Origin of the sequence: Bacillus sp. Marseille-Q3570, from assembly GCF_946151055.1 — a bacterium.
Lineage (GTDB): Bacteria > Bacillota > Bacilli > Bacillales > Fictibacillaceae > Pseudalkalibacillus.
This window is the reverse complement of the sequence record NZ_CAMGYZ010000004.1, coordinates 1-57,671: the sequence shown is the minus strand read 5'-3', so window position 1 is coordinate 57,671 and position 57,671 is coordinate 1. Positions and strand designations below refer to the sequence as shown.

General features: G+C 39.9%; 46 protein-coding genes. 39 read left to right on the top strand and 7 right to left on the bottom strand.

What is annotated here, in order from left to right; genetic code table 11:
• Window positions 1-98: 98 nt before the first annotated feature.
• The 11 genes from N8M93_RS08205 to N8M93_RS08155 all read left to right on the top strand — a co-directional run bounded on the left by N8M93_RS08205 (window position 99) and on the right by N8M93_RS08155 (window position 14,609).
• A complete protein-coding gene (locus tag N8M93_RS08205) occupies window positions 99-1,673 on the top strand; it encodes an FAD-dependent oxidoreductase (protein WP_261130877.1) in 1,575 nt (524 codons plus the stop codon).
• 315 nt (window positions 1,674-1,988) lie between these two features.
• A complete protein-coding gene (gene rbsK / locus N8M93_RS08200) occupies window positions 1,989-2,915 on the top strand; it encodes a ribokinase (protein WP_261130876.1) in 927 nt (308 codons plus the stop codon).
• 109 nt (window positions 2,916-3,024) lie between these two features.
• On the top strand, window positions 3,025-4,374 hold the full coding sequence (locus N8M93_RS08195; RefSeq protein ID WP_261130874.1) for an ABC transporter substrate-binding protein: 1,350 nt from the start codon (window positions 3,025-3,027) through the stop codon (window positions 4,372-4,374).
• A gap of 201 nt (window positions 4,375-4,575) precedes the next feature.
• Window positions 4,576-5,472, top strand: coding sequence for a carbohydrate ABC transporter permease (locus tag N8M93_RS08190; protein WP_261130873.1), 897 nt, complete (start codon window positions 4,576-4,578; stop codon window positions 5,470-5,472).
• A gap of 18 nt (window positions 5,473-5,490) precedes the next feature.
• Window positions 5,491-6,309 (top strand): carbohydrate ABC transporter permease, encoded by an 819-nt coding sequence (locus N8M93_RS08185; RefSeq protein WP_261130871.1) that lies wholly within the window; start codon window positions 5,491-5,493, stop codon window positions 6,307-6,309.
• A gap of 11 nt (window positions 6,310-6,320) precedes the next feature.
• Entirely contained in the window at window positions 6,321-7,433 is a 1,113-nt protein-coding gene (locus N8M93_RS08180) for a Gfo/Idh/MocA family protein (RefSeq protein WP_261130869.1), read from the top strand.
• Window positions 7,423-7,791, top strand: a complete 369-nt coding sequence (locus tag N8M93_RS08175; RefSeq protein ID WP_261130867.1) for a cupin domain-containing protein — start codon at window positions 7,423-7,425, stop codon at window positions 7,789-7,791. Before N8M93_RS08180 ends, N8M93_RS08175 begins: the two co-directional genes overlap by 11 nt.
• A gap of 49 nt (window positions 7,792-7,840) precedes the next feature.
• The gene (locus tag N8M93_RS08170; protein ID WP_261130865.1) at window positions 7,841-10,039 is read left to right on the top strand and encodes a DUF6259 domain-containing protein; all 2,199 of its coding nucleotides are present in this window, start codon (window positions 7,841-7,843) and stop codon (window positions 10,037-10,039) included.
• Window positions 10,040-10,084: 45 nt separating this feature from the next.
• Window positions 10,085-11,425 carry a sulfatase-like hydrolase/transferase gene (locus N8M93_RS08165; RefSeq protein WP_261130863.1) on the top strand — a complete coding sequence of 447 codons (1,341 nt, stop codon included), beginning with the start codon at window positions 10,085-10,087 and terminating at the stop codon, window positions 11,423-11,425.
• An 86-nt stretch (window positions 11,426-11,511) separates the two neighbouring features.
• Window positions 11,512-12,510 (top strand): LacI family DNA-binding transcriptional regulator, encoded by a 999-nt coding sequence (locus N8M93_RS08160; protein WP_261130861.1) that lies wholly within the window; start codon window positions 11,512-11,514, stop codon window positions 12,508-12,510.
• A 122-nt stretch (window positions 12,511-12,632) separates the two neighbouring features.
• On the top strand, window positions 12,633-14,609 hold the full coding sequence (locus N8M93_RS08155) for a beta-galactosidase (RefSeq protein WP_261130859.1): 1,977 nt from the start codon (window positions 12,633-12,635) through the stop codon (window positions 14,607-14,609).
• A gap of 22 nt (window positions 14,610-14,631) precedes the next feature.
• On the opposite strand, the gene N8M93_RS08150 is transcribed toward N8M93_RS08155, so the two are convergent.
• Complete coding sequence (locus N8M93_RS08150; protein ID WP_261130856.1) at window positions 14,632-15,303, bottom strand: YesL family protein; 672 nt, start codon at window positions 15,301-15,303, stop codon at window positions 14,632-14,634.
• Window positions 15,304-15,414: 111 nt separating this feature from the next.
• Between N8M93_RS08150 and N8M93_RS08145 the strand changes: the two genes are divergently transcribed.
• The 14 genes from N8M93_RS08145 to N8M93_RS08080 all read left to right on the top strand — a co-directional run bounded on the left by N8M93_RS08145 (window position 15,415) and on the right by N8M93_RS08080 (window position 36,154).
• The gene (locus N8M93_RS08145; protein WP_261130852.1) at window positions 15,415-16,497 is read left to right on the top strand and encodes a glycoside hydrolase family 172 protein; all 1,083 of its coding nucleotides are present in this window, start codon (window positions 15,415-15,417) and stop codon (window positions 16,495-16,497) included.
• A gap of 165 nt (window positions 16,498-16,662) precedes the next feature.
• On the top strand, window positions 16,663-18,807 hold the full coding sequence (locus tag N8M93_RS08140) for a DUF4185 domain-containing protein (protein WP_261130850.1): 2,145 nt from the start codon (window positions 16,663-16,665) through the stop codon (window positions 18,805-18,807).
• 33 nt (window positions 18,808-18,840) lie between these two features.
• On the top strand, window positions 18,841-20,781 hold the full coding sequence (locus tag N8M93_RS08135; RefSeq protein ID WP_261130848.1) for a hypothetical protein: 1,941 nt from the start codon (window positions 18,841-18,843) through the stop codon (window positions 20,779-20,781).
• A gap of 382 nt (window positions 20,782-21,163) precedes the next feature.
• On the top strand, window positions 21,164-21,925 hold the full coding sequence (locus tag N8M93_RS08130) for an IclR family transcriptional regulator (RefSeq protein WP_261130845.1): 762 nt from the start codon (window positions 21,164-21,166) through the stop codon (window positions 21,923-21,925).
• A gap of 331 nt (window positions 21,926-22,256) precedes the next feature.
• Complete coding sequence (locus tag N8M93_RS08125) at window positions 22,257-22,913, top strand: bifunctional 4-hydroxy-2-oxoglutarate aldolase/2-dehydro-3-deoxy-phosphogluconate aldolase (RefSeq protein ID WP_261130843.1); 657 nt, start codon at window positions 22,257-22,259, stop codon at window positions 22,911-22,913.
• Between the two features lie 37 nt (window positions 22,914-22,950).
• Entirely contained in the window at window positions 22,951-24,111 is a 1,161-nt protein-coding gene (gene dgoD, locus N8M93_RS08120) for a galactonate dehydratase (RefSeq protein ID WP_261130841.1), read from the top strand.
• Between the two features lie 37 nt (window positions 24,112-24,148).
• Window positions 24,149-25,126, top strand: a complete 978-nt coding sequence (locus N8M93_RS08115) for a carbohydrate ABC transporter permease (RefSeq protein WP_261130839.1) — start codon at window positions 24,149-24,151, stop codon at window positions 25,124-25,126.
• A complete protein-coding gene (locus tag N8M93_RS08110) occupies window positions 25,123-25,950 on the top strand; it encodes a carbohydrate ABC transporter permease (protein WP_261130837.1) in 828 nt (275 codons plus the stop codon). Before N8M93_RS08115 ends, N8M93_RS08110 begins: the two co-directional genes overlap by 4 nt.
• A 94-nt stretch (window positions 25,951-26,044) precedes the next feature.
• Window positions 26,045-27,487, top strand: a complete 1,443-nt coding sequence (locus N8M93_RS08105) for an ABC transporter substrate-binding protein (RefSeq protein ID WP_261130835.1) — start codon at window positions 26,045-26,047, stop codon at window positions 27,485-27,487.
• Between the two features lie 15 nt (window positions 27,488-27,502).
• On the top strand, window positions 27,503-28,531 hold the full coding sequence (locus N8M93_RS08100; protein WP_261130833.1) for an iron-containing alcohol dehydrogenase: 1,029 nt from the start codon (window positions 27,503-27,505) through the stop codon (window positions 28,529-28,531).
• Between the two features lie 18 nt (window positions 28,532-28,549).
• Window positions 28,550-29,401, top strand: coding sequence for an MBL fold metallo-hydrolase (locus N8M93_RS08095; protein ID WP_261130831.1), 852 nt, complete (start codon window positions 28,550-28,552; stop codon window positions 29,399-29,401).
• A gap of 38 nt (window positions 29,402-29,439) precedes the next feature.
• A complete protein-coding gene (locus tag N8M93_RS08090) occupies window positions 29,440-30,285 on the top strand; it encodes a hypothetical protein (RefSeq protein ID WP_261130830.1) in 846 nt (281 codons plus the stop codon).
• 358 nt (window positions 30,286-30,643) lie between these two features.
• Window positions 30,644-32,782: a CDP-glycerol:glycerophosphate glycerophosphotransferase gene (locus N8M93_RS08085; protein WP_261130829.1), complete on the top strand. Its 2,139-nt coding sequence runs from the start codon at window positions 30,644-30,646 to the stop codon at window positions 32,780-32,782.
• A gap of 339 nt (window positions 32,783-33,121) precedes the next feature.
• Window positions 33,122-36,154: a S8 family serine peptidase gene (locus N8M93_RS08080; protein WP_261130828.1), complete on the top strand. Its 3,033-nt coding sequence runs from the start codon at window positions 33,122-33,124 to the stop codon at window positions 36,152-36,154.
• Between the two features lie 125 nt (window positions 36,155-36,279).
• Here the strand turns inward: N8M93_RS08080 and N8M93_RS22880 are convergent, their stop codons facing one another.
• From N8M93_RS22880 to N8M93_RS08070, 3 genes are all read right to left on the bottom strand, one after another.
• Window positions 36,280-36,408 (bottom strand): DUF4282 domain-containing protein, encoded by a 129-nt coding sequence (locus N8M93_RS22880; protein WP_396125449.1) that lies wholly within the window; start codon window positions 36,406-36,408, stop codon window positions 36,280-36,282.
• A gap of 238 nt (window positions 36,409-36,646) precedes the next feature.
• Window positions 36,647-36,859: a hypothetical protein gene (locus tag N8M93_RS08075; protein WP_261130827.1), complete on the bottom strand. Its 213-nt coding sequence runs from the start codon at window positions 36,857-36,859 to the stop codon at window positions 36,647-36,649.
• A 20-nt stretch (window positions 36,860-36,879) separates the two neighbouring features.
• On the bottom strand, window positions 36,880-37,962 hold the full coding sequence (locus tag N8M93_RS08070; RefSeq protein ID WP_261130825.1) for a hypothetical protein: 1,083 nt from the start codon (window positions 37,960-37,962) through the stop codon (window positions 36,880-36,882).
• 439 nt (window positions 37,963-38,401) lie between these two features.
• On the opposite strand from N8M93_RS08070, the gene N8M93_RS08065 reads away from it, so the two are divergent.
• A complete protein-coding gene (locus N8M93_RS08065; RefSeq protein ID WP_261130823.1) occupies window positions 38,402-40,390 on the top strand; it encodes a stalk domain-containing protein in 1,989 nt (662 codons plus the stop codon).
• A gap of 602 nt (window positions 40,391-40,992) precedes the next feature.
• Here N8M93_RS08065 and N8M93_RS08060 read toward each other — a convergent pair.
• From N8M93_RS08060 to N8M93_RS08050, 3 genes are all read right to left on the bottom strand, one after another.
• Window positions 40,993-41,439 (bottom strand): HD-GYP domain-containing protein, encoded by a 447-nt coding sequence (locus N8M93_RS08060; protein WP_261130821.1) that lies wholly within the window; start codon window positions 41,437-41,439, stop codon window positions 40,993-40,995.
• Window positions 41,421-42,803 carry a GGDEF domain-containing protein gene (locus N8M93_RS08055; protein WP_261130819.1) on the bottom strand — a complete coding sequence of 461 codons (1,383 nt, stop codon included), beginning with the start codon at window positions 42,801-42,803 and terminating at the stop codon, window positions 41,421-41,423. Before N8M93_RS08055 ends, N8M93_RS08060 begins: the two co-directional genes overlap by 19 nt.
• 261 nt (window positions 42,804-43,064) lie before the next feature.
• Window positions 43,065-43,643, bottom strand: coding sequence for a DUF5317 domain-containing protein (locus N8M93_RS08050; protein ID WP_261130818.1), 579 nt, complete (start codon window positions 43,641-43,643; stop codon window positions 43,065-43,067).
• Between the two features lie 450 nt (window positions 43,644-44,093).
• Between N8M93_RS08050 and N8M93_RS08045 the strand changes: the two genes are divergently transcribed.
• From N8M93_RS08045 to N8M93_RS07985, 13 genes are all read left to right on the top strand, one after another.
• Window positions 44,094-44,837: a YveK family protein gene (locus N8M93_RS08045; protein ID WP_261130816.1), complete on the top strand. Its 744-nt coding sequence runs from the start codon at window positions 44,094-44,096 to the stop codon at window positions 44,835-44,837.
• Window positions 44,827-45,525: a CpsD/CapB family tyrosine-protein kinase gene (locus N8M93_RS08040; protein WP_261130814.1), complete on the top strand. Its 699-nt coding sequence runs from the start codon at window positions 44,827-44,829 to the stop codon at window positions 45,523-45,525. The genes N8M93_RS08045 and N8M93_RS08040 overlap by 11 nt, the downstream gene beginning before the upstream one ends.
• Window positions 45,526-45,763: 238 nt before the next feature.
• Window positions 45,764-46,528, top strand: coding sequence for a tyrosine-protein phosphatase (locus N8M93_RS08035; RefSeq protein ID WP_261130813.1), 765 nt, complete (start codon window positions 45,764-45,766; stop codon window positions 46,526-46,528).
• A gap of 415 nt (window positions 46,529-46,943) precedes the next feature.
• A complete protein-coding gene (locus tag N8M93_RS08030; RefSeq protein ID WP_261130811.1) occupies window positions 46,944-48,767 on the top strand; it encodes a nucleoside-diphosphate sugar epimerase/dehydratase in 1,824 nt (607 codons plus the stop codon).
• A 14-nt stretch (window positions 48,768-48,781) separates the two neighbouring features.
• Window positions 48,782-49,672 carry a UTP--glucose-1-phosphate uridylyltransferase GalU gene (galU, locus tag N8M93_RS08025; RefSeq protein ID WP_261130809.1) on the top strand — a complete coding sequence of 297 codons (891 nt, stop codon included), beginning with the start codon at window positions 48,782-48,784 and terminating at the stop codon, window positions 49,670-49,672.
• Window positions 49,673-49,819: 147 nt separating this feature from the next.
• Window positions 49,820-50,950 (top strand): DegT/DnrJ/EryC1/StrS aminotransferase family protein, encoded by a 1,131-nt coding sequence (locus tag N8M93_RS08020; protein ID WP_261130807.1) that lies wholly within the window; start codon window positions 49,820-49,822, stop codon window positions 50,948-50,950.
• Complete coding sequence (locus N8M93_RS08015; protein ID WP_261130805.1) at window positions 50,950-51,576, top strand: sugar transferase; 627 nt, start codon at window positions 50,950-50,952, stop codon at window positions 51,574-51,576. Before N8M93_RS08020 ends, N8M93_RS08015 begins: the two co-directional genes overlap by 1 nt.
• 17 nt (window positions 51,577-51,593) lie before the next feature.
• Window positions 51,594-52,406, top strand: coding sequence for a sulfotransferase (locus N8M93_RS08010; RefSeq protein ID WP_261130803.1), 813 nt, complete (start codon window positions 51,594-51,596; stop codon window positions 52,404-52,406).
• 28 nt (window positions 52,407-52,434) lie between these two features.
• Window positions 52,435-53,484, top strand: a complete 1,050-nt coding sequence (locus N8M93_RS08005) for a GNAT family N-acetyltransferase (protein ID WP_261130801.1) — start codon at window positions 52,435-52,437, stop codon at window positions 53,482-53,484.
• 45 nt (window positions 53,485-53,529) lie between these two features.
• Entirely contained in the window at window positions 53,530-54,696 is a 1,167-nt protein-coding gene (locus N8M93_RS08000; RefSeq protein ID WP_261130800.1) for a glycosyltransferase, read from the top strand.
• A 31-nt stretch (window positions 54,697-54,727) separates the two neighbouring features.
• Window positions 54,728-55,522, top strand: coding sequence for a glycosyltransferase family A protein (locus N8M93_RS07995; RefSeq protein ID WP_261130798.1), 795 nt, complete (start codon window positions 54,728-54,730; stop codon window positions 55,520-55,522).
• A gap of 14 nt (window positions 55,523-55,536) precedes the next feature.
• On the top strand, window positions 55,537-56,691 hold the full coding sequence (locus tag N8M93_RS07990) for a hypothetical protein (RefSeq protein ID WP_261130796.1): 1,155 nt from the start codon (window positions 55,537-55,539) through the stop codon (window positions 56,689-56,691).
• A 42-nt stretch (window positions 56,692-56,733) separates the two neighbouring features.
• Window positions 56,734-57,639: a sulfotransferase gene (locus N8M93_RS07985; protein ID WP_261130795.1), complete on the top strand. Its 906-nt coding sequence runs from the start codon at window positions 56,734-56,736 to the stop codon at window positions 57,637-57,639.
• Window positions 57,640-57,671 lie beyond the last annotated feature (32 nt).

Here is a 57,671-nt window from a genome sequence, read left to right as displayed (position 1 = left end):
TTTTGTGAGTTTTCATGTACTCATGAAAGGTTTTCCTGCTGATTTTGATCAAGTACAACATACATTTACATAACATTTTTAAAAAGGAGTCGTTCCTTATGAATAAAGAATTGCATGGTGAAATCATCGTCATCGGAGGCGGACTTGGTGGGACTATGGCCGCGCTTTCTGCTGCAAAAATGGGAAAAAAGGTGATTTTGACAGAAGAGACGAGGCGGATTGGCGGACAGCTGACCAGCCAGCTCGTTCCGCCGGACGAACATAAATGGATCGAACAATTCGGATGCACAAGTACGTATCGGGAGTTTCGCAATCGCATCCGAGAGTATTATCGGAATAATTATCCGCTGACGGAAGCGGCTTCACGTAATCCGAAGCTGAATCCCGGGAATGCGCTTGTCAGCCGGCTGTCCCACGACCCGAGGGTATCTTTAGCAGTGTTGAATGATATACTTGCTCCTTATATCCATACTGGTAAAATCACGATGCTTCTGGAGCATAAACCAATCGCAGCAGAAACGGATGGAGATGAAATACGTTCAGTTACCATTCGAGGTTTGATTACGGGCGATGAAATAACAATCAGTGGGTCGATCTTTATTGATGCAACCGAGTGTGGGGATCTTTTACCGTTGGCAGGCGTTGAATATGTGACGGGTGCCGAATCCCAGGATGAAACCGGAGAGCTGCATGCCTTGAAGGGTGGGGCAGAACCACTGGATATGCAGTCGATCACTCATTGTTTTGCGGTGGATTATATCGAAGGTGAAGATCACACAATTGAAAAACCAGAGCAGTATGAATTCTGGAAAAACTACCAGGCGGATTTCTTGGACCATAAACAATTAAGCTGGTTCGGCCCGGATGCCGCGACCGGGGAATCGAAGCTATTCACGCTCTTTCCGCAAAAGGGGTTGTTTTCATTGTGGGAATATCGACGGGCTTTGGATAAAAGTCTATTGCGTGATGGCTTTGCTGAAGGTGATCTGTCACTTATCAACTGGCCGCAAAACGATTATTGGCTCGGTCCGATATATGAAGTGGATGAAGATGAGCGCTACAAACATCTGAAGGGTGCAAAGCAGTTAAGTTTATCCCTGCTATATTGGATGCAGACAGAAGCACCGAGGCATGATGGTGGGATCGGTTATCGAGGATTACGGTTGAGACGGGATGTTGCGGGAACAGATGATGGGTTAGCGATGTATCCTTATATTCGCGAATCACGGCGGATAAAGGCAGAAACCACCGTGAAAGAACAGGATATCAATGCCGAGTATCGAGGAGACAAAGGAATCAAGAAAGTTACAGATTCAGTCGGTATCGGTTGTTATCGGATCGATCTCCATCCGACGATCGTGACCAATCAGCTGTTCTATACACCGAGTCTGCCTTTTGAAATACCGCTTGGAACGCTATTACCTGTCCGGATGAAGAATCTCATCGCAGGAAGCAAAAACATCGGAGCCACACATATTACGAACGGCTGCTTCCGCGTCCATCCCGTCGAATGGAACATCGGTGAATCAGCAGGTTATTTAGCGGCATATGCTCACGAAAAAAGCATCGAACCTCGAGCAGTCCGGCACACTCAAGAGCATCTACAAGACTATCAAACCCTCCTCCGCAAACAAGAACTCGAACTTGAGTGGCCAAAAATCCAAGCCATTTAAATCCGGAATTTTGGTGCCTGGCACGACAATTTACCCCTTGTGCCCCAACGGTTCTTAAAAAGTGCCGGGCACCGATGTTAGAAAATTTTGAAAAAAAGATTGAAAAATATCGAAAAGTATATTATCATCATTTTAAGAAATAATCGAAGTCGATTTATATTTTTTTCACAAAATGTGTAAACGTTTACATATGAAACAAAAATTTTTGACGCAATATGTATACGTTTACACAAAATACATTGATATATTTTTTGCTAATGTGTAAACGTTTACACATAGGATTCAGAATTTTTCGACAAAGGATGTAGATGAAGTGTGAGTATATTGGTGATTGGTAGTTTTATGATGGATTTGGTCGTCAGGACGCCTCGAGTACCTGAGAATGGGGAGACCATCATAGGAAAAGCATTATTGAGATTTCCGGGAGGAAAAGGAGCGAATCAAGCTGTAGCAGCTGCCCGGCTTTCAGGAAATGTCACAATGGCAGGGATGGTCGGGGTGGATCAGTTTGGCAATGAGGCCATTGACGTATTGAATCAGGAAAAAGTGAACTCGAATTATATCCAGCGTGATCTCGAGAATTCCACAGGGGTCGGCCTTGTCATGGTCGAGGCGAACGGCAACAACCGGATCGTTATCATACCAGGGGCGAATTTATCTTTTAAAGCAAAGGACCTCGAACAAATAAGAGGTATGATAAACGATTTTGATATCGTCCTCATGCAATTGGAAATGGATCTGGAGATGATTGAAAAAGCAGTTACATATGCGGATGATGCAGGGGTCCCTATCATATTGAACCCGGCTCCTGCACAAAAGCTGAGTGATGATCTGTTGAAAAAAATCACGTATTTGACACCGAATGAAACCGAAGCTGAAATCCTGACAGGTATTAAAATCCATACCAAAGAGGATGCAGAGAAAGCAGGAAGATTACTTCTGGAAAAAGGGGTTCAGCATGTCATCATTACGTTGGGTGAAAAGGGTGCCCTGATCGTGGACAAGTCGGGAACGACTTATGTTCCTGGATTCCCAGTAACGCCATATGACACCGTGGCAGCAGGAGATGCCTTCAATGGAGCGTTATCGGTCGGGATTACAGGCGGGAAATCGTTAGTTGATGCAGTGAAACATGCGAATGCAGTAGGGGCATTAGCGGTTACCAAACAGGGGGCCATACCATCATTGCCTCATTTTGAAGAGGTGGAAGAATTTATAAAGGCGAAAGAAGTTTTGCAATGATCTCTTAAGGGGGGAGGCTTATGATTTGGAGGTCCCTTTGACTTTCAAGTAAGGAAGGAATGTTGATCAAGGTGTAATCAAATGATCCAGAAGAGGAGAGGTTGTCGAAATGCGTAAAAAGTACTTGGTAGGTTTTATTGCCGTGTTGATGATTGTATCGACTGTATTGTCTGGATGTACAGGCACTGGTCCAGAAGGGAATGCCAGTCAGGAAGTTACGGCGGACGGGAAAACCGTGTTGAACTTTTGGACTCCTCAGTGGGATGATCTTTCAGCTGATTGGTTCAAGAAAAACATTGATGCTTACAACAAGTCACAAGACGATGTAGTAGTCAAAGTCGAGTTCATTCCTGGAGATGCGTGGGACCAAAAAATCAAGGCAGCTCAAGCAGCAGGGACGAGCCCGGATATCACAACGATGAATTATAATAAAATCATTTTTTCCGCTCAACAAGGAACGATAAAACCTTTAGATGACTATGTCGATTCAAAAATCTGGGAAGATTTATACGAGAATGTGAATGAATTCGTTTCGTATGACGGAAAACATTATGCCTATCCAATGCTATTGGAGCCTTCTTCGATTTTATATTACCGAAAGGATTTCTTTGAGGAAGCAGGATTAGATCCGGATTCGCCACCTAAGACTTGGGATGAATGGATCGAGTATGGGAAGAAGCTGAAACAAGGTAAACGGGTTGGATTGGCTGCAGCTGGAAATACAACAGAACTCGGATGGACACACTGGGGGTTGCAAGCCATGGTCGGCGGATCCCCTGTCAATGAAGATTGGTCTGAGGCAACCATCAATTCAGAACCATATGAAAAATTGCTTACATTCTGGAGCAATTTGTATAAGGAAGGCATACTTCCAAAGCAAGCACCAGGGCCATATACAGACATTAAACCATTGGCTGAGGGCCGTGCAGCTATGCAAATTAATGGATCATGGGGAATCAGTGAGCTCCGTAATTCTTATCCAGATGTATTGGACAAAATCGGCATTGCTCCGGTACCGACACCAGATGGCAATCAAGACGTACCAACAGCTTCTTTAGGTGGATGGACCTTAACGATTGACGGCAATTCGGAACATCCTCAAGAGGCTGCGGATTTCATTTCGTATTTACTTGCGGACGATCCTGAGATCATGATCGATTTCTTTAAAAATGTAACCAAGTTTTCCAAATTCTCTGCACGCAAGTCAGTGGATGAAGCTTTGAAATCTGATCCTGATGCCCAAAATGATGAGTGGAGAAAAATGATTGCAGAAGAAGTAGTACCATATGCGGTCGCTGAGCCGATCTATGCCTGGGATTTCAGTATGTCGTATGCAAATGCTGTTGAAAGGGTTTACTTGAATAAGAAAAATGTAAAAGAATCCCTCGCTATTGCTGAGAAAGAAATAAATGAATATATCAAAGTAAACAATTATGCAGGCACAAATCCAAACCAATGATAAGGTAAGAAGCTAGATTAGATGGTCGAGAGATTCATAGTCTCAAGACCCCTGCTGATCCCGGTGGAGCCGTCCAAATGACTTCCAGTAAGGTGATGTTTCATACTGGAGGACGTGAACACCCCGATTATCCAATTCATCATCAAAGGGGGACAAAGGGTCCCCCTCTGATGAAAGTTTCACTTAATAGGGTGGGTGACTATGGCAAAAAATATGTATTTCATGAAAAAGAAAGATACGACAACCGCATATCTCATGCTTCTTCCACTACTTGTATTGTTGTCGACATTCGTTGTCATTCCTCTGATATACGCGATTTTTGTAAGCTTCTATCAATGGAATTTTTATCAGGATTCGGTTTTCGTCGGATTTGATAATTTTAAAGCGGTGATCTATGATGATCAATTTTACAAGTCGCTCTGGGTAGGATTGAAATTTGCACTTATAGTCATTCCTGTTCAATTTGTCTTAGCCTTTTTGTTCGCAAACTTGATCAAAACGGTCGGTGGAAAAGTAAGCGGTTTTCTAAAAGGCTCCATTTATATTCCGCATGTCATTTCTGGCGTGGTCGCATCTATCATTTTCTTATTCATCTATGATTACTATGGTGGGTTAGCCAACTTTTTAGTTGGAGTTGTCGGAATTGAACCGGTTGCATGGTTGACTGAAATAAAATTTGCATTAGGCAGCATTTCCGTTCCAGCGATATGGCTTGGTTTTGGAATGACGACATTGATCATGCTTGCAGGCTTGAATGATATTCCACGATCCTATTATGAAGCAGCTGAAATTGACGGGGCAAATGCCTTTCAGAAGGCGGTTCACATTACGATCCCATTACTGAGGAATATTTTTCTGTACCTGTTAGTCGTCGGGACGACAGGCGCCGTTCAACAGTTTGACCTTCCCTATATGATGACAGGAGGGGGTCCATTGAATGAAACGATGATGCCTAACCTATTCATCTATAATCATTTCAAGAGTGATCCATATATGGGATACACCATTGCCTCTGCATTAGTCCTGTTCATCGTGTTGGGGGTCATTTCAGCAATCATTTTCAAGGTTTTGAATTCAAAGAAAGGATTGGATGGCTGACATCTGGAGGTGAGTGATGTGAAAAGTAAATTAAAAGTAAGTCTTCTTAATATCATCGGGTTGTTTGTTGCATTGATTTCCATATTTCCTCTTGTATGGATGGCGATTGCCGGGTTCAAATCAAAATCAGAAGTACTGGCCTATCCATTTAAATTCTTTCCGTCAGAATGGCATTTTTCGAACTATGTTGAGCTTTTTCAATCAGATGCGTTCCTGCGATCGATTTTAATCACCTTATTGGGTGCGGTCATTTTTACTATACTTATCATTTTTGTCAACTCAATGGCAGCGTATGCCTTTGCAAGACTGGATTTTCCATTCAAGAATCAATTATGGATATACGTGATCATGACGTTGTTCATCCCATCCATGGCGATCCTGATTCCATCTTACATTGTTGTAGCAAAGCTTAAAATGTTGAATACGTTAGCCGTTCTCATCATTCCTGGGATTGCGTCTGCGATCAATGTATTTTTAATCCGGCAGTTCTATTTGAATATCCCGGTCGAGTTGGAGGAAGCGGCATTGATTGATGGAGCGTCCCGTTTCCGAATTTATTGGTATATCTTTTTGCCTTTATCCGTACCTGTCTTTGTACTGGTAGGGATCGGCGCATTCTTAGGCTATTGGAATGCCTTGATCTGGCCGATCATGACGATCTCGGATGAAAGGTTATACCAGATCATGCAGCTTCTCGCCTACTTCCGATCCGAACAAAGCAGTGATTGGTCCATGATCATGGCAGGTTCCACCATTTCCGCTTTACCTGTCATCATACTGTTCCTATTCTTTCAAAAGTATTTGATTGAAGGAATCAAAATTTCTGGAATCAAGTAGGAGGCGTTCTTTTGGAATCTTATATCCGGTATAACTTCGAATATGATTGTAAAATAAGGGTTTGCTTTATTGGTGCAGGAGGACATTCCTTTCGAAACATTTATCCAACTTTCCAATATACGCCGATAGACCTGGTTGCGATTTGTGATAAAGACAAGGAAAAAGCCGATGCTTATAAACGTCAATTCGGTGCCGAGCGATCATACACGGATCATATTGAGATGTTGGAAAAAGAAAAACCGGATGCTGTGTTCATTGTGACGTCGTACGATGCAGATGGGTGTGTCCAAGCGGTACAGCTTGCAAAGGATGCATTACAATCGGGCTGCCACGTTTGGATGGAAAAACCGACGGCATCCAGTGTAGATGAAGCGGAAGAATTGCTTCAATTAAGTGAAGAGAAACACCGTTATGTCATGACGGGATTAAAGAAGGTGTTTTTTCCTTCTATCGAAAAAGTAAAGGAAATCATCACCTCTCCTGAATTCGGCATACCATCGTCGATTTATATCCGATATCCACAGAACTTGCCACCATTTGAAGAACGGGACGATCTATCGAAGATGAAGTGGTTTTTGGATCATATCTTCCATCCAGGTTCAATCCTCTTCTATCTAATGGGGAAAATCGCTTCTTTCTCGTACGAACGGGAACCGTTTAATGGGGGGAGCGTGACGAATATCCGGTTTGTGTCAGGAGCAGTTGGTACGATGCATTTAACAGCTGGTGAATCTTCAGGTAGTCCGCTGGAAAGAGTCGAAGTCATTGGGGAGGGTGCAAATGTAGTGGTCGATAATGGGGTGAAAGTGACTTATTTTCGAAAAGCCAAGCCCCCGATGTATGGAAGAAGTTCTTCATATATAGTGGACGAACAGGAAGCACCACTGTATTGGGAGCCTGAATTTTCATTAGGACAGCTATACAATAAAAATATTTTCTATTTAGGTTATGTCCAAGAGGTGAACCATTTTTGCCACAGCATACTGAATGGAACGCCTCCTAAGAAAGGGACACTTGAACAATCGTTAGAAATCTTGAAGATGTTTGAGGCTTATCGGATGACGCCTGAAGGCAAACGGGTGATATTGAACCCAGCAACTAAGGAGGTGGAGCATGAGCTATAGACATTTGATTCAGCAAGCTGTAGAGAACAATCTAATAGAAATGGAATGGGGGCAGCTTTCCTGGTTGGTCAACAGTGAATTGATGCAAGAAGCGGAATCTACTTTTGGTGTCGTCACTATTTTGCCTGGAAAAAGGAATCCTTACCACCTTCATCCTAATTGTGAGGAAGTTCTCTATGTGTTATCTGGTACCTGTGATCACAAGATCGGAGACGAAACCTATCCATTACAGCCAGGTGACGTCATTTGTATTCCAAAAGGTGTGAAGCATTATGCTTTTTGCACGAGTCAGGAGCCTTTGAAAGCCGTTATTTCATTTTCTTCGCCAGATAGAGAGACTTTCTTCATAGAAGACTGATTGGTTCATCGTAAAATAACCGCGTATCCTATACATAGGAGGACTCAAGATGCTAGTTCTAGAGAATGAGTGGCTGTCCATCTCATTTGATGAAGACAGAGGCGTAATCAAACGTCTGTATGATAAGCAAAGAGAGATCGAATATATCCCGCGGCTTTTGGATGCTGACCCTTTTCGAATCGAAATCAATGAGAGGACGACGGCCGATTTTCAGCAATTTTCTTTTAGAGAGCTTCAAATCCAAGAAATGAGCGGATATGAATTTACGTGGGCGATCTCCGATCAGATAACATTGACGTCGACGATTAAATTAAACCCCGATACCGATGAAATCTATTTTGATAGTGATGTCTCCAATGAATCGGACAATGAGATTTATAGCCTGGAATATCCGATTATCCCGAATATTGGAGAAATCACGGAGGATGGGCAAGATGATCATCTCGCTCATAGTTTTGCCACGGGTGTTTCCATTCATAATCCGATGGCGAATTTCACGACCGAATGGAATGGTCTGAGATTCATGCCATATCCTGAAGGTTTCTCCGGAGCGACGATGCAGTTTTTCAGTTATTTTGGACAAGGGAAGGGCGGTCTTTATTTTGCCGCTTATGATGGGGAAAGCTACGCGAAGTGGTTGAACTTTTATAAAAATGAGAACCAATTACTTGAAGCTTCCTTTATCCATGGCTATGAAGACATCGGTCCATTTAAAGGGATCAATGTAAGCTATCCGGTTGTGGTTAAGCTTTTGGATGGCCAGGGTTGGTATGAAGGGGCAGACATTTATAAGACCTGGGCAATTCAACAATATTGGTGTCAGAAAGGCACGTTGGCTGAGGCTGATGAAAGTGAAAAATGCGATTGGCTCTTGGAAGAAATGGGTGTTTCGACATTCGGGATCAATGCTGGTTCGGATCGGACGCAGTGGTTTCAAACGCATCATGATCACTTGAAAACAAAAATGTTCCATATCCTTGGACCAGACTGGACCCATCAAATTCAAAGCTTCGGCAGCGGGGTTCCTGGTGGACTGGATGATTGGTTTCCGACAAAGTTCAATCAAAGGAATTTAGAATCGATGGCTTCATTCGGTGATAAATATGCGCCGTTCGAATTCGACTATCTATTTAATGTGAATGGGGCTGATGGAGAGTTAGGCAAGAAAGCGTTGCAAAGAATACCCGCCGAAAAAAGCATCGATGCATATAAGTTTTCGCTCATTTGTCCAGCTGAACCCTATGTTCAAAGATTTCATATTGAACGGGATGAAAGACTCCAGGAAGAAGCAAACGTCGACTCCATCTATTACGATATTTCTGCAAATAATATTTTGAAAATCTGTATGGACGAATCACATGGTCATCCAAAGGGCGCAGGCAGCCACATCACGATGGCGTATAGGGAAAATTATATCAAAACGAAAGAAGCCATGATGAAAAAGGCGGACCTTTCCTATATCCCGATGGGGACGGAAATGATGAATGAAGTGTTCCTTGATACATTGGATTATTATCAGGCGCGGGCGGGAGCACAGCCAGCTGCACCATTGGAAGGTTGGAACATCAGAGAGTTGATGAAATCCGGGGAGGCCGAGATCATCCCCATGTTCACCTATGTCTATCATGAATATGGGCCCGTTCGACTGGATGGATGGGGGAAATTGGTTGAAGAAATTGGTGACCTGTTTTACTTTACTGTCGCCCGTACGTACCTTTGGGGTGGCCTGTACGAATTAAACTATGAATATAGTCCGTTAGAGGCAATCGATGGCGTTGAAAATACAAGGGAGGAACATTACTATCCGTTTGAACCACAGGGCTATCCATTTTCTCCTCGACGTGCAGAATATATTTCTAAGTTTGCCCATGTCAGGACGGGTGTGGGGAATAAATATTTAGCGTATGGGAAGATGTTACGACCGCTTAAGTTCGACTGTGAAAAAGTGAATCTATGCTGGTCCCATTATAACTGTGCAAAGAACTTTAAAGAATACAACGATTCAGGCGAACTGGCAGTGGATTCGATTGTCCATTCGGTTTGGGAAAGCCCCGGACGCCAAGTCGGACTATTCTTTGCAAATGTCAGCAATGAGGATCAAGAAATAACTGTCAATCCAGCAGGGTATGTTCATGGAAAGACAACTGCAAAGATTCACGTGGATGGTAAGTTTGTGGAATTGGTTGAGGAACTCAGTACGTTGACCCTATCCATTCCCCAAAAAAGTGTCCTTTTGATCGAAATTTGATCGTTCCATATGAACTGGAAGATATAAATGATGGGAGGAATCGGAATGAGGCAGAACATGAATGTTGTATTCATCATGACGGATCAGCAGCGTGCTGATTCCATCGGGGATGGCCGCCATCCTTGTGCGAACTATCCCAACATGGAACAGCTTCGACGGGAATCCGTATCATTCAACCGTTTTTATACTGCAGGCTTACCATGCGTTCCGTCCAGACATGCTTTTTTGACTGGTAGACAACCTTGGAAAGTAGGCGTGAGCGGGAATCGGAAGTTCAGTACAGAAGGTGAAACAACATGGATGCAGTTACTGAGGGAAAATGGATATCGGAGCGTATCGGTTGGAAAAACCCATATGATCCATGCTGGTAGTTTTCACATCCAGGTTCCTGTCGGAAAATCATTCGGGAATCAAGAAGGCTGGGATCACTTTCATCCGATTGCTTCACCTGAATCTGAAGAAAATTATTATGACATCCATATTGCTCGTCGGGCGTGTGAGACATTGGATCGACTCAGTGATAGCGAGCCCTTTTCTTTGTTTGTCGGATTCCATGCCCCTCATGAACCTTATGTCATGCCTGAGAAATACCTTGATTTTTGTAAGCCGGATGATGTGCCGTTACCGGTCAATTGTCACAAAGACGAATATAAGACGAAATCCAAAGCCTATCGCCGTCGGGTCGATCATTTTAAAAATATGTTCGGTGACATTACAGATGAAATGGTCCGAAAAGGAATTGCCAGCCATTATTGTATGTTGAAAATGGTCGATGATTGTGTTGGAATGTTGATGGATAAATTGATCGAAAAAAACCTGTTAGAACATACCTTGATTGTTTTTGGGTCGGACCATGGAGAGCTCCATGGTGAACATGGCATCTTCAATAAAGGGGCTACGCAATATGAATCTGAAATCCGACTTCCATTCATGATCCGCTTCCCTGATGGACGTCATGCCGGTAAGAGTATAGAGACCCTTGCTTCTAGTATAGACTATGCTCCGACGTTATTTGACATCATGGGCTTTTCGCCAGATGTTTCATTTCCTGGCCATTCATTAGTACCTTCGATCGAAGATGGATCAGCAGTCAGAGAGTATGTGACCATTGCGGATGGAGACGGCACTATGGGAATCCGGACGAACAAACATAAGCTATGGTACAACTCCAATTTTAGTGACGGTGAGATGTATGAACTGGAGAAGGATCCGATGGAGATGGATAATTTATATCCGCTTCCAGAGTATCAGGCACTACGTAGTGAGTTGTTCGAACTGATGCTGCATGCCCGATTAATGGACGATCATCGGGATAATCAATGGACTGGCCGGGAAAGACGGCTGCATGATGAGATAAAATCCTCCTATGAACCCGAAATTGTATAATCCGACTTTGAGATTTCAATAAAATGGAGCAATGATTATACTAATATCATATGTAATCGATTTCAGTTGATGAGGAAGTGTTCCTATTGATCAATGTAACTATCAAAGATATCGCTAGAATGTCAGACGTTTCAACCGCCACCGTTTCAAGGGTTTTGAATAATAACGGGTATGCCAGTGCAGAAATCAGGGACAGGGTTCTTTCCGTAGCCAAACAGTTGAATTATCAGCCGAATGGAATTGCCAGAAGTCTGAAGATGGATCGGACCTCTACCATCGGTGTCATCATTCCGGATATTTCGAATCCATATTTTATGAGGATTTCAAAAGGAATCGAGGATACGTTAGAGCAAAGCGGCTATATTTTAATGTTCGTGAGCAGTGATGAGAATCCTCATAAAGAGGAAAAAACATTACACGCCCTTCTTAAAAATAGAGTCCAGGCAATTGTTCTCGCTACTTCCAGTGAAAATGACGAAACCATCACCAAGATTCAAGAGAAGGGTGTACCGGTTGTTCTGATCGATAGAAAACTAGGCGATCATTCCGGTCATTTAGATTCAGTTGTGGAAGACAATGTAGAAGGAGCTTATCAATTAACCAAATACTTGCTTCAAAAAGGACATCGCCATATTGGAGTGATTAATGGAACCCTAGAGGTAAGTACAGGTAGAGAGCGGTATGAAGGCTATAAGAGGGCAATTCGGGAGTTTCAAATCGAGGAAGACCCCGAGCTTGTTTTCAATGGTAAATTCAATCAAGAGGATGGGGAAGAGGCTGTCACACATTTCTTTACCCTTGATCAAAAACCGACGGCGATCCTTTCCTTCAATAATACGATGACGTTTGGGGTGATTCTTCAATTAGCGAAAATGGGGTACACGGTTCCGGATGATATCGTGGTCGCGTCATATGGTGATACGGAGGCCTCCCAGCTATTGAAACCCCCGGGTATCGTTTGTATAAAACAATCCCCATATGATATGGGCGTCAAAGTAGGTGAAATTTTGCTCAACCAATTGAATGGACATGCAAAAGAACCAGTCCATGAAATATTCAAGCCTGAATTAGATATACGTGACTAAACTTCTAAAAGGAGTAAACCATGAGGGTTTTAGAAGTATTGTCACAAAGGTAAATGTTCACAAGTCATTTTTGCTTTACTTGGAGGTCACACACCTTTTAAACGATCGAGGAGGGAAATTCCATGAAACAACCAGAATCGATTACGATAGGAGCTGGGTATTACCCGGACCATTGGCCACGTGAAAGGTGGCTGGAAGACATTCGTATGATGAAAGATGCAGGTATCAACGTGTTGCGATTAGCGGAGCTTTCCTGGTCTTTTTTAGAGCCTGAAGAAGGAGAGTTCGATTTTACTTGGCTTGATGATTTTATGGCCATGGCTGGAAAAGCAGGACTGCGTATCATCCTTGGAACCCCGATTGAAGCTTCTCCCGTCTGGCTGAGACATAAGCACCCTGAAGTCGTTCGGACGAATCGCTTCGGACAAATTCACGCAGATCGAGGGATGCATTGCCATAATAATTCAACGTTCATCTTTTATGTTGATCGTATTGTGACAAAAATGGCTGCCCATTATGCCGAACATCCAGCTGTCATCGGTTGGCAGATCGACAATGAATTAAGGAATGTCGATTGTTATTGTCCTGAATGTGCCATTGGGTTTCGGAAATGGCTGCAAGAAAGGTACGGTTCTTTAGAGAAACTGAATGAAGCGTGGGGGACTTGTTTTTGGAGTCAAGTTTATAACGAATGGGAAGAAGTTGCGCTACCATCAGCTGACCAATTGACCATATCAGTCAGTCAAAAGCTTGATTTTACTAGATTTGGTTCTGATTCGACCATCAATCATCTGAATCGGCAAGCGGAGATCATTCGCAGCTATGCCCCCGATCATTTCTTGACGCATAATGCCCTTGGTTGGTATCCCAATCTAAATACCTATCGTTTAGCTGACAAGCTGGACTTCATTAGCTGGGATAGCTATCCTCATGTAGATGGAGATAATCATATAGAATGTTTTTTGCACGATCATTATCGAGCGGTGAAGAACCAGGCACATTGGGTCATGGAACAAAAGAACGGATATTTTAATTACAGTGATTATAACTTAGCCATTGAACCAGGACTTGTCCGGTTGTGGACGTACCAGGACATTGCCAGAGGGGCAAATGGGGTTATGTATTATCGCTGGCGATCCAATCGGTATAGTGGGGAACAAAACCCGAACGGCCTCCTTCGTCATGATGGAAGTCCAAGAAGGGCGTATTATGAAGTTCAACAAGTGACGGATGAATTGAAGAAGTTTGGCGAGGATTTGATTAAAACAACGGTTCAAGCACCGATTGCGATCATTTACTGCTACGATCAGATGTGGGCATATGACACACATGTACAATATAAAAATTTTGATTATCGGGACCATCTCTTAGACTATTATCGAGAAGTGAATCGAATGGGGCTGACAGCAGACCTCGTTGACCCGACAGCTGATTTGTCGAAATACAAACTCGTGATTGCGCCATCCATGTCCATGGTCAGTGATGACATCTATGAAAACTTTGAGACGTATGTACGTCAAGGGGGGAACCTTCTAATCGGGGCCAGAAGCGGGATGAAGTCCTGGTCTAATACGACCATTGACAGCCCTTGGCCTGGGCTCTTATCGGAAATGGCTGGAGTGGTGGTGGATGAATTTGAAGTCCTTCCAAACAAGTATTCCAATTCGATCACTTATAACGGGAAGGAATACTCCGTGAAGGTTTGGTTAGACATGCTCCAAATTGAACAAGCTGAATCTATCGCTATCTACAATGAAAAATTTTATGCTGGGAGGACGGCCATATCCAAGAACAAGTATGGAGATGGAGTGGTGTATTATGTCGGTGTGATGGGAAATCGAAAGCTCTGCCGGGATCTACTATCCGACATTGCAACGGATATCGATTTTCCGGTTACGGATCTTCCTGAAGAAGTTTATGTTTCCACGAGGTCGAACGAGAAGTATCATTATACTTTTTATATAAATCGAAAAAATGAATCCACAAAGGTCGTATTGCGGGAAGATGGATACGATGTCCTGCAAGATCAACATGTTTCAGGGGAAGTGATCATCAAAGGGTTGGATGTCTTGATTGTACGAAATGAAAGAATAGGATGAAAAGAAAAGCGACGACACGATATTATCGTCCCATCGCTTCCTTATCGGTGTACGCCCCCGTGTTCAATGATTTCGCCCGTTTTTTCCGTTTTTGAATCTTACGGAAGGCATAATGGCTATACCACGTCAATATAAATGCGGTTCCACTCCCGCCTATGAGGGGGATGAAAATGGGCATGAAGAAGGTAAGACCATACATCCCCAAAGCAGCAATGGCCATTAAAATCGAAATCAAAGGGTTCATGATCATGATCAATACCGCATTTCTCAGCATGTGCAATAATCTGGATTCAAAATGAACAAACACCGGGAAGACATACAGGCATGTCAGTAAATAAATGAAAATAACCACCAGCAAAGGATAATAGGTCAGCTGCAAGAAAGGATTGGAAGTGTCTCGTACGATCGATAAATCCAAATAGAAAATGGCTCCGATCATACAAAGGATGTACCCGAAAAGATTGCTTCTGAAGAAGTCCTTTTTATAAGCAGCCCAAAATGTTTTCCATATCGGGATGTCGGATTCCTCTGACAACCACTTCCGGGTCACGGTGAACATGGCAGCCGTAGCGGGGAAAAAGCCGAGAACAAACAGACCGAGTGTTGCTGACAAAATCCATAAGACATTCAAATAGATGAATTTTGTAAGCCAATACGAAAATCTATACAAATTACCGATCCAACCGGCTTCCATAAAACCCACTCCAAAATGAAAGATTTTGATTTCTGTAATCGTTTACACACTATTATTCTATCGTTTCAATGAGGAAAAGACAATTCCATTTTATCAAAATGAAGGAGGAGAATGACATTGTTCAATGGTTTAGGAATGGGATTAGGAAATCTATCAAGACTATCAAAAGCGAAAACAAGATCCATAAGCCCTGAAAATTTCACAGGTGAGAAAGGGAAAGGAGCGATGGCGGAAGAAGGGACAGGTGCCCATCCAGCAAGAGAGCTGGGAAAAGGGTGGAAAGTATCCCCTTCAGTTGAAATCCAGGGTGAGTCCACTCATACGATGGCCGAAATAACAGGGCCTGGAGCGATTCAACACATTTGGTTGACTTGCCACCCTAATCATTGGCGTACATCCATTATTCGCATGTATTGGGATGGGGAAACGGAACCTTCTGTTGAAGTGCCCTTGGGAGACTTTTTCTGTAATGGTTGGTGTGAGAGAAGTGATGTCAACTCCCTTCCTGTTGCAGTCAACCCTGCTGGCGGTATGAACTGTTATTGGGAAATGCCATTCCGTAAGCATTGCAAGATTACAGTGGAAAATATTGCAGAGGAAAATATGATCCTTTATTACCAGGTGGATTATGCTTTGACAGATGTGCCAGACGATGCAGCGTATTTCCATGCTCAATGGAACCGTAGCAATCCACTCCCTTACAAGGAGGTCCACACCATTCTAGATGGCATCAAAGGGCAAGGCCACTATGTTGGAACCTATATGGCGTGGCAGGTCAACAGCAACAATTGGTGGGGAGAAGGTGAAGTCAAATTCTACATGGATGGGGATGACGAGTACCCGACCATTTGCGGTACTGGAACGGAGGATTATTTCGGAGGAGCCTGGAACTGGGAGCAGCCTAAGGGAGAGTATAGGACATACTCCACCCCATACTTAGGCATGCATCAGGTGATCAAACCGGATGGACTGTATCGGGCACAACAAAGATTTGGCATGTACCGTTGGCATGTGATGGACCCGATCCGATTTGAAGAAGAGCTGAAAGTCACCATCCAAGCGCTTGGATGGAGATCAGGACATCGGTACCTTCCATTGCAGGATGATATTTCTTCCGTAGCGTATTGGTATCAAACCGAACCACATCAACCATATGAAAAGTTGCCGGATAAGAATGATTTAGAGGTCATTTGACGTAGGAATCATCTTGATGGGTTGTCCCAAAATCAACACTTTTTCTCACAAAGGTGTTAGAAAGGTGAGAGTCAGTCAGAATGGGACAGCCCTGGCTGACTTGACCTTTTTATCTGGATAATTGACTGAATATTTTTAAAATTAAAGTGAATGGGGAGGATTCTTTTGAAAAAGATCAAGTCGATATCGTTTGTTGTTTTATCATTCATGCTGATTGTGACGATAGCCGTTCCGACAACAGCCCGATCAGAACAAACCTCAACGGGGCTGGTCGCGACGAAAGCGAAGAAAATCGCTAGAGTGACAGGCGTTACACTCGAAGGAGAAACGATTCCTAACCCGAATCAGACACCAGAAAATTATGGAGTAAGAGCGACCGATTTAGGCATTATATGGGATGCGACCACAGACCCTGACCAAAAAAAAGTGATGCTTGCTTTTGGGGATACATATGATGATGGCTGGGGTGGCTTCGGAGGTGGTGGTGACCCTGATGGTTGGAGAGGTAATGTATTGGCGATTTCATCGGATCAGGATCTTTCGGATGGATTAAGCTTTTCATCCATGATTACAGAGGAAGGGAACGACAACTATGCAAAAGAGATCATCCATTCCGAGCATGATACATCCGGAGATGGTGATTTTACTGCCATCCCGACAGCAGGTGTAACCGTCGGGGATAAGCACTTCATCCATTACATGCAAATCAAGAATTGGGGCGCCAATGGGAGATGGAATACGAATTTCTCTGAAATTGCATACTCCGATGATGAAGGACAAACATGGACAAAGTCAGGGGTCAAATGGCCAGAAGGCAGTAAATTCACACAAGCAGCCTATGTGAAAAAAGATGGATATGTCTATATGTTCGGAACTCCGGCAGGCAGGTTCGATCATGCCTATTTAGCGAAAGTCCATGAAGAAGATCTGCTGGAGAAAGAGGAATATGAATATTGGAATGGTTCAGGCTGGACGAAAAATGATGAGTCTGCGGCTGTTGCAGTGGTCGATGCACCTGTCAGTGAGCTATCGGTCCAATACAATTCCTATTATGATAAATGGATCATGTTGTATTTGAATGAAAATCGCTACGCCATGGTCATGAGAAGTTCATCGAGTCTTACGGAAGGTTGGTCTGCTGAAACCGAAGTCGCGACCGGTGAAGAATTTCCAGGACTATATGGAGGCTTCATCCACCCGTGGTCAAATGACGGAAAAGATTTGTACTTTGTCATGTCTGAATGGGGTCCTTACAATGTCGTTTTGATGAAATCCGAATTGAATCCAGGTACACCCAGTCCCAATTTGATCGAAGACCCTTCATTCGAAAGCCAAACTTCAGAGACGATTGATGATCCATGGGATCTGGAGAGTGGTGAAGGTGGAATTGATCAAAACAATGGAACATCCAGAGCGGGCAGTCAAAATACCTGGTTACGAAACTCTTCTGGCTGGAATGCCATTACCCAAAATGTACCTGTCGAGAGAAACACGGAATATGAGCTGACAGGGTTCGTCCGAACGTCCCAAAATAACAATGCTGGTTATTTCGGGGTCCGTGGAGAGGATGGAGGGATCATAAAAGAAACGAAATATGAGAGAAATGATCAGTACACGAAACAAACCGTGCGCTTCAATTCGGGAGAAAATGAATTCGTTACAGTATTTACAGGGATGTGGGCCAATGGAGAAACATGGGTTCAAATCGATGATTATTTGCTAGTTGAAGTCGATTCAAATCCGCCTGTCCTGGCTTTGAACGGGGAGGAAACGATGGAAGTGCCTTTAGATGGGTCTTTCACTGACCCGGGGGCTACGGCTGTTGATGAACTGGATGGAGATTTGACAGACAAGATCGAAGTGACAGGTGAGGTCAACACCCAAATCATCGGTACCTATACATTGACTTATGATGTAAAGGATTATGATGGGAACGAGGCGACTCCGGTAACCCGAACTGTAAAGGTCACAGGGGAGGAATATACGCTTCAGGATGTTCTGTTTACAGATAAGGATGGTAATCCGATCACAAAACTCCCTAAAAAGGGATTCGTAAAGGGCAGCGCCGAGATCACCAATAACACAAGCGAAGCCAAAACGGTCTCCCTTGTCGTGGCCCTTTATGACAAACACGGTTCAATCGTCAATGTAGCTGGTGTGACAAAAGCCATTCCATCTGGAGTTTCTGAGACCTTTACAGGTGGATTTTCGATGCCGGGCAATGCTTCAGGCTATTATGCAGAATTGTTTTTAGCGAAATCATTGACAGACCTGACACCGATTTCTGCTGTAGAGAGAATCGAACAGTAAACCCAATATTCTGGCGTTACAGGGGGGAAACGTATGAACGCACAAATACCAGACTGGTTAGGAAATTGGATCAAGTTCCAGCCCACTGCTTGCGATATGCATGTTCGAGAGGTGGAAAGTTGTCAAGATCGAAAAATGGTTGAAATCGAAGCACGATGGAACAGATCAGCGATTGAAGTGTCACAAATTCAGGTGGATATGGATCTGGCTGATCCCAGGATCACCTGTCTGTGGAAGCCGCACCTTGCACCAGAGGCTGGCATGGTCATTGGTGATTTCGTGTTTCGCTCGCCCGCTATCATTTTGGAAAAGGGACAGGATATGTTAGCTCTCGTCCCTGATCTTGATTTTTTAGAGAGTCGGCGGATTGCACCTCATATAATGGATTATATAGAACCTGAACGATCCCTTTTTTACGGGTTGTCGCATTATGAAAAAACAAGGCATGTGTACCATAAAAAAGTTCAGAAACCCATTCTATTGGAAAAGGGTCAAGTCTTGTTCCGCTTTCATCTCATCCAATGGCAGGGGGTGGAGGGAAAAAGGGATTTCAGACCAGTGACAAGTTTTTTATGGGAGAGATTCGGGTATAAGAATCGACCAGAACGGATTGTTGACAACCAGGTTGCGGAGTCAGTGAAAGACTTAGAGGTATATGCAAAACATACGTATGACTGGGCATTTCATCATTGGGAAAATCTTGTGTGGCAGCAATTCGAATTGGACGGTCAAACAGTAGGGGGCTGCGTCTTGATCGTACGCGGCGTCCAATCTCCTGGTTTTGGCCAAGAAGACCAATGGAGGGAAAAGAAAAGTTTATGGAACCAGTCCTGGTTTTCCAGTTTGCGAAGTGCTTACGGTTACCGTCAATGGGGAGAAAGATGGAACGTTCCGGATATGGTTCAACGTGCAGAACTGGCCAAAAACTTTGCACTGAGGGCCCCTCAAAAAGGGGGGCTGTTTCCTTCTGTTTACTGGGCAGATTCCGAATCTGATTTGGAAAATGGGACCTGGGGCCATTCTAACCGCAGGCCAGACCATCATGAAGAATATTATCATTTGTTGGATTCATCTTGGACCTGTTTATGGATGCTGAAGTGGTATCGTGACCTGGAACAGGATGACCGGCTGTTGGACTATACAAAGCCATACGCAGAACGTTTGATCGAACTTCAACATGAAAACGGGAGCTTTCCGGGTTGGGTGCATGAGGAAACGGATATGCCCTCTTCCTATCTGAACGACAGTGCGGAAACGTCCATGCATGTTTGGTTCCTTGCAAGCTATTACAGCCTGACGAAAGACGAAAAAATGTTGGAAGCGGCAAAGCAAGGGATGGAATTTGTCAGTCAGCATGTGATTCCTGAAGGACGTTTCGAGGATTTTGAGCTGTATTGGTCATGTTCGAGACAGTGGGAAGGGAAAAAGTATGGGGAAAAAGATCAGCGGAGCGGGTTGTATCACCAATGTAACTTTTCCATCTATTGGACCGCAGAAGCGTTGAAAGAACTATATATCGTGACGAAAGATGAAAAGTACCTATGTGAAGGGGAGAGGGTGCTGGCTGAGCTATCACTCTATCAAGCTATTTGGGACCCGCCGTATCTTGGGATGCCGGCTTTCGGAGGATTCGGCGTGATGACATCCGATGATGAGTGGAATGATGCCAGACAAAGCTTATTCGCTCTCACTTTTTTGGATTACTACCGCTTAACGGGAAATGCCGAATACAAACAGAGGGGGATCTGGGCCATGAAGGCTTCGTTCTATTTGATGTATTGTCCTGAAAACCCTTTGATCAAAGAGAAATATGAACAGATCTTCCCTCATTTTAGTGAAGTGGATTATGGATTTGAAATGGAGAACTGCCATCACGGCGAAAATGATACAGATCAAATCGGAGAATTCACGATTTTTGATTGGGGAAATGGCTCCGCCTCCGCCTCATTGGCTGAAATCCTGTTAAAAGGTTAAGAGATTTGATCCATTCATGAATGGATTGAATTGAAAGGACAATATGTGCAAGGAATTCGCTAGAGTAGAACGGTTTAGCCAAGTTCCTCCGGTCCGTTTAAGAGGAGGCTAAGTCTTGGGTCAACAGGTGATTTCCTTGCACTTTTACAATATTACCAAGCTAATAATTGTGTTTATGTACTCGATAATTGATCACAATACACTTAGATCCAGATTCCATCTGCTCTTAATAAGTTTTGTTTATAACGTATGGGTGTATCAGGAATTCGTCGATGTTTTAATAGATTAATAAAAGCAAGCTCTTTAAAACAAAAGGAAAAAGAGGCATAATATATGGTAAATAGTTCAGCGTATGGAATTTTAATGATCGGGTGATGAAAAAGTGAATAAAAGAGACCCTGCTCTAAAACCTTTAGAAATCATTGAAGCAATAAGTCGTGCAGATAAAGACGGATTGGGAATAGCTTCTCTGACGGAGAACACCGGTTTGAGTAAAAGCACTGTCCATCGAATAGCACAAGCTCTTACTGAATCTGGTTATTTGATTCGAAATGATTCAACTAAAAAATATAAATTGGGATATCGGCTTCTGCGTATCTCCTCCATTGTGATGAATAATAATGATGTTAAAGAAGTGGCTCGTCCTTATTTACACGAATTATCGACAGAAACCCAAGAAACAGTGCATCTTGTCCAACTTGACGGTTTATATGGAATCTATACTGATAAAATTGATAGTCCTCAATCGGTAGGGTTATTGTCAAAAATCGGAAAGAACATCCCTCTCCATTCCACTGGGGCAGGTAAAATCCTATTGGCCTATATGTCTGAAAACTTGCGTAATCGTGTCTATTCTGAAGTGGGCTTGACCAAGCAAACTACACAAACCATCACCGACAAAAACATGATGGAAAAAGAGTTGGAAAGCATCAGGAGATTAGGCTACGGGTTCGATCGGATGGAAAACCGAGAAGGAATTCATTGTATCGCTGCTCCTGTTTTTTCTGAAAAAGGGAAGGTTGTTGCCTCTTTCAGTGTTTCCGGTCCATCCTTCCGTTTCTCTTTGGAGGATGCAGAAGGTCTGATCGAGGAAGTGAAGGAAATCTCTGAAAAAATATCGATATGTCTGGGATATGTCCCTTGATCGTTAATGTGGAGGATTTTATGTTCACATAAACGAGCAAGGGATTTTATTTAAAGTACAGTGCCAACAAGTATGTATAACTTAATCGCTATCATTTCGAATTTTATCGCAATTCCACTTTAATTGTCTAAATATTTAAAAAAGTTGTTGACACGTAAAGTCGGCTCATCTATAATGATAGAAAATCTATATAGAGAACATAGTTCCAAATATGGAACTATTAATCGAAGGAGTACAGAGGGTGAATGGCATTCTCATTTTTTTAGTTACAATGTGTAAACGTTTACACATCCTGTGAAATAACAATATTGAAGAAAGAGGAGACGGTTCTATGCATGATTTAGAAGGGATCTTACAAGCAATAAAAGAGCACCGCATTGTCATGATCTATAGAGGGCTTCAACCAGCTGAATGCTTAGAAGTTTCAAGGGTATTGTTTGATGCCGGTGTCCGTTTGTTCGAGGTGACGAGTAACTCACCCGGAACCATTGAATCCATCGAGATGCTCCATTCAGAATTTGGAAAAGAAGTGCTGATCGGTGCAGGGACTGTAATGACTCCTCAACAAGTTGAGGAGGCTGCGAATGCAGGAGCCACCTACATCATATCTCCAAATGTAAATGTGGAAGTGATCAGAAAAACGAAGGAACTAGGATTGATATCGATACCTGGGGCGATGACCCCGACAGAAATAGAGGTTGCCTACAGAAACGGAGGTGATATCATAAAGGTTTTCCCCATTAACCACCTCGGAGCAGGATTCATCACCCAGCTCAAAGGCCCCCTTGACAGTATTGACTTTATGCCAAGTGGTGGTATCTGCTTAGAAATGGTCGAGGACCTATTCAATGCTGGGGCATGTGCGATCGGGATCGGGGTCCAATTGTTGGGGAAGGATTTGGTCAGATTCAAAAGATGGGACTTGTTACAGAAAAGAGCTAGTGAATTCATTGCGGCTTCAACTAACCGGAAAAAAGTATTGACTTAGATAGACTTATACGAAGGGAATTTTGAGGTGAATAAAGATGAAAATTGCTGAAATACAAACTTTCTGTGTACCACCGCGATGGATATTTATCCGTGTGGAAACAGATGACGGATTTGTTGGATGGGGAGAAAGTATTGTCCCTAAAAGGGTGAATGCTGTAATTGGAGCTATACGGGATTTAGCAAAATTGATAAAGGGTGAAGACCCTAGAAAAATAGAGGACATATGGCAACGACTATACAGGGGAGGCTTTTTCAGAGGCGGTCCGATATTGATGACGGCTCTGGCTGGAATTGAACATTCCTTATGGGATATAAAAGGAAAATATTATGGGATGCCGGTTTATGAATTTTTTGGAGGCGAAGTCCGAGAAAAGGTACGGGCATATGCGTGGGTGGGAGGAGATCGACCTGCCAACATTGTTGAACATGCCCGGCGGCGAGTAATGCAAGGGTTTACAGCCATAAAAATGAATGCGACAGAAGAACTGCATTTTATCGATTCATTTTCCAAAATCGAATCCGTTGTTGAAAGAGTCGCTTCGATCCGTGAGGAATTCGGTAGTGATCTCGGAATTGCTGTGGACTTTCACGGTCGTGTACATAGAGCTATGGCAAAAGTGCTCATCAATGAGTTGGAACCCTACCATCTGATGTGGATTGAAGAACCGTTATTAAGTGAACATAATGATGCTTTGCCGTCCATCCTCCGTGAAACGAGTACACCGATTGCAACGGGTGAACGTTTGTATAATCGATGGGATTTCAAGCAGGTTTTCGAGTCGAGGATAGTTGACATTATACAACCAGATGTCTCATTTACCGGAATCTATGAAATGGAGAAACTGGCAAGAATGGCAGAAGCATATGATGTCCTCTTAGCACCCCATTGTCCGAACGGACCAATTTCGCTGGCAGCTTCTCTACAAATTGATATGTGTGTGTCCAATGTAGTCATGCAAGAACAAAGCCTTGGAATCCACTATAATACCGGCCATAACGGATTAGAACAGGGGGAGATGTACGATTATTTAGTGGACTCTACGGAATTGGAAATAAAAGACGGATTCCTCTATCCGCCGAAAGGAATGGGATTGGGGATTTCAATCAATGAAGACCTGGTAAGAGGCAGGGATCATAGTTGGGATTTACGAGACGATATTTGGCGAAATAATGATGGAACATTAGCAGAATGGTAGATTCGATTACCTGTGAGATTATCAAGGAGGGGGTCAAGTGCAAACAGAAGCAAGAAAGGATGTAACCATTAAATGGAAGAGAAAGGTGAATACACAAACAAGAAGCCGATATATGTGGGCTTATCTATTTATTTTGCCTCAGGTCATTGTATTCTTCAGTCTTTCTATATATCCGATCATCATGAGTTATGTCTATTCGTTTTACAATTGGACAGGAATCGGTCCCTTGGACGAATTCATCGGACTTGCAAATTATATGGAGTTGCTGAAAAGTGCAGAGTTTTATCGGGCCTTTCGTAACACCCTCATCTATACCTTCTTTTTCACAATCATTTCAGTATCAGCAGCTTTGGTTCTGGCGTTGATCCTTAACATGCCCAGGCTTAAAGGCAAAGGCTTCTACAGAACTGTTTACTTTTTACCGGTTGTAACCACCACCTCCATTGTCGGTATCATCATGGCTAATATTTTCGGTGCGCAAGGCTTTGTCAACACCGTTTTATTGAACATTGGGTTTATCAACAAATTCATTCCATGGCTGACGGACTCTCTCCTTGCCATGATCATCTTGATTCTTGTCGGGTCATGGAAGTCTATCGGTATTACGATGATCTATTGGTTGACTGGGTTACAGATGATTCCGTATGAGCTTTATGAAGCTGCGAAAATTGATGGCGCAGGTCCCTGGAAAACACTTCGATACATTACCCTGCCGCTTCTCAAGCCGATAGGGGCTACAATCCTTTTCCTTACAGTCGTGAGTAGTATGCATGTATTCGACCTTGTCAAAACGTTGACCAATGGCGGGCCTTATTATGCAACCGACACGCTCGAACTGTTCATTTATCGGTTTGCCTTCGGTTCTGAGTTAGGAAGCGCACGTGTCGGATTCGCTTCAGCAGCAGGTGTCATACTCGGGATATTCGTGTTCCTCGTCACTTTGGTGTTCGCATGGTTAGTAGCCAGAGCCAATAAAACAAAGGGGAAACGTTTGAAGGGAGCTGGGAACCTATGAAATCCGAAAAAGTCATGCGTTTGGTCATCCATATCTTTTTAATCGGAGTCGGTATCATTTGGGTGTATCCATTTATTTGGATGGTCTCTTCTTCACTTAAATCCAACCAAGAATTCATCATTTCAGGAGTGAATCCATTACCAAAGGAAATCTTATGGGAAAATTATATCCGTGCTTGGGAGGCGGCTAATTTTGCTGATTATTTCATCAATTCCGTAATTACGACATTGGCTGTCGTCATCATCGTTGTCATTTTAAGTTGTTTGACTGGTTATGCCTTAGGCCGTGTTGCCTTCCCGGGGCGTAAAGCGATCATCGCCTGTGTGGCAGCTACTGTATTTATCCCGAAAGGGTACACGATCATCCCTCTCTATCAAATGATGGACCAAATGGGGTTGACTGATTCGTTACTAGGTATCATTGTAGCAGAATCAGCTGGAGCACACGTTTTATTCATCCTTCTATTCGCTGCATTTTTTTCTAAGGTTCCAAAAGAGATGGAAGAGTCAGCTCATATGGATGGATGCGGATTTGTAAGGACGTTTTGGCAAGTCATCCTACCTACAGCAAAACCGGTAATCGCAACAGCTGCAATCATGCAATTCATTTGGACTTGGAGCTCTTTCCTCGTTCCACTTGTCCTTACGATGAATCAACCGGGATTAAGGACACTGGCAGTAGGGATGCTTACATTTGTAGGAGAGTATCAGACAGATTGGACAGGGATGGCGGCAGGTGCGTCCATTTCATTACTACCGGTCATCCTCGTTTTCATTTTCATGCAGCGCTATTTCATTGAAGGCATCTCAGGGGCTGTCAAGTAATTCATCAAGCGATCCGTTGAATGAACATGTATCTTTTTAAATGTCTGAAAATTAAAATAATTAAAAATATGATGGAATGTAGGAGGTCATTCTAATGAAAAAAGTCTTAGGAGTATTTCTGGTCATTGCGATGATTTCTGGAGTATTTTTGACAGGTTGCAAAAGTGGGGATGAAACTGCATCTGAAAATGGGGAGGTGACGTTAAAGCTCTGGAATCGAGTGAATGGCGCGGAAACATATCTGACAAAGCTGATTGAATCTTTTGAAGAAGAGAACCCGAACATCAACGTTGAATTGCAAAACCTCAGCGTCGAGTCAGCACAGCCGCAATATCAAGCAGCGATATCCAACAACGAACTGCCGGACATGTTTGTCAGGCCACCTACCACAACTGTTACCCAGCTAGTGGAAATTGATCGGTTGAAAAGCCTGGATAGCCTGTTTCCTCAAGAGGTTGTAGATGAGTATGTAGAAGGTGTCTTTTATAAAGGAAGTAATATTACAGCTGAAGGTAAAATCTATGCATTTCCACTATCTTCGGGACTTCATGGCACAACGATGCTGTATTACAACAAAGATGTTTTGGATGACCTGGATGTAGAGGTGGATTTTCCGATGACCTGGGATGATTTGCTGGAAGTGGGGAAAGAGATTCATGAAAAATCAGATGGTAAGATCTATGGCATGGTTCTGGGTGCTAAATCAGCTTGGCTGAACAGTAGCTTCATTTCACAGATGGCTTTCCCGATTTCACCTGACAGCGGCATGGATTATGCGACAGGGAACTTCAACTTCGCTACTGAAGGAAATATAGAAACAATCCAATTTTTCAAAGAACTATTGGATAATAATGTGATCAGTCCCCAAAGTCTAGAATCAACATCTGCATCAGCTCAAGCCCTATTCGCCTCTGGGCAAAGTGCTTTTATCATTAACGGGAACTGGCTGGGTGGCATACTGCAAGAGCAATTTCAGTTTGAAAATTGGGGTGTGGCGCGACTACCTACGAAGGAAACGGGAACTGTAGCAATGAGACCATATGGAGGAGGAGCAACAGAATCCATCATGGTCGCTAAGAACACAAAGCATTGGGAAGAAGTCAAAGCTTTCCTGACTTATTTAAGAGAACATATATATGATGAGATCGACAAATCAGGATCCCTGGCTTCGGCAAAAATAGCTGAAGATGGAGAAGTAGGGTTTCCTCAATACAAAGACATACAACAGATCATGAATGATACAAACATTCTCGTTCCAAATCCAGAGAACCGGAATCCTGCCGTGGAAGAGGTAGCATTAAAATATCAGGAGCTCACGCCACGTACCAGTACAGGAGATATATTCCTCGGTTATTTGGCAGGTCAGGTCAAAGATTTGGAAGGTACATTGCAAAAATTAAGCGATGACGCTAATAAGGCGTTGGAAAAAGCGATCAAGTCGAACGACAAAGTGACGAAAGAAGATTATATATTCTCGAATTGGGATCCTAACCAATCATATACCGAAGAAGATTATGAGGAACTTAAGAAGAAATGATCAGGGTGATGAGAAATGGTCGAACATTTAGAGACTTTGTACGGAAACTCGATTGTACCAAAAGAATTAGCTCACTTGGATGATTATCTTTTAGTCACGAATCATGATGCCTGGCAGTTATGCAAGGGTTATTTCCAGGACCATCCACCATACGATGTCATTATGATTCGTACACTCGACAAAGCTGAATTGGATGAAATTCATCAAAATATCTCAAAAGGTTTGGAGTTTGTCGGGTTGGGTGGAGGCACTGTTTTAGATGCAACGAAATATTTTGCCTACCTTAACAATCAGGTTCCTTTCTTAATCCCTTCCATCACATCATCGAATGCACCATTTACTGATTTTATCTCAATACAGAAAAATGGTGGACCATTCGGATTCAAAGTGGATGGATATCCGAAAAGGATCATGATTGATTACGAACTGATCGGTTTAGCAGACAAACGATTGAACCGGGCTGGATTTGGAGATTTATTGTATATGCAGACCACACTGAATGATTGGCGGATCATGCAGGAAAAGGGAGTAGGACCAATGGTGGTTGAAGAGATTGGAGAAAAAATCCTTGAAATGATGGATTCCACCATAGGGAATGTCTCCGAAATAGGCGACGTGACAGATAAAGGGATCAAGATATTAATGGAAAATACCCAACTTTCTGCTGAGTTGTATATGGATAATGTGAGGATGCCCATCAGTGCTGGTTCAGAGCATCTATTTGCCTGGAATTTGGAACGTATTACGGGGAAACCATTGATACACGGTGAGATCGTTTCATTAGGTGTGGTCATTTCTTCCTTCCTACAATCTTCCTTCCTCCCTGATAGCAAATATCAGACGTTAAGGAAAGCATTAGATGATGCAAAGGTGATCTATCATCCTGATGAACTTGGCGTTTTATGGGAAGAGATAAAAACCACGCTATTGACGATTGAAGACTATAATCGAAAAATCCGTCACTTCCATACCGTATTTGAACTGATCGAATGGGACCCGGGTGTATTTCATAGATTGAAAGACTATATTTACAATCAGGGGTAGAAAAACCGGAGGAGTGAAATGAAACATTCTGTATATCGTAAAGGGGAATCTTTACATGGACAAATCAATCAAACGAAGGTGCCATCAGAGGCTCTTGGCATCTGGCATTTAGGTCAAGAAAGTGCAGTGATAAAAGGGACAAGTGATCGTATCCTATATTTTGATCCGTATTTCAGTAATTCGATTGAAGAATCAGGAGGATTTTCAAGGAATTTCGACTCTCCACTTATACCTGAAGAAGTTAAGAATGCTGATTATGTGTTCATTACCCACCATCATCTCGATCATTTGGACCCTAACACATTAGTACCAATAAGTGAATCTTCACCGAAAGCAAAGTTTGTCATTCCAAGAGCACATTTAAAGTACGTTGAAAGGCTTGGCATCAACCGCTCACGGATCGTTCCGATGAACGGTGGTAAAACACAGGTCTTAGATGAGATGAAAATCATTGCTTTGCCGGGAAAACATGAAGAATTTGCATTGGACTCAGAAGGGAACCACTATTATCTTGGTTATATAGTGGAGCTAGATGGTATCTGTTTTTATCATGCAGGCGATACGATCATTCATCCTGAACTGATCAAAGAAGTGAAGAAGTATGAGATTGATGTGGCGTATTTGCCGATTAATGGAAGAGACTATTTCCGTACAGATAAAGGGATCGTCGGGAACATGAATTATCGGGAGGCAATAGAATTTTCAGTAGAAATCAATGTCGATCTGATGCTTCCATGTCATTACGATTTGATGGATGAGAATTTTGAAAATCCAAGTTACTTTGTCGATTATCTCTTTAAACATTACCGGAACCAAAAATTCAAAATGATGATTCCAGGGGAAAGGATGCTGTATCTGAAGGAGTATTAGAAGGTTAGCAAAAAACGAAATATGGAGTGATTTCCGTAATGAGGATTACAGATGAACAAATCGACACACTGAAACAAAATGGTTTTGTAATCATTGAAAACTTTTTGACTGAGAAAGAACGCCAGGAGACATTGAATGGATTTTATAAAGAATACGCACCACCTTATGAAGAATATATCACGGGTGACTATGAGGAATTGGATCTAAATACGGCCAAGCGTGTTTTTCCCTGGGATGACAGCGCTTTAAACCATGTTTGCACACATCCGGATATGATAGATGCAGCTGAGCGGATCATGGGTACTCGGGAAATCCGACTTTCAGAAGCGCATCTGGGTATGAAATATTACCAGGAGAGTCCCCAACAATTGGGTACTCCCCCAGGGGCTTTTCATATGGATTATGGAAATAATACGCTGGGTCCAAAACTCCAAGAAGATGACTTTATGAATATTCTGTTTTTCTATTGTTTTGATGATGTTGATTCAGGAATGGCGCCTATTATGATGACACCGAACGGCCGACCTGATTCTGAGGCGGAACCAATGATTGTCCCAGGTGGCTCGGTCTGTATTTATACGATTTTCACACGCCATGCAGCGTCATCTTTCACAAAGTCGGGTCACAGGCCTGTTGCATGGGTTGGATTTTCACGCAAGGACAGGCCATGGGATGGAGCGCGGTATTTCTCTTACAAGACAGGCGTGTCTATGAAAGCGATGGAACGTTTCATCGTTGAAGCAAACCCTCGACAATTGGAATTGATAGGATTCCCACCGCCAGGCGATCCTAGATGGACGAAGGAAATGATAACCGGTATGGCAGAACGGTATAAGGGTTTTAATCCGACCCCTTACTTGCAAACTAGCATGTATTTTAAATAATAATCACTCTTCGATGCCATTCTTCGGTGCTAATCTTCAGTGCCAGGCACGACAATTCAACCCTTGTGCCCCAACGGATCTCAGAAGGTGCCTGGCACCGAATGGGAACTCTTGGGGCACAAGGGTTTTCAAAGTGTGCCTGGCACCATTTTCAATCCCTTGTCCCCCAACGCTTTTCAAAATGTACCAGGCACCGTCAATTACTATATTTCTTCCTTTTTCATCAATCTAGATGTTTTTAATATAAAATAATTTAGTATTTTTTTACAAAAATGCTAAATAAATGAACCTTTTTCTGTTATTTTTCGTCTAATATAGTAGGGTTTTACATCTAGTAATTTCAAAAAGGTGGAATAATATGAAAAAGGTATCTATCATTATCCCTATATACAATACTGAAGAATTTTTAGATGAATGTATTTATTCTATAATCAATCAGAAATACGAGAATTTCGAACTTCTTTTAATCAATGATGGTTCTGGTCCGTCTTGTACGAATAAAATCAATGGACTGGCGACGATCGATGCTAGAATAAAAGTTTTTCATCAGAACGAACGCAAGGGTGTCGGTGCAGCACGGAATCTCGGGTTAGAAAAAGCAACCGGTGCTTACATATATTTTATGGATAGCGACGACTATCTTGGCGAGAGCACGATCCAGCTCCTAATGAAAAACATCACAGATCATAAAATGGTTACTGGAAAACAAGTCAGGACGACTCTTAGCCATGAAAATGAAGAAACGGCTGTAGCACTCGATGCTGAAGTAGATCCAGACGTCCATCTTCACCAGCAAAATATCCAAAAGGCATTTAAGAACCGATCCGCCTTACATATACTTATCTCACGCGACTTGATAAAGGAAAGGAACATCAGTTTTTCTGAGGATGTTGATTGCTATGCTGACCTTTCTTTCATACTGCCGCTATTAGTAGAATCTGAAGAGATTCCTTATGTTAAAAACGCTTATTACTTTAAAAGGAAAAGAAATGATCCGATCACGAATCCAGCCCTCATGCAATTGGATGCAGAGAAAAGGATCAAGGACTTCATAACCATCTACAAACAATTGAAAGACGACTACAGAGACAATAATGAAGCTGCTCAATTCATAGACAACCATATGATCAATTTTTATCGAAAAACGATCGTGACGTTTTTAAAAGATGAAAGAAACATCGATGTGATTTATCGAGATTTGATCTCATTCGCAGTAAAACTGGACCGACAGATATTATATAAGAAAAGCATCATCGTCCGTAGAGAACTGAATCCCTTAGTGAGGAATGATCGGAAGAAATTCGAGTCGGTAGATCGATGGCATCAACGATTAAGAAAAGTGAAATATGCTATAAGTGGTAGAACCAAACTTTACACACAATTATATCGCTCCGTATTTACGAAGCTACCATTAAAAGAAAAGACCGTCTTGTTTGAAAGCTTCTTAGGGAAAAACTATTCTGATAACCCGAAATATATCTATGAATATATGCTGAAAAATCATCCGGATTATAATTTCATCTGGATTTTTAAAGAGCCTGGGAAGGACATCCCCGGAAACCCAAAGCAAATCAAGCGATTCAGCTTGAAATATTATTATTACATGGGTACTGCAAAATATTGGGTAAGCAATTCGAGGATTCCGAAGCGCTTCGATAAAAGGGAAGGGAACGTCTATCTCTGGCATGGTACTCCGCTAAAAAAGCTAGTGTTCGACATGAAGGACATCCATTCGGCTAATCCGAACTACAAACGAGATGTGTACATGCAATCAAGGCGATGGGATTACCTCATCTCTCCGAACCGATATTCAACCGAGATTTTCGGCAGTGCTTTTAAATACGATCAAGCTATGCTTGAATATGGATACCCGAGAAACGACGTCCTTTATACAGGGAATGATGAAGCGACGATCAACGAGCTTAAACGAAAGCTGAATATACCAGTTGATAAAAAGGTCGTCCTTTATGCGCCGACTTGGCGGGACAACGACTTCTTCGAGGCTGGTAAATACAGATTCACCCTGCAATTGGACCTTCAAAAAATGAAGGAGCGGCTCGGTGACGAGTATGTCGTTCTATTGAGGATGCACTATTTCATCGCCAATCAACTGGATATTTCAGAATTTGAAGGATTCGCATTCGATCTATCAAACTATGACGATATCGCAGAGCTTTATCTGGTCTCAGATATCCTGATCACGGATTACTCTTCCGTGTTCTTCGATTACGCCAACCTGCGTCGACCGATTCTCTTCTACACGTATGATCTGGAAAGCTATCGTGATACATTACGTGGATTCTATATCGACATTGAAGAAGATGTGCCCGGTCCTCTGTTGAAAACAACGGATGAAGTAATCTCAACGATTGAAAACATAGAAGAAACCGAGAATCGATACAAAGAAAAATATGATCGCTTCTACGAGAAATTCTGTTCATGGGATGACGGCAAAGCCTCTGAAAAAGTCGTCAAGGAAGTCTTTCCACTTAAATGACAAAATTTCATTGAAGACCGGTCCTAGAGAGGGCTGGTCTTTTTTAGTTGATCTTTGTACCAGGCACCGATTAAAAACCCGCTCATACCAAGGAATTCCGAACGGTGCCTGGCACCATTCACAATCCTTTGTCGCCCAACGCTTGCTAAATGGTGCCAGGCACGCCATCCACTTATTTTGTTGAAATAAAGGTACTTTTATCATATTTTGAAAACTTTTGTAAGTCTTACAGGAGTCTTCTGGAGTTATGTTGAATTAAAGGTTTTGTATGGAAATTTTGCAATAAATAAGTACATAAGGCTATTTATTGTAAAAACAAAACTTGAAGGGAGAATGAGGATGAAGTTTGGACTTAAGAGGGGATTGAAGAAAGTTGGTATGCTTACGTTAGCCATGGGGCTACTCATGGGAACGGCAACATTGCCAGCTGATGCAACTACGGATAACTACACCAAAGTGACGGTTCCAGACACTGACGGTAAAATTGCACCGAATGTAATACCACGTGGAGCCAACATGGATGAAGTGGTAGAGGTTATTGTTCAGTTTGAAGGAAACCCAGTTATGAAGGAATACACAGAGGAAAAGAAGAAAGGCAAAAAACTGAGTAAGAACGCACAAAAAGCACATGCAAACAAATTAAAGCATGATAAAAATCGCGCAAAAGATAAAGTATTGAAGGACAAAGGAAAAGTCATCACTAGCTATGAAAAGGTCTACAACGGTCTTTTTATTCAAGCAAAGAGAAGTACATTGACAGATCTTGCAGAGCTTAGCGAAGTAAAGGCGATTTATCCAGTAAACCCTGTGGAATTACACAATGATAGCAGTGTGGATTTCATCGGTGCCCCCCAAGTTTGGGAAAAGGTTGAGGATGGCGTCAATGTAACCGGTGAAGGCATTACTGTAGCTGTCATCGACACAGGTATCGATTATACACACGCAGCTTTCGGTGGAGAAGGAACAGTTGAAGCCTATGAATCCAATAACCCGGATATTATTGAAGAAGGAACGTTCCCGACTGCAAAAGTAGTCGGCGGTTATGATTTCGTAGGAACAGATTATGACGCATCTGATGAAGATAATCCGGATAGACGTATACCTAAACCGGACTCAGATCCATTGGATGAACAAGGCCACGGATCCCATGTTGCGGCAACAGTGGCCGGACAAGAGGTTGCAGATAAAGTAGGAAAAGGTGTAGCACCGGATGCACTACTTTATGCATACAAGGTCTTTGGAAAATCAGGATCCACTGGTGTTACCACCCAAGCACTAGAAATGGCAATGGACCCTAATGGTGATGGAGATGTTTCTGATCATGTCGATGTTGTGAACATGTCACTTGGTTCTCCATACGGTCATCCTAACGACCCAACTGCAGTTGCTACGAATCTAGCAGTAGATGCTGGAATTATAGTTGTCGCTTCGGCAGGTAACTCTGGGGATGTACCTTACATCACCGGCTCACCTGCAGTTGCAGAAAAAGCGATCAGTGTTGCAGCGTCTGTTGACGATGGAGTTATCGTGGGTGGAATCGACATCAATTCTCCAGAAAATATCGCTGGACAGTATGAAGCGGTTGAGGGGGCAATCACCACGCCTCTATCTGAAACAGGCCCAATCACAAACGATGTGGTCTATATCGGACGAGCTTGTAATGTAGATGAATTGACTGGGGATCCAGCAGGAAAAATCGCTATGATGGATCGAGGGGAATGTAATTTTAGTGAAAAATTACAAAGAGCTCTCGATAATGGAGCAATCGCCGCTGTTGTAGCAAATAATGCTGAAGGAGCCCCTATCACGATGGGTGGGGATCCAGTTGACATCCCTGGTGTCATGATAAGTAAAGCAAATGGTGATCTTATAAAAGGTGCTGGTGAAACAGTAAACCTTACACTTTCAGATGAAATCAAAATACCAAAACCTCAACTAGCTGATACAATCGCAGACTTCAGTTCAAAAGGACCTGGTCGAGGAGATGGCAGCTTTAAACCAGAAGTTTCAGCCCCTGGTTTCGATATCCGCTCTGCAGCATTTGGTACAGGTGATGCTGGAACATTGATGAGTGGTACCTCGATGGCTGCACCGCACATTGCTGGAGTAGCAGCATTATTAAGACAGATCCATCCTGAATGGAGTACTGAAGAAATCAAATCACTTATCATGAATACCTCTACTCCTATTCAAAACCTTGATGATGAAATTTATCCATTGTCCCGTCAAGGTGCAGGACGTGTTCAAGTAGTGGAAGCGGCAGAAGCAACCAGTGTAGTATATCCGCAAGCTATTTCCCTTGGATATATAGGGGTAAGTGATAATGTCACTACAGAAAAAGTGAAGGATTTGACAGTTACAAACAAAGATACAAAAGCAAAAGAATTCAGTGTGTCTTGGGAAAATCGACATGGGGATACTACCGGCCCAATAAGTGTAAAGGTTCCGAAGAAAGTTAAAATAAACGCTGGAAAAAGTAAAAAGCTTAAGGTCGATTTTGCAATCGATTCAGCTGAGCTATCTGCTGAAGATGGACTTCATGAACTGGATGGTTACGTTATTTTGACTGATAATAACGGATCTGTCACTAGAATTCCATACCAAACTGTCGTTGAAAAAGTCAGTGATGTTGATGCTAAAGCTGCTAAAGAAGCGATTAAATTAATCAATAAAGGGGAAACTGATTCGGAAACGGATCTCTTTGAACTTGGTGACTTAGATCGTACAGAAGCTAGCTTTGAAAATTATTATGATTTAAGGGCGGTCGGTGCACGAACAAGTGATGGAGTGACAGAATTTGTTGTCACCACTGAAGAAGCATGGGATACTCCTAATCTAGTAGAGTTCAACGTCTATATTGATAACAATGGGGACGGAGCTCCAGAGTATATTGTTCTGAACGGTGACTTAGGTACATTAAGCGGAGTAGACCCAATTGGCAGACAAGTTTCAGCCCTTTATAATGTTGCAACCGGAGGGTTGACTCTAGAATATTATGTGGGTCTCGGAGGTTCTTGGAACAATGGATATATGGGGATCCCTGTTACTACAGAAACAGTAGCTGGTGAAGATGGTGGATTCAATTATCAGGTTATCGCTTGGGGGCAAGATTCTGAACTGCCAGACGCAAATGAATCAGGCTGGATCTCATATAATCCAGAAGAACCGACTATAAGTTTTGAGAGCAACAGTTTAAGTGTACCTGCAAGAAAAACGGAAGAAGTAAAAGTAACATTGAATGATCGTAACGCAAAAGCCTTAGTCATCAACAACTCAGGGGCTGAAGAAACACCATATGAAATCCTTGAATTCAAAGGAAACAAAAATCCAGGAAAACCAGGCAAGCCAGGCAAACCTGGAAGAGGAAATTAACGATAAGTTGAATAAAGAAATAAAAAAGAAACCAGACTGGATATCAACGTCTGGTTTCTTTTTTATTGTTACCATTATTAACAAATGTCTACATGGAATCCTCTGATAGATACAGTATGTATGTGTTAGTTAATCTTTTGATCGATCTTATGTAAGGACTCTTGCATTTTGAAAAGAACAATCAATAACTCACAATAGATACGAGTAACTAATGGACCAACGATAATTAAAACTAAACCAGAGATAACTAGCATCCCACCACCGTATAATCATTTTGTTGAAATTGAGTAGGTCTCCCATATCAGCTTTCCTCATCTCTATATAGTAAATTACTACCCGTATTATTTTACCGTTCTATTATATTCCAAACAATAAAAATTTGTTATATATTGTAACATTTTACATGTAACTCCTGCCTCTTTTCAAATGAGCCATAGCTCTAAACAAAAAGTAGAAAACGACGATCGTTTTCTACTTAAAATGAAAGAAATCTTATGCATTTAGTGAGTCGGGTACAATCTCTTCTCTTGAAGCATTGTATTTTATTGAATTTGGTACGATTGTATCTTTTTCAGCTAATTCATAATTGATAGAGTCAGGAACAATTGTATCCTTTTCAGTTAAATTTATACTGGAATCGTCCATAATTAATAGAATTGCAAAAAGGCTTGTACCAATCAATAAAAAAGATAGTTTCTTTTTCAACAATATTTCCCCCTTAATAATTAATTTAAATTATTTCTAGCATACATAATCCGTTGAGAGATTAAGCTGGATTGCTTGAAATTATTGATCCCATGGAAGTACTTTATTAGATGTTCACCTAATTCGACAACATCCTTCCACAATTTATTCTCCTCAAAATAAGAAATTCCTTCTAAAATTTTACTTTCATTTTCAGCAAGTGTTGCTTTTGAGTAAACATAAAGTGTATTGAGCTTGTGTTCATAGAATTTGTCGCCGTTCTCTTTAGTAAGTAAGATTCCATCATTTTGATACTGTTTTGCAGTTTCTAAGTCATCTAATACATAATAAAGCTTGGCAAGTTGATAGCTTGCTTTAATAGCGTATTTGAACTTCCTTTCTTTTAAGAAATAATCTCTTGTCTTTATAAAATATCGTTCAGCTTCTTCGTTGTATTTTTGAGAGAAATAAAAGATTCCTAAATTAAACAAAACTGTATGTTTATAGTCTGAGTCATTAAAATGGTCGCAGTATCGTAATGCATTATGATAATGAAGTTCAGCTTCTTCATATTCTTTTAAATCCTGTAAATTGAAAGCATGTAAAAGTTCACAATCCGAACTCCTCTTGTAAATATGGTTATTTTGGAAAATTCTAGTTGCTGAATCTAGGTGTTTTATGGATAAAGCATTTTGATCGAGTTCATAGTAAGAAGCCGCGAGTTTATAATGGAACTCCCCGATTTCATTTTTATGATCGCAGAAAATGATCAGGGGTTGTGCTTTTTTCAAGCTTTTAATGGAATCCTGGTATCTTCTTTGTAAGTAGTAATAGACACCCTTAAAATGGTAGTAATAATATTGAAGAAGTTCATTTGTTTCGTTGAATGGTTCGATATCTTGTAAGGTTTCCTCAGCGGCATCTAGATCTTGAAGGAATAGATGGTAACGGAACTTCACTAATCTATAGTAATTATATGTATATAAATCCTCCTCTATATTCGCAAAACTTTCCCTTAGTTCCTTTTCTAACTTAATAGATTCTTCCTCTTGGGCTGCTTTTATGACTTCATACCATCTGTCAATTTTTTTACTGAATACGCTTGAGTCTACAGAAATAGACATGGGATCCCTCCAACCATATTATTTTAAAAGTACGTAATTTTCAAAAAATAAGACCATAATTATATAATACTATATTTTTCCACATGAAAAGTTGGGAAAATTGGTGTTTTTTAATAGAAAATATCGACTTAGTTGATGGTGGATTTTCCCAATGTATTATGCTGGCATACCTCAATCTCCTTAATATATAAATAAGGGCTGTCCAAAAAATGTTTGAGTCTCTCTGAACTTAACTAAAGGAAAATAATGCCTTTGTTTAAATAGTTTTATAGAAAAACAGAATATATGAAACCTTTTCATTAAATTCCAGGTATTACATACATAACCAAACAAAAACCATATCGGTTTCAAAAAAGAGGGGGACCGTCCACGCAACTCCACCAATCAAGTTTCATAATTTGATAACTTCTTACACACTTATTAGGGGGATACACGCTAAATGAAGTTCAATCTGAAACATTTCCTTATCTATTTTTCCATTCTTTTTATAGGGGTTTTCTTTCTTATGCCGACGACGACCAATGCCAACGACAATGTGGTCAATCCAATCCAAACCTATACGTACAACGAAATGGTGAGAGATATCAAGGCATTGGCGAAAAAGCATCCTGAACTGATCAAGTATAAAGTGATCGGAAAGAGTGAGTACGGCCGTGATATCTACGCTGTTTCACTAGGTTCTGGGAAAGCGACGGTGTTCATCAACGGTTCACACCATGCCAGAGAATGGCTCACGACAAACGTGAACATGTATATGATCGACCAGTATGCGCAAGCTTATAAAGCAAACAGAACCATCGACGGCTATAAAGTGAAATCAATCCTAAATAACACGACCATGTGGTTCGTTCCGATGGTCAATCCTGATGGAGTCACACTTCAACAGAGCGGTCTCAGTGCTTTTCCGCAAAGCGCTCATGCTGGCTTGATCAAAATGAATGAAGGCAGCAGAGATTTCACCAGGTGGAAAGCCAACGGAAAAGGTGTCGACCTGAACCGACAATATGACGCTGACTGGGCAAATATCAAAAACAACCGGAGCCAGCCAAGCTGGGCGAACCACAAAGGTACAGCCCCACATACGGCTTCCGAGACCAAGGCAATCGTTAATTTTACAAAACAAATCGATCCTGAGATAGCAGTGCCATACCATAGCGCTGGAAAGATCATTTATTGGAATTTCCATCAAACCGGAAGTCGCTATGACCGCGATCATAAACTCGCGAAAAAGATCGGATACCATACTGGTTACAGACTGGTGTATCCTGGTCCGAATCCATCAGGCGGTGGAATGACCGACTGGTTCATCAGTAAATATAAACGTCCTGGTTTCACGATGGAAATCGGGAACTATCCGGGTAACCGTCATTTGCCGATATCTGAATTCAATCCAACCTGGCAAGAAAATAGGTTAGTAGGTTTATATGCTGCCCAAGAAAGCTATAAGCTTTACTATGAAAAGCATAAAGACGATCCGATCCACGTTTCGGTAAAGATTGATGGTGAACTGCAGAAATTCGATCAACCTGCCATCTTAGAAGATAACAGAACCCTCGTCCCATTAAGAGGTGTTTTTGAAAAAATGGGAGCGGAGGTCAAGTGGGATCAATCCACTTACACCGTCCATATTACGAAAGACGATACAAAGATTTCATTAAAAATCGGATCGAAGACAGCTACCGTCAATGGAACCAAGGTCACTCTGGAAGTTCCTGCAAAACTCGTCAACTCACATACGATGGTACCTTTACGATTTGTCACAGAATCCCTTGGTGCAGAAGTTGAATGGGATGGAAAAAACATGACCGCCTTGATTTTCACCACACCACAGGAACCAGACCCTGCTGAACCTAAATATATTGAAATCGACAATAAAGAATATCGTGTTATAACGGTAGTGATCAATGAGCAGTTGCAAGAATATGATATGCCGGCTATCCTCGTAAACGAGCATACATTGATTCCTATCAGAGGCCTTGAGCATTTTGGAGCAGAATTCGAATGGAATGAAGAAGAGCAGACTGTAACGGTTCGAACGGAGGATAAAACGATCATCTTAACAATCGGTTCCACAACGGCGACTGTTAACGGTGTCCAGGTTGAACTGGATGCTCCTGCGGAAATTTTCAACAGCAGGACGATGGTACCTTTGCGTTTCCTTGCCGAAACATTAGAGGCTGAAGAAATTGAATGGGACCCGATTACGTATACGGTAAGCATTTTGACGGCACAACAAACGATTGAAGAAAGCGAAACGCAAGAAAATGAAGTAACAGGGGTTCAACCATCATCAGAAGATCAACCTGAACAACAAGTAAACGAAAAAACAGATGAAGAAAGCATTCCAGAGTCAGAAGATAGCAGTAAAAAGGAAACAGTTGAATCACGCCCTGAAGAAGTACCGGTAACCTCTGAATCAACTCAATAAAGTTCGATGACTAACCAAACAATCATGTGAGGTTAGTCTTTTTTATGAGATAAGATTTTTCTTTACGGTAATTTCAGTCCTCCTGTGGACACCATAACGTTCTCGTAGAAAATCCTTATGGGACCCTGCCTTGCTCACTTTTCCCGTTTAAACCTTGGATTTATCTTCTTTAGTCATGTATGCTACAAACCATACTATAAGATATACAATATTAACTCCTGCATAAAGTGTGAGAAGTGGAGTAAATGCTAAAACAATCGGTAATGGAAGAATTAATAATAACAAAAAATAAAAAAAGAATTTATACATACTAACCTCCCGTACGATGTTCCATAAAACTGTTACGTAAATAGCAAAGATTCCGACCACTACCTTAATTTACCATATAACCAATAAACCACGAAAATACCCTGATATATATATAGAAAACGTCCCATATCAAATTACGAGACGTTTCGTAGGCTAAATCATGATCGAAATACAGAGGATGATCACGTTTAATCTAACTTAACAACGGTCCATAGTTCCGCAAAAAACATAAAGTTAAAACCTCCAACTAATGTGAGTATTTACCTCAAACAGGAATCCTTTGTATTATGCTCTTAAAGAACCTTCATCTTCGTCATATACATCTCCTGGATCATCTCGACAAAAGGTTCGACAAGATCTGGATCGAACTGGGTTCCCGCACAACGTCTCAATTCTTCAATCGCTTCTTCAAATGATTTCGTAGGTTGATAGGGACGTTCGGTTGTCATCGCATCAAACGAATCCACAATACAGAGGATTCGCGCGAGCTTCGGGATTGAGTAACCCTTCAGGCCATATGGATACCCGCCACCATCAAAGCGCTCATGATGAAGTTCGACAAGAGGGATCGTATCTTCAAATCCTTCAATCGATTCGACCCAATCTTTGCCCCAGGTGACATGTTTTTTCATCATTTCCCATTCCTCAAGTGACAACTTACCGGTCTTTGTCAAATATTCACGTGGAACTTCTACCTTGCCAATGTCATGGATGATCGAACCTAACGCCAAAATATCCAATTCTTTTTCCGAAGATCTAAGCGTTTCCCGAATTCATAAGCATAATCGAATACCCGATTGGAATGGCGATAGGTCATCAAGTCTTTTGTCAGGAAAATGTTCACATGCTGTTTAGCGATTTGCATCTTATCCTCTGAAAGCACCCCATGATCATAACGATCTTCATCTTCATATCGTTTGATCATGTTTTTCCCTTTTCGTTTTGCTAGATACATAGCCTGATCTGTCTTATATAAAAAGTCAGCACTTGTACCCTCTTTATATTCATAAACACCGCCCGAGAAGGAAAGACAACCATATGGCAATACATCCACACCTTTGTAAAACGTATCGTTCACCTTTTTTCTCAATGCATTCAACCGTTGAAACGCAAGTGATTCATTCGTATTCAGCATTAGAATGACAAATTCTTCTCCACCATACCGTGCAACGACATCATTATCACGACTTTCGCTTAAAATCAGGTTCCCAACATGCTTAAGCAAGTTATCCCCTTCCAAATGTCCGAACGTATCATTGAACTTCTTAAAATCATCCAGATCCAAAATCGCCATACTGATCGGCTCATCCCGTTGGATCGCTTCCTTTACTTTTTCATCCAGAAGTTCTATGAAATAGCCGTGATTATAAAGGCCAGTCAAGTAATCACGATTCGCTTTTTTCGCCACGGTCTGATATAGGGTGAAATACTGTTTGAAAGCGATGGAGAGTAGAAAGCCCATTGTCGTGAATAGTGCAAGTCCCACATAGACATTCACTTTGATCATGAAACAGAGTATCAGGGACAATACTAACGTAATCAAATAGCTTGATGACGCTTCCTTGATCACACCGCGGAATTCATTCATGACTCCCTTAGAGAGCTTGATAAAAAAATAAAATCCAATGACAATCACATTGATCAGAAAATAAACGGATGTCCCCGCGATATATGGGAGCAGAATCCCAATAGAAAGGATTCCTAATTCTCCTCCTAACCATTTAAAGGTGAGAAAAGAGCCGATCAACATCAGGCTGTAATTCGAAAAATTAAACAGATGCTTCCACCAGGAGGCTTTCCGTTCCAGAATCAAAAATAAAATCGAAGCGATTAAGAGTACCTGGAGGGAAGCTTGCAACCCGAATAAAAACAAACAGCCGATATATACTGGAGAATCCATCGAAAGCGAGTTCCCTTTCGGTGGCATCAGGATCGTGTAGAACTCCAACAATAAGATTGCGCTTAAAAATAACAATAAAACGCTGCCTGGTAACACGAGAGAAAAATTGTTGAGTAAAATCGTACTCGTAAGGACAATTCCAAGTGCCATCACGGCTGAAATATATACATTCACAGGTTCTTTGATTTTATGTAAAACGTCCATTGAAAATCACGCTCGTTTTCTATAGAAAAGTAAAGGAGAAGCGAATGCTCCTCCTTCGTTCGCTTTTTACACTTAATGAAAGTATAAACATACTTTCTTTAGTATAAGCGCAACTAAGGATCAGCCTATGCCAAAGGCTTGACTGTCCAAGTTTTCTTTAGACAAGTCTGAATCCTGAAGTCAATGCGACAACAGCTGAACCGATAATGAATAAGTTCATAAGGACAGTCTTCATTTTCACAGACATTCAATTCACCTCCTTTAAGTCGGTTGAATGACGGATGGCTTTCGTTTGACTGTCCGTTTCACCATCAGTGTCTGGATGAAGAGGAAAATCCCGATGTTCATGATAATGTCGCCGATACTGATAACCTGCTCTCTTGGATAAAATTTAGGCAAAGCAATGACATCACCGAGAAAACCTAGAAGTGTCTCTTCCGTCAAAGCTGTATGTTTTCCGTAATACCCTTCCTGCAACGCTTCTCCGTAAGCAGGATCCAATGTTTTTGCCGCTTCCAACGATACTGGCATTCTTCCGTCATTGGCTGCCATGACGATGAAATTCAAGAATACACCAATCAAAATAAGCCAAACGCCAAATCCTTGATGGCGATTTACCCACAAAAGCGTCAGACCAACAATATAAATCAAAATGAATACATAAGGACTCATCGATCCAAGAAAGTCATATTTGTTTTGCAGCAAGAAAATGAACCACTGCACAATCAACAAAACTGGAAAGACCCAGCCGTATTTTATTTTCAAATGGGAAAAACCTTTGAAATTACCTTTTCTTAAAAGACCGATCAAAATGGCTGCAAGGATGCCGTCATAGACCATCAAATGTGCTCCTTACTTATTTAATAGAATGCTCGCTATCGTATATATCGACGGGAGAATACTAGATTTAATAGGTAATTTTGACCGGTGGATTCTTTCCTCCAATAAACGACAGAGGACCAACATAAATCCTCTTTTCAAACAATTACCAGTGAATATCAACTAAATTTTTTTAGATTAATAAAGCGTTTTCATTTTCCGGTATAGATATGTAAAAAAACAATATGACAAACTTTTAGCTAGTCCTAGGCCGATAAAAGGCACTATAGGAAATTACGCCCAATATACATGGAAATAAAAACCAAAAAACTTCCATTTTCCGTGATTTAAGTACGAACTTTACACTTATATTACAAAAAATATTAAAATATCCCTATTAATGACAGGGGGAGCTTGCTATAATACATTTATTATCGACAAATTTTTAGTTTTGGAACACGGGGGATATTTATGGAAGAAACGATAAGTTTAAAGGAAATATTTTCGACGCTAACGAAACGAATAAAGCTGATCCTGTTAATCACTTTAGTGGCAACTGCCATCAGCGGCCTTGTCAGCTATTTCGTGTTGACACCGATCTATCAATCTTCATCACAGATTCTTGTCAATCAAACCAATCCAGATCAACAATCGATTGATGTCAATCAAGTAAGAACCAACGTGGAAATGATCAATACATATCGCGTGATCATCAAAAGTCCGACCATCCTCGAACAGGTCATCAACGAATTGGACCTGGACATGACTGTATCGCAATTGACAGATAGTATAACGGTCAACAGTGAACAAAACTCACAGGTATTCTCGATCGCAGCACAGCATCCAGATCCATTGACCGCAGTGAATATCGTCAATACAGTTGGGGATACCTTCCAAAAGGAAATCCCGAACATCATGAATGTCGACAACGTAAGCATTCTTTCGAAAGCGGAAGTCCCAGACAATCCATCACCGGTCAATCCAAAGCCTCTTTTAAACATGGCGATTGCATTCGTAGTCGGTTTGATGGCTGGAGTTGGACTAGCATTCTTACTAGAATACCTGGATAACACAGTCAAGACAGAACAAGATATTGAAAAACTATTAGAACTGCCTGTCATCGGGGTTGTACCGGAAATGAATGAAGAAGAGTTTCAACATGCTAGAAGCCGTGTTTCAAAAGCACGGGTAGGGAGTGAAAGTTTTGAAGCGTAGACAAAACCAAGCCGTACGTGATTTCAAAGAGAGAAGTCTGATCACCCATTTTAATTCAAAGTCACCAATCTCTGAACAATACCGGACGATCCGGACGAATATCCAGTTTTCATCTGCTGATACAGAATACCGTACGATGATGGTCACTTCATCAGGACCAGGGGAAGGGAAATCGACTACTACAGCGAACCTTGCTGTGGTACTTGCGCAACAGGGGAAAAAAGTACTTCTCATTGATGCAGATCTAAGAAAACCGACCGCACACTATACATTCCGGGTCAGTAATGCGCAGGGGCTGACCAATATATTGACGAAGCAGATGCCGATTTCAGAAGCGTGCAGGGGAACGGAAGTAGAAAATCTCTCTGTATTGCCGAGCGGACCGATTCCGCCGAACCCGGCAGAATTGTTAGGCTCAAGAATGATGAAAGAAATGATCCAAGAAGCGTTGAATGACTATGATATCGTGCTTTTCGATACTCCTCCTGTACTTGCGGTAACCGATGCGCAGATTCTAGCCAACATATGTGACGGTGTGATTCTTGTAGTAGGAAGCAACATTACGGAAAAAGAAGCGGCTCTCAAGTCGAAGGAACTGTTGCAAGCAGCCAAGGCGAAGCTATTAGGTGTAGTGTTGAACCGGAAGAAAATGAAAAAGGGCCAATACTATTATTATTATGGATCTTAAAACCGGATTGATAGCCATAAACAAAGAACTCATAAAAAATTAGAGACATTTGATAGTAAAATGGGTCGAAATTCATAAAATATACCGAATTCTACAGTATCCGACAATATTTGCTGTTGATTCCAATTTTAGTTATGGTAAGATAACGAATGTAGCTTTAAAATGGTTTACATTAATAGGAATAAAAGGGAATAGTTCCGAAATAATACTTTAGTAGTATAAGGGAGGGGTGTTATAGATGATTGATATACACTGTCATATTTTACCTGGTGTCGACGATGGGGCAGGTACTGTGGAAGATAGCATAAAGATGGCTAAAAAAGCTGTCGATGAAGGGATAACCACAATCATTGCGACACCCCACCATAACGCTCACTATCAAAATAACCGATTAAAGATAGAGAATGATGTAGAAGACTTAAATGATGTTTTCCGACAAGAAGGGATCAATTTAGAAATCATACCTGGACAAGAACCACGGATCAATGCAGAATTGTTGGGACAACTTGAAAATCAAGAAATTCTGACACTCTGTAATCAGAATAAGTATGTACATATTGAATTGCCTTCAAACCATATCCCAAACTATACACAATCCTTACTGTATGAACTCCAGCTTCAAGGGATTACACCAATCGTCGTGCATCCGGAACGGAATGTTGAAATCATTGAAAATCCTGACGTTCTTTTTGATCTTGTCAATGAAGGAGTTCTTACACAAGTCACAAGTAGTAGTTTGATAGGGAACTTCGGTAAAAACATTCAGAGATTTTCTCATCAATTGATATCCCATAATTTGACTCATTTCATTGCCTCTGATGCTCATAATGTTTCGTCTAGAGCATTCCACTTACGGGGGGCATATGAACAAGTCGAGAAAGAATTTAGTGTTAAAATGCGGTATCAATTACAGGAAAATCCGATTTTGTTAGTTAATGGTGAAACGATTATGACGCACCCACCTGAACCTATCAAAAAAAAGAAGTTTTTAGGGATCTTTTAATCATAAGTTTCAATACACACATTATATATCGTAAAATATAGGCTATATTTTATAGGTCTTTAGAACTATTTGAAAGTCATTCGGCGATGTCTCCTTGCCGATATCTATGGAGGCACTCGACCGTGCTGTGGGTCCAGTCACCTTAGACACAGATGTTGTCATTAGCATGGTGTGAGGCAGGGTTAGATGCCCTATACATATGTATGTACTTTGATATAACTTTCGTATTACGGTTCTGATTTAATAGGGTTGCAAAAAACTTTTAAATAAAAACATTCTTTCTTTGAATAAAGCTTATCTTAATCAAGGTACGTCTTATTGAGTGTAAGAATCACAACTACAAGAACATACATAAAGAGAAAATAAAATAGGGCGAGTCATAAAACCTAAAAGAATAAAAGGAGGGGATTGCATAATGACCTATAGAAAACGCTTATCCGCATTGATTTTCATTGACTCACTAATTGTATTATCGGCAATATTCATCAGTAGTTTCATATTGAATTATAATAATTTACTTACTTCATTGCCTCTGATCATTAGTTCTCTCATTTTACTCCTTGGACATCATTTCTTTTCCTATATTTATAAACTATATAAACGTGCATGGCAGTATGCGAGTATCGGAGAACTGATCGTCATCTTCAAGGTTGTCACCTATTCAGTGATGCTTGGTGCTATTGTACAAGTCATCATGATCCAAGGTGTCTATTTCAGAGCCTTGGCGATAACCTGGATGCTGCATATGTTATTGATCGGAGGATCCCGTTTCTCCTGGAGAATCTATCGCGATACATATATGAATCCGAGGAATAAAAAGAACCGGGCATTAATAATAGGAGCCGGTGCTGCAGGAACGATGGTTGTCAGGCAGTTGAAGCAAAGTAATGATACGGAGCTGAATCCTGTCGGCTTCATAGATGATGATATAAGAAAACATCACTTGGAAGTTTTAGGTGTTCCAGTGTTAGGCTCTACTTCAGATATTACCAGACTAGTAGAGGATCTAGAGATTACTCATATTGTCATTGCGATCCCTTCTTTAAATAAGAAAGAACTCAATAACATTTACCAGGAATGCGCAAAAACAGATGCGAAGACCAAAATCCTGCCAATGATTGAGGATCTCATGCTAGGCGAAGTATCAATCAACCAGTTCCGTGATGTAAAAGTGGAAGATTTGCTTGGGAGAGAACCAGTCGAACTAGATACAGCGAACATCGCAGGAACGATTACTGGAAACACAGTTCTCGTAACCGGTGCCGGTGGCTCGATCGGTTCTGAAATCTGTCGACAAGTGTCAAAGTTCCATCCCGAACAACTGATTCTACTTGGGCATGGCGAAAACAGCATCTACACGATCGAAATGGAATTAAGAGAATCGTATGGAGATTTGATTGAATTCATTCCGGTCATTGCAGACGTACAGGATCGCGAACGAATGGGAGAGGTTATGGACAAGTACCGTCCGAATGTTGTCTACCATGCAGCAGCGCATAAGCATGTGCCATTGATGGAAGCAAACCCTCATGAAGCGATTAAGAACAACGTAATTGGGACTAAAAATGTTGCAGAAGCCGCAAGCGATGCCGGTGTCAGCACGTTCGTAATGGTTTCAACAGACAAAGCCGTCAACCCAACGAGTATCATGGGTGCTTCAAAACGTATGGCGGAAATGATCGTGCAGCAAATGGATACGATCAGCCACACCCGCTTTGTAGCTGTCCGATTTGGTAATGTACTCGGAAGCCGCGGCAGTGTCATACCACTTTTCAAAAAGCAGATCCAAAAAGGTGGACCGGTTACAGTTACACATCCTGATATGATCCGTTATTTCATGACGATTCCCGAGGCCTCCAGGTTGGTCATCCAGGCTGGTGCGCTAGCAAGAGGCGGCGAAATCTTTGTGCTCGATATGGGAGATCCCGTCAAAATTGTCGATCTTGCAGAAAATCTGATCAAGCTTTCTGGATATTCCGTTGATGACATCGGAATTGAATTCAGCGGCGTGCGTCCGGGTGAAAAATTATTTGAAGAGCTACTCGGTAAAAATGAGGTTCATGATGAACAGATTTACCCGAAAATCTATACAGGAAAATCAGTAAATGAGGACTTAGATATTGTATTCGATTTAATAAAGCAGTTTACAGAAATGGACAAGCAAACGCTTAGAAATATGGTATTAGATATTGCACACAACAGAGTCGAAACAGCTAGTCAATTGTCATTGGTTAAATAGGGGGGAGAGATCAAATGAAAAAAGTACGGAAAGCGATCATTCCTGCAGCCGGATTAGGAACACGTTTTTTACCAGCTACAAAAGCACAGCCGAAAGAAATGCTACCAATCGTCGATAAACCAACGATCCAATACATTATTGAAGAAGCAGTAGAATCTGGGATAGAAGATATTATCATTGTTACTGGTCGTGGTAAAAGGGCGATTGAAGATCATTTTGATAAATCCTATGAATTAGAAGAGACATTATTGAAAAAAGGTAAGCTTGAGCAACTAGAAGAAATTCAAGAAATATCTAAACTAGCAAACATCCATTATATCCGTCAAAAAGAACCTCTTGGACTTGGTCATGCAATCGCATGCGCAAGCCGATTTATTGGAGATGAGCCATTTGCAGTCTTGCTGGGTGATGATATCGTCCATTCACCCTATACACCTTGCTTAAAGCAATTGATTGATGTATATGATCGGTTTAACTCTTCGGTCATCGGAGTTCAACAAGTTCCGGCTGAAGACGTTTCGAAATACGGTGTCATTTCAATCGGTAACAGCTTAGTAAATGGAATTTTCCATATTGATAATCTCTTGGAAAAACCAAAAGTGGAAGAAGCACCGTCCAATTACGCAATCATGGGGCGTTACATCTTACGTCCAGAGGTCTTTGATATTTTAGAAACCCTTGCGCCAGGTGCAGGTCAGGAAATCCAGTTAACAGATGCAATTAAGAAATTGAATGGAAATCAAATGGTCATCGGATATGAATTTGATGGTCACCGGTATGACGTTGGGGATAAACTCGGTTTCATCAAAGCCACAGTCGAATTTGCTTTACAGCGGGATGATTTGAAGGGTAATGTATTAGAATATTTAGAAACTATGTTAATGAAGGAAAAATTACCACAGTAGTACAGGAGTTATGTTAAATCCTTTAAATTTAACATAACTCATTATTTTTTTAGTGGTTTAGTAGTTTGTTGGAAAGAAACGTGAAACGATTCCAATTAGGTCCTAATCTACTAAAGAATAATCTAATAGAGGAAGGAAGACTTGAAGATGGAGGCAACAAAAGTAAACGAAAGAATATTTCTTTCATCACCTCATATGAGTGATGAAGGCTTTGAAATGGAATACGTAAAGGAAGCTTTTGATACAAACTGGATTGCTCCACTTGGGAACAATGTTAACCAGTTTGAAAATGAGTTTACGGCTAAGATAGGTTCAAAAGCGGCAGCGGCGCTATCTTCCGGAACCGGAGCAATCCACTTGGCATTAAGAGCTGCGGGCGTTGGAGAAGGAGACCCCGTTTTTTGCCCAACTCTAACGTTCTCAGCAACCGCGAATCCAATAATTTATCAGAATGCAACCCCAGTTTTTATAGATAGTGACTTTAAAACCTGGAATATGTGTCCTCAAGCTCTAGAAGAAGCTTTTGAAAAATATCCAAATGTAAAAGCAGTTATTGTAGTCCATCTTTATGGAATCTCTGCAGATATGGATAGGATTATAGAAATTTGCAAAAAACATAATGTCGTAGTCATTGAAGATGCAGCAGAGTCTTTAGGGACATATTATAAAGGAAAACATACAGGGACTTTTGGTGATTATGGAATCTTCTCTTTTAATGGTAATAAAATTATTACAACCTCTGGCGGAGGGATGCTTGTTTCTGATAATGAAGAGCGTATTGCAAAGGTTAGATTTTGGGCTACTCAATCTAGAGACCCTGCAAGACACTATCAGCATAGTGAATTAGGCTTTAATTACCGCATGAGTAATGTAGTTGCAGGAATTGGAAGAGGACAGTTAAGAGTCTTGGATCAAAGAGTACAAAAAAAGAAATACATCTTTGATTATTATAAAAAAGAATTAGGTGCACTCGAAGGTATTCAATTAATGCCCATTAATGAATGGGATGAGCCAAACTTTTGGTTAAGTTCAATTACTTTGAATGGATATGTAAGACCGATTGATGTAATGGAAGCCCTAGAAAAAGAAAATATTGAATCAAGACCTTTATGGAAGCCAATGCACAAGCAACCATTCTTTGAAAAATATGATTTTATCGGAACAAATGTAGCAGAAAAGTTATTTGAAAATGGGGTGTGCTTGCCCTCGGATACAAAAATGTCGGAAAAGGATTTGGAGTATATTACACGGGTAATTAAGGGGGTGTGGATAAAATAATGAAAAATTACAAGGATAGCACTTACAGTAGATTTATAAAAAGATACATAGATCTATTCATATCTCTAATTTCAATTGTTCTTCTAAGCCCACTTTTTGTCATTATTTCTATTATAGTGAAAATGGACTCTAAAGGACCCATATTTTTTGTTCAAAACAGAGTAGGAAGAAATAATACACAATTTAAGATTTATAAATTCAGAACCATGGTAGATAAAGCTGAATGTATGGGAACAGGATTAAAAACAAGCAAAAATGATATGAGGATAACTAGAATAGGGAAAATTTTAAGAAAAACTAGTTTGGATGAGATACCTCAATTAATAAATATTTTTAATGGAGATATGAGTATAATAGGACCAAGACCCACATTAAAACAGGTTATAGATCAACTCCCTGAAGAATATCGTAATCGTCATCTTGTTCGACCAGGAATTACTGGATTAGCACAAATTAATGGGAGACAATCACTGAACTGGTCTGAAAAAGTAAAATATGATTTAAGGTATATTGAAAACCTTTCTTTATTATTGGATATAAAAATTTTTTTCAAAACAATTTTTATTGTTTTAAAACAAGACTCAGTGCACAAACAAGAAATTTCAAATGAATTTAAAAAATTATAGATTACGGGGGAAATTAAATGTTTAATAAAATTGTTTCTATACATGGAGTACCGCGTTCTGGTACTTCTTGGTTAGGACAAATATTTAATAGCTCTACTGATACAAGATATAAGTTTCAACCTCTATTCTCATATACCTTTAAAGATGCAATAAATGTAAGAAGTAGTAAGGAAGAAATTTCAACTTTTTATAGAGAATTATATCAAACTAATGATGATTTTTTAGATCAGACTAAACAAATTGAAAAGGGTTATTATCCGAATTTTAACAAAACAGATGATTCTCCTCGGACTTTGGTTACAAAGATGGTTAGATATCATTATATGATTCCTAAACTTTTAAAAGAAGTAGAGGAAATAAAGATAATAGCAATAATTAGGAATCCATTTGCTGTTTTAAGCTCTTGGAAAAGTGCACCTAAAGAATTTCCACCAGGATTAAACTTTCAAGAAGAGTGGAGATATGCTCAAAATCGGAATTTTTTTAAACCAGAAGAATATTTCGGTTTTGAGAAATGGAAAGAAGCTACTAAACTTTTTTTATGGGCTAAGGAAAAATATCCTGAAAAAATTATGATTGTAAAATATGAAGACCTAGTAAAAAGTACTATAGATACAACAAAAAAAATGTTTGAATTTTGTAGTCTAGATACGGAACCACAAACATTAGAATTTATTAGTGAATCTAAAAGTAAAAAAGACAATGATCCATACAGTGTATATAAGAAAGATATAAATTTGGAAAAATGGAAACAAAATTTATCCCAAAGTATTGTAGATGCTATGTATCAAGAACTTGTAAATACTGATTTTGAGCAATTTATTAGGTGAAGTAGGATAGGAGTAAGGATGTGAGTATGTGTTATCAGTTTTTACCTTAGAAGAGTCACAACAATGGGATGAGATTGTTAAAAGCTTTAATAATTATGATGTTTATTATCTCTCAGACTATGTTCGCGCATTTAATATTCACGGGGATGGTAAACCAATACTGGTTTGTTATGAAAAAAATAAATTTCGGGCTATGAATGTTTTTATGTTAAGAGATATAGGTCAGGACCCTATTTTCTCTGGTAAAATTAATTCAGATACATATTTTGATATATCAACACCGTATGGTTATGGAGGATTTATTTTTGAAGGTCTACAGTTACAAAACTCTCTTATAGAGTTAGAAGAAACTTTTAGAGGATATTGTAAAGAAAACAATATAGTAAGTGAGTTTGTTAGATTTCATCCAATTATAAATAATGGAGATAGCTTAAAAAAAATTTATGATGTAACTGATATAGGCCAAACTATTACATTGAATCTAAAATCAAGGGATCAAATTTGGAATGAGTTAAAAGGTAAAAATAGAAATGTAATTAGAAAAGCAAAGAAAGCTGGAATTGATATTTATTGGGGGAGAAATCCTGAGTTAATTGATAAGTTTGTTGAAATGTATAATGCAACGATGGATAAAGATAATGCATCAGATTATTATTATTTCAATTCTGAGTTTTATAAAAGTATACTAAATGATTTGAAATATCATTTCATGATTTTTTATGCAGTTTTGGATACAAATATTGTAGCAATGTCAATGATATTGTTTTCCAATAGGAATATGCATTATCATTTGTCAGCTTCTGACCCAAAGTACCTTTCATACGCACCAACAAACCTATTACTTTATGATGCAGCATGTTGGGGTTATGAAAATGGTCTCGAGTTTTTCCATTTAGGTGGGGGTTTGGGCGGAAAGGAAGATAGTCTATTTAAGTTTAAAAAGGCTTTTAATAAAAATTCAACAACAATATTTAAAGTAGGCAAAAAGATCTTTGACATAGATAAATATGAAGAACTAATACAAATAAGAAAAGGAACAATCGATAATCTTAATTATTTTCCTTTGTATAGAGGCTGAAGAGGGGAAATAATCATTTTGGAATAAAGAGATGGGAGAAGTCCTATGGAAATATTACTTAAGTTAATTTTCTTCACAAGCGGATTTTTAATCTTTTGGGCGATGATTGGCTATCCGCTTTCACTAAAAATGCTAAATAAAGTCTATCATAATAGACAACTAGTAAAAGATTATTCCCATAAACCTTCTGTTACAGTAATGGTGGTTGCTCATAATGAAGAAAAAGTAATTCGGGAAAAACTTAATAACATCGTTCAACTTAATTACCCACCAGAAAAAATTGAATTCTTGGTTGCATCAGATAACAGTACAGATGAAACTAACAATATAGTAAGAGGTTTCATACAAGAACACCCAGGTAAGAATATTCGGCTTTATGAAGTAAAAGCACGTAAGGGTAAAACAAATGCTCAGAATGAAGCTCAAAAAACTGTGAAAACAGAATACTTAGTAATGACTGATGCAAATTCTATTATGGAGAAGCATTCTGTAAAAGAGTTAATGGCATCGTTTTCTTCGGATGATATCGCTTATGTTTCAGGTAAATTATGTATAATTAATCAAGGTGCAACTGATGTTAGTCATGCTGAGGCAAATTACTGGAATAGTGACCTAGCTATTCGAGAAGTTGAGGCAAAAATACAGACAATTACGGCTGGAAATGGTGCAATTTATGCGTGCCGTACAAAGGAATATTATGATTTTGATCCGATTCAATCCCATGATAGTACTATGCCTAGATATTTTTCACTACTTGGAAAAAGAGCAATTTGTAACCATCAGGCTATAGCTTATGAAAAAGCGGGAGAAATCATTGAAGATGAATTTAAGCGAAAAGTTAGAATGAGTAGAAGGATATTAAAGAATATTTTACCAGATATTAGATTATTAAACATTCCAAAGTACGGGTGGTATTCATATTTTTACTTTGGACATAGAACTTGTAGATATCTACTTTGGGTTTCGCATTTATTTTTATTTTTTTCAAATGCTTTTTTGATACTAGACTCTGATTATTTCTTAGTATCCTTTATTGGGCAAATTTTATTTTATTTATTAGCTATTATTAGAGCAGTAACTGGAATAAATAATAAACTATTAACAATTATTTATTATTATTGCATGACTATTCTTGCACAATGGATTGGTGTGTTTAATATAGTAACTGGAAGAGTAAAGCCTTTTTGGGAAAAAGCTGAAAGTACTAGATAATAAACTTGTAGGAATAAAATTGGGGTGGAAGATGAAGTTAGAAATACTACTCTCAACAATGTATCAAAATGATTGTGAAAAATTGCTATCCAAAATGAATATTAAATCAGACGCGATAGTTGTTAACCAGTCTGATGATGATAATGTAGAAAAGTTTGATTATTTAGGAAAAAAAGTAAAGGTTATGACTTTTAATGAAAAAGGAGTTGGTTTAAGTAGAAATACTGCATTAATGAGATCTTCAGCGGATATTTGTCTTATGGCTGATGATGATATGGTTTATAAAGATAACTATGAAAAGACTGTTATTAATGCATTTAAGAAAAGGCCAGACGCAGATATAATAATATTTAATGTACCCATAAATAAAAAAAACAAAAATACAAAAATGAAAGTAAAAAAAAATGGAAGAGTTAGATTAATAAACGGATTAAAGTACGGTACTGTTAATATTGGTTTCCGAAGAGAATCTATTATTAAAAACAATATTTTCTTTTCATTAATGTTTGGTGGAGGTGCATTATATGGATCAGGAGAAGACAGTTTATTTATTGTTGAATCTTTAAAAAAGGGATTGAAGATATATTCAAATACTGAAATTATTGCAGAAATAGAAGAAGGTGAATCTACATGGTTTGAAGGATTTAATGAGAAATATTTATTTGATCGTGGAGCATTATTTGGAGCGATTGGTGGTAATTTTGTGGCTTATTTCTTAATTATTCAATTTATTGTTAGGAAAAGAAAGCTTTTTTCTGAAAGTATAGGAATGGTAGCAGCCTTGAAGTTTATGTTAAATGGTAAAAATGAATTTAAAAAAAGATAGAGTGAATAGAAATTATGAATAGTTATACAAAGTTTGACAAATTAATTTTAATATTAACAAGTAGTGCCTTTGTTTTTACGGATTGGAAATTATTCTTCGGGAATTTTACTGATTATATTCTTTTCGCACTCTTTGTTTTAATAATTTTCTATAACCTAAAAACCAAATATTTTTCAGTCAAGAAAATTCACTTTGTTATTATTATAATTATCATATTGTTGCTTATAACCAATATTTTATTTAACTTAATTTTTAATACTTTCTTTCTTTATGAACCTGCATTACAAGGCTTTACCAAAGCTATTTTTTATTTGATAACTATAATTATTTTAGTTAACTTTATACGTCATAGAAAACTGGAGATAAATTTATTAAAAAATTTGTCATTTAGTGCTGTAATAATTTCGCTAATTGGTATATATATTACGTTATCAATATTTGCTGATGGAATTTTCCCATATGAATTTATATGGGAATTTACTAGACAAGATCTTGAAAGTTATACTTATAGGGGGTGGGGTAGGAGCATAATAAGAACAAGGAGTTTATTTTCTGAACCTGCGCACTTGGGGTTCTATCTGAATACAATTTTAGCAATACTTTATTTTAATCATAATAAGTTTTCAATTAAAAAATCACATGATTTTTTAATTACGTCAACAGTGATTCTAACTTTTTCCTATAGTGCTATCCTAATTATGATTGTAATAAAAGCTCTGTACTATTTTAAACTTAGAAATATAATTAGTTTAATTAATAGAAAGAAAAATATAATATTTATAATACTAGCAACGATAGCATTATTAGCACTATGGAACACAATTGAAAAAACGTTATTAATTAGAACACAAGAGTTACTATCAGGTACAGATGCATCTGGTAATGTGAGATTATCGGGGAGTTGGAAATATATCAAATTAGAAAACTTACTTTTAGGGGTAGGGATTGGAAATTCTCCCACTTTATATAATATTTATGCCTATATTTTAACGGATTTAGGTATTGTTAGTTTTCTCTTTTATATTGTTATCAATTTATGGCTTTTCTACAAAAACCCAAAATTAGCAATAGCGTTTACTGCTATGAACTTCCAAAAAGGTGGTTACTTAGGTGGGGGGTATTGGATTTTTATTTCACTTATTTTTCTTTTTTACAAAAAAGTAGAATGAGTTTGTTATATTATGTAATCTATCGAACGGAGAGTTTTAATTGTGGAACTAAAAAAACCAAATTTATTTATAGTTGGTACTCAAAAGAGTGGGAGTACCTCACTTCATTATTATCTTAGCCAACATCCTGATATTTTTATGTCAGAGGTAAAAGAACCTAGATTTTTTAATTATAAATATGATAATGAAGAACATACTGGCCCAGGAGATGATTGGTGGGATCAATCTAGAATTACCGATTTATCAAGTTATATGAATTTATTTAAGGGAGTTAATAACGAAAAAATTATTGGAGAAGCAACGATCGAATATATGTATTATGATAAAGTTGCCAAAGATCTTGCAAAATTCAATAGCAATTCTAAAATAATTATAATACTTAGAAATCCCATAGACAGAGCATTGTCTGCCTATACTCATTTAAGAAGAGATATGAGAGAAAACCTCCCATTTGAAAAGGCTTTAGAAAGAGAAGAAAAAAGAAAACTACTTAATTACCATCAAATATGGCACTTGAAAAGTGTAGGTCTATATTATAACCAAGTTAAAAAATACCTAGAAGAATTTGGAGAAAACAATGTAAAAATTGTCCTTTTTGAGGATTTAACAAAAAATATAGACCATACATTAAATGATATTCTTGAATTCTTAGGTGTTGATAGTAATTTTTCATTTCAGATTACTAGAAAATTAAATACCTCAGGAGTACCAAAAAATAAAGTGCTACAAAAACTAATTAAAACAAATGGCAAATTTAAACAAAATATTAGACTTTTTATACCAAAAAGGGCGTTAATCTTTTTAAAAGAAAAAATCATTAGCAGGAATGTTTATAAACCTAACATAAACCCAGATACTAAAAAAATATTAATTGAATTTTTTAAAGAAGATATAACAAAGACTCAAGATTTAATTCAACGAGATTTAAGTAAATGGTTAAAATATTAACTCGTTTTGAATATACTTGTAAGGATCTAAAC

Excerpts from the sequence above, each read along its gene's own strand:
- N8M93_RS08080 (WP_261130828.1), top strand. The coding sequence starts at position 33,122 with ATGAAGTTTGGACTTAAGAGGGGATTGAAGAAAGTTGGTATGCTTACG.
- N8M93_RS08150 (WP_261130856.1), bottom strand. The coding sequence starts at position 15,303 with ATGGAAGCCGGTTGGATCGGTAATTTGTATAGATTTTCGTATTGGCTT.
- N8M93_RS08020 (WP_261130807.1), top strand. The coding sequence starts at position 49,820 with ATGGAGGCAACAAAAGTAAACGAAAGAATATTTCTTTCATCACCTCAT.
- dgoD (WP_261130841.1), top strand. The coding sequence starts at position 22,951 with ATGAAAATTGCTGAAATACAAACTTTCTGTGTACCACCGCGATGGATA.
- N8M93_RS08175 (WP_261130867.1), top strand. The coding sequence starts at position 7,423 with ATGAGCTATAGACATTTGATTCAGCAAGCTGTAGAGAACAATCTAATA.
- N8M93_RS08110 (WP_261130837.1), top strand. The coding sequence starts at position 25,123 with ATGAAATCCGAAAAAGTCATGCGTTTGGTCATCCATATCTTTTTAATC.
- N8M93_RS08145 (WP_261130852.1), top strand. The coding sequence starts at position 15,415 with ATGACATTGTTCAATGGTTTAGGAATGGGATTAGGAAATCTATCAAGA.
- N8M93_RS08090 (WP_261130830.1), top strand. The coding sequence starts at position 29,440 with ATGAGGATTACAGATGAACAAATCGACACACTGAAACAAAATGGTTTT.
- N8M93_RS08100 (WP_261130833.1), top strand. The coding sequence starts at position 27,503 with ATGGTCGAACATTTAGAGACTTTGTACGGAAACTCGATTGTACCAAAA.
- N8M93_RS08135 (WP_261130848.1), top strand. The coding sequence starts at position 18,841 with ATGAACGCACAAATACCAGACTGGTTAGGAAATTGGATCAAGTTCCAG.
- N8M93_RS08125 (WP_261130843.1), top strand. The coding sequence starts at position 22,257 with ATGCATGATTTAGAAGGGATCTTACAAGCAATAAAAGAGCACCGCATT.
- N8M93_RS08095 (WP_261130831.1), top strand. The coding sequence starts at position 28,550 with ATGAAACATTCTGTATATCGTAAAGGGGAATCTTTACATGGACAAATC.
- N8M93_RS08105 (WP_261130835.1), top strand. The coding sequence starts at position 26,045 with ATGAAAAAAGTCTTAGGAGTATTTCTGGTCATTGCGATGATTTCTGGA.
- N8M93_RS08170 (WP_261130865.1), top strand. The coding sequence starts at position 7,841 with ATGCTAGTTCTAGAGAATGAGTGGCTGTCCATCTCATTTGATGAAGAC.
- N8M93_RS08155 (WP_261130859.1), top strand. The coding sequence starts at position 12,633 with ATGAAACAACCAGAATCGATTACGATAGGAGCTGGGTATTACCCGGAC.
- N8M93_RS07990 (WP_261130796.1), top strand. The coding sequence starts at position 55,537 with ATGAATAGTTATACAAAGTTTGACAAATTAATTTTAATATTAACAAGT.
- N8M93_RS08030 (WP_261130811.1), top strand. The coding sequence starts at position 46,944 with ATGACCTATAGAAAACGCTTATCCGCATTGATTTTCATTGACTCACTA.
- N8M93_RS08165 (WP_261130863.1), top strand. The coding sequence starts at position 10,085 with ATGAGGCAGAACATGAATGTTGTATTCATCATGACGGATCAGCAGCGT.
- N8M93_RS08045 (WP_261130816.1), top strand. The coding sequence starts at position 44,094 with ATGGAAGAAACGATAAGTTTAAAGGAAATATTTTCGACGCTAACGAAA.
- galU (WP_261130809.1), top strand. The coding sequence starts at position 48,782 with ATGAAAAAAGTACGGAAAGCGATCATTCCTGCAGCCGGATTAGGAACA.
- N8M93_RS08015 (WP_261130805.1), top strand. The coding sequence starts at position 50,950 with ATGAAAAATTACAAGGATAGCACTTACAGTAGATTTATAAAAAGATAC.
- N8M93_RS08085 (WP_261130829.1), top strand. The coding sequence starts at position 30,644 with ATGAAAAAGGTATCTATCATTATCCCTATATACAATACTGAAGAATTT.
- N8M93_RS08055 (WP_261130819.1), bottom strand. The coding sequence starts at position 42,803 with ATGGACGTTTTACATAAAATCAAAGAACCTGTGAATGTATATATTTCA.
- N8M93_RS08190 (WP_261130873.1), top strand. The coding sequence starts at position 4,576 with ATGGCAAAAAATATGTATTTCATGAAAAAGAAAGATACGACAACCGCA.
- N8M93_RS22880 (WP_396125449.1), bottom strand. The coding sequence starts at position 36,408 with ATGCTAGTTATCTCTGGTTTAGTTTTAATTATCGTTGGTCCATTAGTT.
- N8M93_RS08010 (WP_261130803.1), top strand. The coding sequence starts at position 51,594 with ATGTTTAATAAAATTGTTTCTATACATGGAGTACCGCGTTCTGGTACT.
- N8M93_RS08050 (WP_261130818.1), bottom strand. The coding sequence starts at position 43,643 with ATGGTCTATGACGGCATCCTTGCAGCCATTTTGATCGGTCTTTTAAGA.
- N8M93_RS07995 (WP_261130798.1), top strand. The coding sequence starts at position 54,728 with ATGAAGTTAGAAATACTACTCTCAACAATGTATCAAAATGATTGTGAA.
- N8M93_RS08195 (WP_261130874.1), top strand. The coding sequence starts at position 3,025 with ATGCGTAAAAAGTACTTGGTAGGTTTTATTGCCGTGTTGATGATTGTA.
- N8M93_RS08070 (WP_261130825.1), bottom strand. The coding sequence starts at position 37,962 with ATGTCTATTTCTGTAGACTCAAGCGTATTCAGTAAAAAAATTGACAGA.
- N8M93_RS08000 (WP_261130800.1), top strand. The coding sequence starts at position 53,530 with ATGGAAATATTACTTAAGTTAATTTTCTTCACAAGCGGATTTTTAATC.
- N8M93_RS08065 (WP_261130823.1), top strand. The coding sequence starts at position 38,402 with ATGAAGTTCAATCTGAAACATTTCCTTATCTATTTTTCCATTCTTTTT.
- N8M93_RS08205 (WP_261130877.1), top strand. The coding sequence starts at position 99 with ATGAATAAAGAATTGCATGGTGAAATCATCGTCATCGGAGGCGGACTT.
- N8M93_RS08035 (WP_261130813.1), top strand. The coding sequence starts at position 45,764 with ATGATTGATATACACTGTCATATTTTACCTGGTGTCGACGATGGGGCA.